The sequence below is a fragment of the Seonamhaeicola aphaedonensis genome (assembly GCF_003386195.1).
In the GTDB taxonomy this organism is placed as follows: Bacteria; Bacteroidota; Bacteroidia; order Flavobacteriales; family Flavobacteriaceae; genus Seonamhaeicola; species Seonamhaeicola aphaedonensis.
Genome location: NZ_QRDX01000004.1, coordinates 173,015 through 230,685, shown reverse-complemented (window position 1 = coordinate 230,685; position 57,671 = coordinate 173,015). Strand labels below are relative to the sequence as shown.

General features: G+C 32.9%; 56 protein-coding genes (2 of these 56 running past the window's edge). 46 read left to right on the top strand and 10 right to left on the bottom strand.

What is annotated here, in order from left to right; genetic code table 11:
- From DFQ02_RS08670 to DFQ02_RS08565, 22 genes are all read left to right on the top strand, one after another.
- On the top strand, positions 1-1,242 hold the 3' portion of the coding sequence (locus DFQ02_RS08670; RefSeq protein WP_116524029.1) for an ABC transporter ATP-binding protein. The gene continues 24 nt to the left of window position 1, outside the view; 1,242 of the gene's 1,266 nt are visible here — the last part of the coding sequence; its start codon lies beyond the left edge, outside the window; its stop codon occupies positions 1,240-1,242.
- A complete protein-coding gene (locus DFQ02_RS08665; RefSeq protein WP_116524028.1) occupies positions 1,235-2,308 on the top strand; it encodes a DegT/DnrJ/EryC1/StrS family aminotransferase in 1,074 nt (357 codons plus the stop codon). Before DFQ02_RS08670 ends, DFQ02_RS08665 begins: the two co-directional genes overlap by 8 nt.
- Positions 2,305-3,006, top strand: coding sequence for a WbqC family protein (locus DFQ02_RS08660; RefSeq protein ID WP_116524027.1), 702 nt, complete (start codon positions 2,305-2,307; stop codon positions 3,004-3,006). Before DFQ02_RS08665 ends, DFQ02_RS08660 begins: the two co-directional genes overlap by 4 nt.
- Positions 3,003-3,668: an acetyltransferase gene (locus DFQ02_RS08655; protein WP_116524026.1), complete on the top strand. Its 666-nt coding sequence runs from the start codon at positions 3,003-3,005 to the stop codon at positions 3,666-3,668. Before DFQ02_RS08660 ends, DFQ02_RS08655 begins: the two co-directional genes overlap by 4 nt.
- Entirely contained in the window at positions 3,655-4,605 is a 951-nt protein-coding gene (locus DFQ02_RS08650; protein ID WP_116524025.1) for a hypothetical protein, read from the top strand. The genes DFQ02_RS08655 and DFQ02_RS08650 overlap by 14 nt, the downstream gene beginning before the upstream one ends.
- A gap of 2 nt (positions 4,606-4,607) precedes the next feature.
- On the top strand, positions 4,608-5,552 hold the full coding sequence (locus DFQ02_RS08645; protein WP_116524024.1) for a glycosyltransferase family 2 protein: 945 nt from the start codon (positions 4,608-4,610) through the stop codon (positions 5,550-5,552).
- On the top strand, positions 5,549-6,772 hold the full coding sequence (locus DFQ02_RS08640) for a glycosyltransferase (protein WP_116524023.1): 1,224 nt from the start codon (positions 5,549-5,551) through the stop codon (positions 6,770-6,772). The genes DFQ02_RS08645 and DFQ02_RS08640 overlap by 4 nt, the downstream gene beginning before the upstream one ends.
- Before the next feature lie 22 nt (positions 6,773-6,794).
- The gene (locus DFQ02_RS08635) at positions 6,795-7,769 is read left to right on the top strand and encodes a hypothetical protein (RefSeq protein WP_116524022.1); all 975 of its coding nucleotides are present in this window, start codon (positions 6,795-6,797) and stop codon (positions 7,767-7,769) included.
- A 2-nt stretch (positions 7,770-7,771) separates the two neighbouring features.
- Positions 7,772-9,217, top strand: a complete 1,446-nt coding sequence (locus DFQ02_RS08630) for an MBOAT family O-acyltransferase (protein ID WP_116524021.1) — start codon at positions 7,772-7,774, stop codon at positions 9,215-9,217.
- Between the two features lie 84 nt (positions 9,218-9,301).
- Positions 9,302-10,252 (top strand): glycosyltransferase family 2 protein, encoded by a 951-nt coding sequence (locus tag DFQ02_RS08625; RefSeq protein ID WP_116524020.1) that lies wholly within the window; start codon positions 9,302-9,304, stop codon positions 10,250-10,252.
- A gap of 11 nt (positions 10,253-10,263) precedes the next feature.
- Positions 10,264-11,100 carry a glycosyltransferase family A protein gene (locus tag DFQ02_RS08620; protein WP_116524019.1) on the top strand — a complete coding sequence of 279 codons (837 nt, stop codon included), beginning with the start codon at positions 10,264-10,266 and terminating at the stop codon, positions 11,098-11,100.
- On the top strand, positions 11,093-11,977 hold the full coding sequence (locus DFQ02_RS08615; protein ID WP_116524018.1) for a glycosyltransferase family 2 protein: 885 nt from the start codon (positions 11,093-11,095) through the stop codon (positions 11,975-11,977). The genes DFQ02_RS08620 and DFQ02_RS08615 overlap by 8 nt, the downstream gene beginning before the upstream one ends.
- Positions 11,964-12,884 carry a glycosyltransferase family 2 protein gene (locus DFQ02_RS08610; RefSeq protein WP_116524017.1) on the top strand — a complete coding sequence of 307 codons (921 nt, stop codon included), beginning with the start codon at positions 11,964-11,966 and terminating at the stop codon, positions 12,882-12,884. The genes DFQ02_RS08615 and DFQ02_RS08610 overlap by 14 nt, the downstream gene beginning before the upstream one ends.
- Complete coding sequence (locus tag DFQ02_RS08605) at positions 12,869-13,573, top strand: acylneuraminate cytidylyltransferase family protein (protein WP_116524016.1); 705 nt, start codon at positions 12,869-12,871, stop codon at positions 13,571-13,573. Before DFQ02_RS08610 ends, DFQ02_RS08605 begins: the two co-directional genes overlap by 16 nt.
- A gap of 9 nt (positions 13,574-13,582) precedes the next feature.
- The gene (locus DFQ02_RS08600; RefSeq protein ID WP_116524015.1) at positions 13,583-14,962 is read left to right on the top strand and encodes a hypothetical protein; all 1,380 of its coding nucleotides are present in this window, start codon (positions 13,583-13,585) and stop codon (positions 14,960-14,962) included.
- 14 nt (positions 14,963-14,976) lie between these two features.
- Positions 14,977-15,768, top strand: coding sequence for a class I SAM-dependent methyltransferase (locus DFQ02_RS08595; RefSeq protein WP_220340250.1), 792 nt, complete (start codon positions 14,977-14,979; stop codon positions 15,766-15,768).
- A 51-nt stretch (positions 15,769-15,819) separates the two neighbouring features.
- Positions 15,820-16,914 carry a glycosyltransferase WbsX family protein gene (locus tag DFQ02_RS08590; protein WP_116524014.1) on the top strand — a complete coding sequence of 365 codons (1,095 nt, stop codon included), beginning with the start codon at positions 15,820-15,822 and terminating at the stop codon, positions 16,912-16,914.
- Between the two features lie 5 nt (positions 16,915-16,919).
- Complete coding sequence (locus DFQ02_RS08585) at positions 16,920-17,852, top strand: glycosyltransferase family 2 protein (protein WP_181896377.1); 933 nt, start codon at positions 16,920-16,922, stop codon at positions 17,850-17,852.
- The gene (locus DFQ02_RS08580; protein WP_116524012.1) at positions 17,815-18,849 is read left to right on the top strand and encodes a glycosyltransferase family protein; all 1,035 of its coding nucleotides are present in this window, start codon (positions 17,815-17,817) and stop codon (positions 18,847-18,849) included. The genes DFQ02_RS08585 and DFQ02_RS08580 overlap by 38 nt, the downstream gene beginning before the upstream one ends.
- Positions 18,836-19,792: a glycosyltransferase family 2 protein gene (locus DFQ02_RS08575; RefSeq protein WP_116524011.1), complete on the top strand. Its 957-nt coding sequence runs from the start codon at positions 18,836-18,838 to the stop codon at positions 19,790-19,792. The genes DFQ02_RS08580 and DFQ02_RS08575 overlap by 14 nt, the downstream gene beginning before the upstream one ends.
- Before the next feature lies 1 nt (position 19,793).
- On the top strand, positions 19,794-21,632 hold the full coding sequence (gene asnB / locus DFQ02_RS08570; RefSeq protein ID WP_116524010.1) for an asparagine synthase (glutamine-hydrolyzing): 1,839 nt from the start codon (positions 19,794-19,796) through the stop codon (positions 21,630-21,632).
- A gap of 547 nt (positions 21,633-22,179) precedes the next feature.
- Positions 22,180-23,358 carry a glycosyltransferase family 4 protein gene (locus DFQ02_RS08565; protein ID WP_116524009.1) on the top strand — a complete coding sequence of 393 codons (1,179 nt, stop codon included), beginning with the start codon at positions 22,180-22,182 and terminating at the stop codon, positions 23,356-23,358.
- A 256-nt stretch (positions 23,359-23,614) separates the two neighbouring features.
- Here DFQ02_RS08565 and DFQ02_RS08560 read toward each other — a convergent pair whose 3' ends face one another.
- Positions 23,615-23,992: an endonuclease domain-containing protein gene (locus DFQ02_RS08560; RefSeq protein ID WP_116524008.1), complete on the bottom strand. Its 378-nt coding sequence runs from the start codon at positions 23,990-23,992 to the stop codon at positions 23,615-23,617.
- Between the two features lie 164 nt (positions 23,993-24,156).
- On the opposite strand from DFQ02_RS08560, the gene DFQ02_RS08555 reads away from it, so the two are divergent.
- The 6 genes from DFQ02_RS08555 to DFQ02_RS08530 all read left to right on the top strand — a co-directional run bounded on the left by DFQ02_RS08555 (position 24,157) and on the right by DFQ02_RS08530 (position 31,503).
- On the top strand, positions 24,157-25,554 hold the full coding sequence (locus tag DFQ02_RS08555) for an asparagine synthase-related protein (RefSeq protein ID WP_245940236.1): 1,398 nt from the start codon (positions 24,157-24,159) through the stop codon (positions 25,552-25,554).
- Complete coding sequence (locus DFQ02_RS08550) at positions 25,547-26,653, top strand: glycosyltransferase family 4 protein (RefSeq protein WP_116524006.1); 1,107 nt, start codon at positions 25,547-25,549, stop codon at positions 26,651-26,653. Before DFQ02_RS08555 ends, DFQ02_RS08550 begins: the two co-directional genes overlap by 8 nt.
- Complete coding sequence (locus DFQ02_RS08545) at positions 26,644-27,822, top strand: glycosyltransferase family 4 protein (RefSeq protein ID WP_116524005.1); 1,179 nt, start codon at positions 26,644-26,646, stop codon at positions 27,820-27,822. The genes DFQ02_RS08550 and DFQ02_RS08545 overlap by 10 nt, the downstream gene beginning before the upstream one ends.
- Positions 27,806-28,621 carry an FkbM family methyltransferase gene (locus DFQ02_RS08540; RefSeq protein WP_116524004.1) on the top strand — a complete coding sequence of 272 codons (816 nt, stop codon included), beginning with the start codon at positions 27,806-27,808 and terminating at the stop codon, positions 28,619-28,621. The genes DFQ02_RS08545 and DFQ02_RS08540 overlap by 17 nt, the downstream gene beginning before the upstream one ends.
- A gap of 436 nt (positions 28,622-29,057) precedes the next feature.
- Positions 29,058-30,395, top strand: a complete 1,338-nt coding sequence (locus DFQ02_RS08535; protein WP_116524003.1) for a glycosyltransferase family 2 protein — start codon at positions 29,058-29,060, stop codon at positions 30,393-30,395.
- Positions 30,385-31,503, top strand: a complete 1,119-nt coding sequence (locus DFQ02_RS08530) for a glycosyltransferase family 4 protein (protein WP_116524002.1) — start codon at positions 30,385-30,387, stop codon at positions 31,501-31,503. Before DFQ02_RS08535 ends, DFQ02_RS08530 begins: the two co-directional genes overlap by 11 nt.
- 103 nt (positions 31,504-31,606) lie before the next feature.
- On the opposite strand, the gene DFQ02_RS08525 is transcribed toward DFQ02_RS08530, so the two are convergent.
- Complete coding sequence (locus DFQ02_RS08525; protein WP_317124694.1) at positions 31,607-31,822, bottom strand: GIY-YIG nuclease family protein; 216 nt, start codon at positions 31,820-31,822, stop codon at positions 31,607-31,609.
- Between the two features lie 696 nt (positions 31,823-32,518).
- On the opposite strand from DFQ02_RS08525, the gene DFQ02_RS15430 reads away from it, so the two are divergent.
- The 7 genes from DFQ02_RS15430 to DFQ02_RS08495 all read left to right on the top strand — a co-directional run bounded on the left by DFQ02_RS15430 (position 32,519) and on the right by DFQ02_RS08495 (position 39,681).
- Entirely contained in the window at positions 32,519-32,662 is a 144-nt protein-coding gene (locus DFQ02_RS15430) for a GIY-YIG nuclease family protein (RefSeq protein ID WP_317124693.1), read from the top strand.
- 13 nt (positions 32,663-32,675) lie between these two features.
- The gene (locus DFQ02_RS15425) at positions 32,676-32,840 is read left to right on the top strand and encodes a GIY-YIG nuclease family protein (protein WP_317124692.1); all 165 of its coding nucleotides are present in this window, start codon (positions 32,676-32,678) and stop codon (positions 32,838-32,840) included.
- Between the two features lie 166 nt (positions 32,841-33,006).
- A complete protein-coding gene (locus tag DFQ02_RS08515; RefSeq protein ID WP_116524001.1) occupies positions 33,007-34,137 on the top strand; it encodes a glycosyltransferase in 1,131 nt (376 codons plus the stop codon).
- Between the two features lie 4 nt (positions 34,138-34,141).
- Positions 34,142-35,554, top strand: a complete 1,413-nt coding sequence (locus tag DFQ02_RS08510) for an O-antigen ligase family protein (protein ID WP_245940235.1) — start codon at positions 34,142-34,144, stop codon at positions 35,552-35,554.
- Between the two features lie 375 nt (positions 35,555-35,929).
- Positions 35,930-36,754, top strand: a complete 825-nt coding sequence (locus DFQ02_RS08505) for a transglutaminase-like domain-containing protein (RefSeq protein ID WP_116523999.1) — start codon at positions 35,930-35,932, stop codon at positions 36,752-36,754.
- Between the two features lie 37 nt (positions 36,755-36,791).
- Positions 36,792-37,802 carry a glycosyltransferase family 4 protein gene (locus DFQ02_RS08500; protein WP_116523998.1) on the top strand — a complete coding sequence of 337 codons (1,011 nt, stop codon included), beginning with the start codon at positions 36,792-36,794 and terminating at the stop codon, positions 37,800-37,802.
- 487 nt (positions 37,803-38,289) lie between these two features.
- Positions 38,290-39,681 carry an exopolysaccharide biosynthesis polyprenyl glycosylphosphotransferase gene (locus DFQ02_RS08495; protein WP_116523997.1) on the top strand — a complete coding sequence of 464 codons (1,392 nt, stop codon included), beginning with the start codon at positions 38,290-38,292 and terminating at the stop codon, positions 39,679-39,681.
- 30 nt (positions 39,682-39,711) lie between these two features.
- Here the strand turns inward: DFQ02_RS08495 and DFQ02_RS08490 are convergent, their stop codons facing one another.
- Positions 39,712-40,881, bottom strand: coding sequence for a lipoprotein N-acyltransferase Lnb domain-containing protein (locus tag DFQ02_RS08490; RefSeq protein WP_116523996.1), 1,170 nt, complete (start codon positions 40,879-40,881; stop codon positions 39,712-39,714).
- On the bottom strand, positions 40,881-41,951 hold the full coding sequence (locus tag DFQ02_RS08485; protein ID WP_116524142.1) for a putative type IX sorting system protein PorV2: 1,071 nt from the start codon (positions 41,949-41,951) through the stop codon (positions 40,881-40,883). Before DFQ02_RS08485 ends, DFQ02_RS08490 begins: the two co-directional genes overlap by 1 nt.
- Positions 41,952-42,123: 172 nt before the next feature.
- On the opposite strand from DFQ02_RS08485, the gene DFQ02_RS08480 reads away from it, so the two are divergent.
- The 3 genes from DFQ02_RS08480 to DFQ02_RS08470 all read left to right on the top strand — a co-directional run bounded on the left by DFQ02_RS08480 (position 42,124) and on the right by DFQ02_RS08470 (position 44,139).
- Positions 42,124-42,852, top strand: a complete 729-nt coding sequence (locus tag DFQ02_RS08480; RefSeq protein ID WP_116523995.1) for a CDP-alcohol phosphatidyltransferase family protein — start codon at positions 42,124-42,126, stop codon at positions 42,850-42,852.
- Positions 42,853-42,856: 4 nt separating this feature from the next.
- On the top strand, positions 42,857-43,753 hold the full coding sequence (locus DFQ02_RS08475; protein WP_116523994.1) for a DUF808 domain-containing protein: 897 nt from the start codon (positions 42,857-42,859) through the stop codon (positions 43,751-43,753).
- 89 nt (positions 43,754-43,842) lie between these two features.
- Positions 43,843-44,139: a GIY-YIG nuclease family protein gene (locus DFQ02_RS08470; protein ID WP_220340248.1), complete on the top strand. Its 297-nt coding sequence runs from the start codon at positions 43,843-43,845 to the stop codon at positions 44,137-44,139.
- Between the two features lie 374 nt (positions 44,140-44,513).
- Here DFQ02_RS08470 and lptB read toward each other — a convergent pair whose 3' ends face one another.
- Genes lptB through DFQ02_RS08455 form a run of 3 tightly spaced genes read right to left on the bottom strand, consistent with a single transcriptional unit; the run spans position 44,514 to position 47,088 of the window.
- Positions 44,514-45,254, bottom strand: a complete 741-nt coding sequence (gene lptB, locus DFQ02_RS08465; protein WP_116523993.1) for an LPS export ABC transporter ATP-binding protein — start codon at positions 45,252-45,254, stop codon at positions 44,514-44,516.
- Between the two features lie 23 nt (positions 45,255-45,277).
- Entirely contained in the window at positions 45,278-46,123 is an 846-nt protein-coding gene (tatC, locus tag DFQ02_RS08460) for a twin-arginine translocase subunit TatC (protein WP_116523992.1), read from the bottom strand.
- A complete protein-coding gene (locus tag DFQ02_RS08455; RefSeq protein WP_116523991.1) occupies positions 46,123-47,088 on the bottom strand; it encodes a KpsF/GutQ family sugar-phosphate isomerase in 966 nt (321 codons plus the stop codon). The genes tatC and DFQ02_RS08455 overlap by 1 nt, the downstream gene beginning before the upstream one ends.
- A gap of 339 nt (positions 47,089-47,427) precedes the next feature.
- Between DFQ02_RS08455 and DFQ02_RS08450 the strand changes: the two genes are divergently transcribed.
- The 4 genes from DFQ02_RS08450 to DFQ02_RS08435 all read left to right on the top strand — a co-directional run bounded on the left by DFQ02_RS08450 (position 47,428) and on the right by DFQ02_RS08435 (position 51,831).
- Positions 47,428-49,632, top strand: a complete 2,205-nt coding sequence (locus DFQ02_RS08450; protein WP_116523990.1) for an ATP-dependent DNA helicase RecQ — start codon at positions 47,428-47,430, stop codon at positions 49,630-49,632.
- A gap of 172 nt (positions 49,633-49,804) precedes the next feature.
- Positions 49,805-50,737, top strand: a complete 933-nt coding sequence (locus tag DFQ02_RS08445) for a peptidylprolyl isomerase (protein WP_116523989.1) — start codon at positions 49,805-49,807, stop codon at positions 50,735-50,737.
- A gap of 62 nt (positions 50,738-50,799) precedes the next feature.
- Positions 50,800-51,345 (top strand): YfiT family bacillithiol transferase, encoded by a 546-nt coding sequence (locus DFQ02_RS08440; RefSeq protein WP_116523988.1) that lies wholly within the window; start codon positions 50,800-50,802, stop codon positions 51,343-51,345.
- Positions 51,346-51,831, top strand: coding sequence for a GNAT family N-acetyltransferase (locus DFQ02_RS08435; RefSeq protein ID WP_116523987.1), 486 nt, complete (start codon positions 51,346-51,348; stop codon positions 51,829-51,831).
- On the opposite strand, the gene DFQ02_RS08430 is transcribed toward DFQ02_RS08435, so the two are convergent.
- The gene (locus DFQ02_RS08430; RefSeq protein ID WP_116523986.1) at positions 51,828-52,385 is read right to left on the bottom strand and encodes a thioredoxin family protein; all 558 of its coding nucleotides are present in this window, start codon (positions 52,383-52,385) and stop codon (positions 51,828-51,830) included. The two genes, DFQ02_RS08435 and DFQ02_RS08430, sit on opposite strands and share 4 nt — an antisense overlap.
- A gap of 179 nt (positions 52,386-52,564) precedes the next feature.
- Here DFQ02_RS08430 and DFQ02_RS08425 point away from each other — a divergent pair, with 179 nt between their 5' ends.
- Genes DFQ02_RS08425 through DFQ02_RS08415 form a run of 3 tightly spaced genes read left to right on the top strand, consistent with a single transcriptional unit; the run spans position 52,565 to position 54,843 of the window.
- A complete protein-coding gene (locus tag DFQ02_RS08425; RefSeq protein ID WP_116523985.1) occupies positions 52,565-52,900 on the top strand; it encodes a tRNA-binding protein in 336 nt (111 codons plus the stop codon).
- A 3-nt stretch (positions 52,901-52,903) separates the two neighbouring features.
- Entirely contained in the window at positions 52,904-53,800 is an 897-nt protein-coding gene (locus DFQ02_RS08420; RefSeq protein ID WP_116523984.1) for a bile acid:sodium symporter family protein, read from the top strand.
- Between the two features lie 11 nt (positions 53,801-53,811).
- Positions 53,812-54,843, top strand: a complete 1,032-nt coding sequence (locus tag DFQ02_RS08415; protein ID WP_245940233.1) for a lysophospholipid acyltransferase family protein — start codon at positions 53,812-53,814, stop codon at positions 54,841-54,843.
- A gap of 56 nt (positions 54,844-54,899) precedes the next feature.
- Here DFQ02_RS08415 and DFQ02_RS08410 read toward each other — a convergent pair whose 3' ends face one another.
- Both DFQ02_RS08410 and DFQ02_RS08405 read right to left on the bottom strand, forming a co-directional pair.
- Positions 54,900-55,295, bottom strand: coding sequence for a PUR family DNA/RNA-binding protein (locus DFQ02_RS08410; protein ID WP_181896376.1), 396 nt, complete (start codon positions 55,293-55,295; stop codon positions 54,900-54,902).
- 127 nt (positions 55,296-55,422) lie between these two features.
- Positions 55,423-57,180 (bottom strand): ABC transporter ATP-binding protein, encoded by a 1,758-nt coding sequence (locus tag DFQ02_RS08405; RefSeq protein WP_116523982.1) that lies wholly within the window; start codon positions 57,178-57,180, stop codon positions 55,423-55,425.
- Between the two features lie 193 nt (positions 57,181-57,373).
- Between DFQ02_RS08405 and nusB the strand changes: the two genes are divergently transcribed.
- Positions 57,374-57,671: the 5' portion of a transcription antitermination factor NusB gene (nusB, locus tag DFQ02_RS08400; RefSeq protein ID WP_245940232.1), read on the top strand. 647 nt of this gene lie beyond the right edge of the window; the window shows 298 of its 945 coding nt (coding positions 1-298); it begins with the start codon at positions 57,374-57,376; its stop codon lies off the right edge, out of view.

Genomic DNA, 57,671 nt, shown 5'->3' with positions numbered 1-57,671 from the left:
GATAATATATCTAAGCAATACCGTTTGGGGCTTGTAGGAACGGGGACTCTCAGCGATGATTTAAAACGCTGGTGGTTCAGGATTTTAAAAAAACCAGATCCTTTTCTTAAAGTAGGTACCATTAATGATAGAAGTAAAAAAAGTGATTCTAACTATATATGGGCTCTTAAAAATATTAATATAGAGGTAGAAGAAGGTGAGGTGCTAGGAATCATCGGCAAAAATGGCGCTGGGAAATCTACACTACTTAAGATTTTATCCAGAATCACCATGCCCACTACAGGCGTGGTCAAAAGCAAAGGCAGAATAGCATCCCTGTTAGAAGTGGGAACTGGGTTTCATCCTGAGCTCACAGGAAAAGAAAATATTTATTTAAATGGTGCTATTTTAGGCATGACCAAGGCTGAAATCAAAGAAAAAGAAACCGCCATTATTGAATTTTCTGGTTGTCAAAATTATATTGATACCCCCGTTAAGCGCTATTCATCGGGGATGCGGGTACGTTTAGCGTTTGCAGTAGCCGCTTTTTTAGAGCCTGATATTTTGGTAATTGATGAGGTATTGGCAGTGGGTGATGCCGAGTTTCAAAAAAAAGCCATAGGAAAGATGCAGGATATTAGTAGAGGTGAAGGGCGCACGGTCTTGTTTGTAAGCCATAATATGGCATCGGTAAAGGCATTATGCACTCGGGCCATTGTTTTAGAACATGGTGAGATGGTTTTCGAGGGAGGTACCGATGAAGCCGTGAGTTTTTATTTAAAAGGAGGCGCCGATTTAATAAATCATAGACAATTTGGAAACACTATTAATAAAGAGGTGTTTCAATTACACCACATAAGTATAAAAAATACCACGAGAGCCATAGAGGACGCTATAGTAGAGGATGAAGCTATTGAGTTAAAAACAGCTTTAAGTTTTAAAGCCTCAAATCCAGAAGATTATCATATTACCTACCATTTATTTAATGAAATGGGAGAAGCCATGTTTTCTTTTTCTAATACGTCAGAACCTTTACAAAAAGGCAATAATGTGTTGTGTTGTTATTTACCAAAAGGGTTTTTACAGTCCGGACAATATTTTCTGTCTTTTTTCTTCGTTAAAGACAGAAGGAAAGCTATTTTTATTGAAAAGGATATTATGAGTTTTGTAGTAGCAGATGGCAAACGCGATATAGGCGTTTATATGGGTAAAGAGCCCGGGTATATCCGGCCACAATTTAAATGGGAGCGATTGGATGATTAATGTAACCAAAACATTTTTACCACCTCAGGAGGAGTACCAGTTGATATTAAAAAAAGTCTGGGAGGATGGCTGGATAACCAACCGAGGCGCGTTGGTGAAGGCGCTTGAAGAGCAACTTAAAGCATATCTTAGCATTCCTAATATCATTTGTATGACTAATGGTACGCTACCATTACAAATAGCTATAAAAGCTTTGGGCTTACAAGGTGAGATTATAACCACTCCCTTTAGTTATGTGGCCACCACCTCAAGTATTGTATGGGAAGGCTGTAAACCTGTTTTTGTAGATATTCACCCAGACTATTTAACGATTGATGAAACTAAAATAGAAGCAGCTATTACCCCTAAAACTTCGGCCATATTAGCCACCCATGTGTTTGGGAATCCTTGTGATGTAGAGACCATAGACGCTATAGCCAAAAAGCACCATTTAAAAGTAATTTATGATGCTGCCCATTGTTTTGGAGTACAATACAAAGATCAATCCATATTCAATTATGGCGATATCAGCACCTGTAGTTTTCATGCCACCAAATTATTTCATACGGGTGAAGGCGGCGCTATTGTTTTTAAGGATGATGGTTTATACAATGACTTTTACTACCATCACAATTTTGGGCATAAGGGAAACGAAGATTTTTTTGGTTTAGGTATTAATGCAAAAATGAGTGAGTTACAGGCTGCTATGGGGTTGGCTTTATTTCCTTACCTCAATATAATTTTAGAGAGTAGAAGGAGTATTGTTGATTTTTATAACAGGCAACTTCAAGATACTAAACTAAAGTTTTTAAAATTTAGAGATCATACCAATTGGAACTACAGTTATTATCCAATTATTTTTAAAAATGAAACGCAACTCCTCAATGTTGTTCATGCTTTAAATGCTGCAGATATATTCCCAAGACGCTATTTTTATCCAAGCTTAGATAATTTACCATATCTAAAAAATCAACATTGTCAGATTTCAAATCAGATAGCAGCTTCTATTTTGTGTTTACCATTATATCATGATTTAACTGAAAAGCAACAAACTAGAATTGTTGAATTGATTAAAGCACATTTATGAAAATAGCCATAATGCAGCCTTATTTTTTTCCTTACATCGGTTATTTTCAATTGATAAATGCTGTGGATGAGTTTGTGTTTTATGACGATGTTAATTTTATAAAAAAAGGATATATCAACAGAAATATGATATTAGTTAATGGAGATAGCTATCAATTTACTCTACCAATAAAAAAAGCATCCCAAAATAAGTTGATAAATCAGACTGAAGTAGCTCTGTCAAAAAAATGGATTGAAAGTTTTCTAAAGACCTTAGAATTTGCCTATAAAAATGCACCGTACTTTAAAAGTGTTTATAATTTGGTGCAAAATGTTTTAGAAGAAGATTATAAAAACGTATCTCAAATTGCCATCAATAGCGTAAGTAAGGTGTGTGCTTATCTAGGATTAACACCATATTTTAGTTTAAGTTCTCGCGATTATTCAAATAGCAAAACACTAAAAAAAGCAGATAGATTAATAGCAATAGCAAGAGAGGCAGGTAAATGTAATTATATTAATCCTATTGGGGGGCAAAAATTATATACTAAGACTTATTTTAAAGATAGAGGTGTTAATCTCAGTTTTTTACAACCCGAAACCATTTGCTATAGTCAAATGCAACATCAATTTGTAGACTCTTTATCAATTATAGATGTATTGATGTTTAATTCTAAGGATTCTATTTTAACTCTTTTAAATCAAAGAAAAATAATATGAAAAGTAATAAGGTAATAATATTTGGAGTGTTAGATACTGCAGAACTTGCTTATTATTATTTAACAAATGATTCAGACTATGAGGTTATAGCTTTTACATTAACTAAAGACTACATAGATAAAGTAGAATTTTGTGGACTTCCAGTGGTTGCTTTTGAAGATTTAGAAAGTTTATTTCCTCCAGAAAATTATTTACTTTTTTGTCCAATGACAGCTAAGAAAATGAACACTTTAAGAGAGAAAATTTATTTAGAAGGTAAGAAAAAAGGTTACAAATTTGCCACATATATAAGTAGTAAAGCAACAATTTTTAATAATGAAATAGGGGAAAATTGTTTTATTTTGGAAGATAATACCATACAACCTTTTACTAAAATAGGAAATAATGTGGTCTTATGGAGTGGGAATCATATTGGTCATCACGGAGAAATTAAAGACCATGTTTTTTTTACATCGCATGTAGTAATGTCTGGTCATTGTATTATTGAATCTCATTGTTTTTTTGGAGTAAATGCTACAATTAGAGATTATTCAACTATTGGCAAAGGTACTTTGATTGCTATGGGAGCTTGTTTAACAAAACAAAGTACAGAAGAATGGAGTGTTTATGCAGGTAATCCAGCAAAACGTTTAGGAGAGAAAAAGAGTTATGACTTATATTAAATCAAAATGGGAAAAGAAAGGTTTGATATTTAAACCTAAGGGTAATTTAGACTGGAGCTTAACACATGCTCAAGTACCCTTCGCACATCTTATTAATGATGATATTCTAAGAATCTTTTATTCAACTAGAGATAAACATAGTTGCTCTTCAGTTTCATTTATAGATGTAGATCCTGGCGACCCTTCAAATATAAAATATGTTCATAAATTACCTGTGCTGCAAAAAGGTAAAAGAGGGTCATTTGATGACTCAGGAACAATGCCATCTTGGTTTTTAAATCATGAAAATAAGCTTTACATGTATTATACTGCTTGGAATAAGAGTATCGATGCATCGTATAGACTATCTATTGGTTTAGCAGTAAGCGAGGATAATGGGTTTTCATTTGAGAAACTATTTAGAGGGCCAATTCTAGACAGAAATATGTATGACCCTATTTGGGTAGGGCAACCATGTGTGCTTAAAGAGGAAGGCGTTTGGAAAATGTGGTATTTATGTTGTGAAAAAATTGAAGTTATTAATAACATTCCAGAACCATTTTATAATGTCAAATATGCTGAGTCTAATGACGGTGTTAATTGGTTAAGAGAAAACCGTGTTTGTATTGATTTTGATTTTGGAAACATTGATGCTATAGGTAGACCTTGCGTTTTTAAAGATGAAGGAATTTATAAAATGTATCACTCAAATAGAAAGGCTTTAGGTTATAGAGAAAATAAAGAGGCAGCATACTCAATTGGGTATTCAGAGTCTGAGGATGGAATGTATTGGAAAAGATTAGATGATTTGGCAGGGATTGAAAAGAGTGACGTTGGATGGGATAGTCTTATGAACGAATATTGTACAACTTATTTGTTTAATGGCGTTAGGTATTTGATATATAATGGGAATGGGTTTGGAGAAAGTGGTTTTGGATATGCAGTTTTAAGAAAATAGACATGGAAGATGTATTAGTAAGTATTATAGTTCCAACCTATAATCATGAAAAGTATATATCAAGTTGTTTAGATAGCATATTAAAACAAAAGACAAATTTTAATTATGAGGTTATTGTTGGAGAGGACCAAAGTAGAGACAATACTAGAGAAATTTGTGAAATTTATGCGCAAAAGCATTCAAATATAATACGCTTATTTTTATGGAATAGGGAAGGTGAAGCATATAAAGAGGATCAGTCAACTGGAAGAAATAATTTTACTCAATGTTATAAAAAAGCTAGAGGAAAGTATATTGCAATTTGTGAAGGAGATGATTACTGGATAGATGAACATAAATTACAGAGGCAGGTAGACTTTCTTCAAGCCAATGAAGACTATAGTTTTTGTTATACTAGATTCAACACATTTAATCAAGAAAACAATAGCTTTAAAATTGATTTTAACGGAAAGTATTTTAAATCTAATCAAGTTTTCATAGATTTTACTCTTGAAACATTTCAAAAAGGGTGGCATATCGGTACTCAAACTTTGGTTTTAAGAAAGCAAAGTTTCAATATTGAAAATTCTAAAAAATTTAAATATTTTAGGGATATATACATAATAGTTGAGCTGTTAAAGAAAGGTAAAGGGGCCTGTTTAAATTTTGTTGGGGCTGTTTATCGCATTCATGGAGGAGGTGTACATTCTTCGGTCTCTGTATTCAATGGGTTTAAAAAAGGTTATCAATGTCATAAAGAGTTGTATTTAAATAATAAAAAAAATGTTTTTTTAAAGAAAAAAATTATGCATTCAGCTCAAAACTTTATTGAAGCTAATATTCAAAATAAAAATATTTTCAAAGCTCTCATATTAAGTATAGAACTGTTTTTTTTAAACTGGTCCCTCGTAGGGTTAATTAAAAACTTTAAAAGAATTGGTTTCACGTTTTTTAATTTTAGGAAATGAAATCTCTAAAAATTGCTTTTGTTGTTGGAGTATTTCCAGCAATTTCAGAAACTTTTATAGTAAATCAAATAGGCGCTCTTAAAGAACAAGGTCATCAAGTAAAGATTTTTTGTACAAGGGAGGTTAACAAACCCCCAGTGATTAATCCACTGGTTACCAAATATAAACTTTTAAAATTATCAACAGAATTTACACCAAATGGTTTCTTAAAAAAGGGCAAAGGTTTTTTAGGTAAATTTAAAATACTTTTAAAAAGCTCAGGCACCAAAGCATTTTTTCCACTACTTAAAACATTTAAGTATCTAACATCGGGTAATATAGATAGAACTAATCAACAATTTTTTAAAGTTTATTTTAAATATTACTTGGTTGTTCATCGTTTTGATGTGGTGCATGTGCATTTTGCTGATAATGCAGTACACCTTCTAGAACAATTGAAAAGATTTAATGGTAAATTGGTCGTAACCTTTCATGGTTATGATGCCCATAACTATCCAATGGATTTTTTTAAAGAATTACATGGCCTAAATCACATAAATTATACAGTTAATACAAATTATATTAAGCAAAAGGTAATACAATTGGGGTTTCCTGAAAATAAGATACAAGTTTTACCTGTCGGACTGGATACATCGTTATTTAAGCCAGAATGTAAGAGTAAAAAAGATTCTTTTATTATTTTATTTGTAGGTAGGTTAATACCTTTAAAAGCACCTCTTTTAGCCATTAAAATTGTTGAGCAGTTAATTGAAATAACGGACAAAAAAATTACTTTCTATATAGTTGGTGAGGGTGATAGTTTTTTTGAGTGTAAAACATACATTGAACAAAATAGCCTTACTGAGTATATTCATTTATTAGGGAGTAAGTCACAAGTTGAAGTTAAGAAGCTAATGGATAGTTCAGATGTGTTTTTGTTTCCAGGTATTGTTGATGATAGGGGGCATTGCGAAGGTCAGGGGTTAGTAATCCAAGAAGCACAGGCTATGCAAGTTCCCGTGATTGTTTCTGATGTAGGCGGCATGAAAGAAGGGGTGCTAGATGGAATTACAGGATATGTTTTACCTACAAAAGATATTAAAGCTTTTGTGGATAAATTATTGTTTTTGAAAAATAATTCTGAAAGAAGAAAAGAAATGGGGGAAAATGGAAGAGCTTTCGTTGTAAAGAATTATGATTCAAGATTTTTAAGTGAAAAATTAGTACATATTTATCAATAACATTTAAAATTCTTATCGCAATTTGAAAATTGATTATAATTTTAGTACTCTTTTTTTTGTTAAAAAACTAATACAGTTTTTACTGGTTTTATTGGTTTTAAGTATTGCAGCAGATTTCATTGTTTCAAATAGAATCAAAAAATCGAATAGTTATGCTAATGGGGAAATACAGATATGGAAAGATATATTAAGTGGAAATGTTAATGATAATCTTCTAATTTATGGCTCATCGAGAGCCATGGTGCATTTTAATTCTAAATTAATTCAAGAACATTTAAAAACTAGTACTTATAATATGGGTATTGATGGCCATAATTTTTGGCTACAATACTTAAGACATAAAAAGATACTGAAGCATAACAAAATACCAAAATATATTATTCTCTCAGTAGGAGATTTTACTTTAGCAAAACGTGAAGATTTATATAATTCGGAACAGTTTTTACCTTTTTTATGCGATTTCGACATCTACAAATATACAAGTGATTATAAAGGGTATTCAAAATTAGATTATGTCATTCCAATGTTAAGATATCGAGGTAAGTTAGAGGTAATTTATGATTTTATTATTAAGGAAAAAAAAGATGTTCCGTACAGGATAAAAGGGTTTAGAGGGATGAAAAGGAGTTGGAACAATGATTTGGAGAATGCCAGAAAAGATATGGAATCGATTCATATTCAGTTGCATCCTGAATCAATAGCATTAATGAAGCAGTTTTTAAGAGAGTGCCAAGATTTGGGAATTAAAACCATTATGGTATACCCGCCTGAATTTATAAAGGGACAGCAGTTTGTTTCTAATAGAGAGGAAATAATTAATATTTATAATGACATAGCAAAATCATTTGAAATTCAATTTATCGATTATTCAAATGATACTATGAGTTATAATAAAGATCTCTTTTATAACAGTATGCATTTAAATGAAAAAGGAGCAAATGCATTTACGCTAAATTTAATTGAAAAAATAAAAGAGATAGAGTTTTTTAACCAATAAGAATGCTATTTAATTCATTAGATTTTGCCATTTATCTTCCAATTGTTTATGCAATATATTGGGGCTTAAATAAAAAATTAAAAGTTCAAAATTTATTCATTGTACTAGCCAGTTATGTGTTTTATGGTTGGTGGGACTGGAGATTTTTAGCGCTTATTACTTTCAGTACATTTATAGATTTCTTTGTTGGTTTACTATTAGTAAAAACAGCACTCACACAAAAGAAAAAACTGTTATTAATTGTGAGCATTGTAACTAACCTAGGGTTATTAGGTTTCTTTAAATATTATAACTTCTTTGTTCTGAATTTTTCACAGGCATTTTTGTTCTTTGGTAGAAATATAGAGGTAGATACTTTAAAAATTATATTACCTGTTGGGATAAGCTTTTATACGTTCCAAACGTTAAGTTATACCATTGATGTATATCGAGGTAAGGTAAATCCAACAAAGGATTTTTTTGCTTTTTCTGCCTTTGTATGCTTTTTTCCTCAACTAGTAGCAGGACCCATAGAGCGTGCTACTAATTTTTTGCCTCAGTTTTTAAAAAAAAGACAATTTGATTATGATTTAGGAATTGATGGTTTAAGACAAATACTATGGGGATTGTTTAAAAAAGTTGTGATAGCAGACAATTGTGCTGTTTTCGTGAATTTAATTTTCAATCAATCTATTGAATATTCTGGAAGTACCTATTTTCTTGGAGCTGTTTTTTTTGCCTTTCAAATTTATGGCGACTTTTCTGGTTATACAGATATAGCTATTGGTACAGCAAAGCTTTTTGGATTTAGGCTAAAACAGAATTTTGCATACCCTTACTTTTCAAGGGACATTGCCGAGTTTTGGAGACGTTGGCATATATCACTTACAACATGGTTTAGAGATTACTTGTATATACCCTTAGGAGGATCAAGAGGTGGGAAATCACAAACTGTACGTAATGTGTTAATTATTTTTTTGGTAAGCGGGTTTTGGCATGGAGCCAATTGGACGTTCATTTTTTGGGGAGCGGCTAACGCTCTTTGTTTTTTGCCTATTATATTACGTAATAAGCATAGAAAATATTTTAAGATTGTTGCAGATTCATCAGTATTACCATCATTAAATGAGGTAGTTAGAATGTCAACTACATTTTTGCTCACTACGTTATTATGGGTGTTTTTTAGAGCAGATTCAATAAATCATGCGTTTACAATATATTCTGAAATATTTTCATTTTCCATGTTTAAAGTCCCTCTATTTCAAGGAATAAAAAAAGCCCTGTTTGTAATTGTCTTGATTTTTGCTTTTTTACTCGTAGAATGGCATGGTAGAAAACAACAATTTGCTCTGGCTAAAATAGGTTTTACATGGTACAGACCGTTTCGTTTAGCGTTATACTATGTGCTGATAATTATGATTTTTTGGTATAGTGGAAATCAACAAGAGTTTATTTATTTTCAATTTTAGTAACCAATTCAATATAAAATTTAAGGCTTTCTAAATACTTGCAGAATCTCATTTTGTATATTAGCAAAATTAGATTTTAAACTCATGCAGCCTCTAATTTCTATTATTATACCTAACTACAACAGAGCTTCTTTAATTACAGAGTCTTTAGATTCTGTTCTATCCCAAACATATAAACATTGGGAATGTTTGGTTGTTGATGATGGTAGCACAGATAACAGTGAGGCTGTTGTAAAAAAATATACTGAAACAGATAAACGTATAAGGTTTTATAAACGTCCTGAATTTAGAACAAAAGGTGCTAATACCTGTAGAAATTACGGTTTAGAATTAAGTCAAGGAGATTACGTTAATTGGTTGGACAGTGATGATATTATGCATCCTGACAAATTACTTAAACAGTTGGAAGCATTGGAACTATCAAGTTTAAATTATTCCATATGTAAATCTTATGTTTTTGAAAATACAATTGAAAACCTTAATGGGTTAAAGTCTAAGAATATTGCTGCTAAAAATCCATTTCAAGCATTCATATCTAAATTCATAGTAATTCCGGTTCAAGCCTCATTGTTTAGAAAATCATTCTTGTTAGAAAATAATTATAGATACGATGAAGATTTACAAGCGGGTCAAGAATGGTTTTTTTTAGCTAAGATTTTTTTTAACTATCCAGAATATGCAGTTGTAGATGAGCCTTTAGACTATATTAGGAGTCATCCTAATAATATTTCAAATCATACCTCTAATAAAAAATATTGGCATTATTTTTTAGCTAGATTTAAACTCTATAATGAGCTTAAAGATCAGTTAACAATTGAGAATACACACACCTTGCATATTTTCTTTCTGTTTGTTTTTAAGTTATTTGTAAGGTTTAAAGATTTTAAAGAGGCATGGTATGTTTGGTGTAAATGTTTAGTGCCATATCATAAGTTAAGTTTAAGAGACCATATAAATTTGGTCTTTGGTAGTTTATTAAAATACTTTTTTAATAAAGGAGATGGGTATTTGGGTAAGGTCTCTTTATATGAATAGTAATAAAGGTTATGGGTTTTAGAAGTAAGATATCAATAACTAATGTCAAAAAATTCACTGCGCTTTTAAAGTATGCCTTTAACCTTAAAAAAAATCATGCATTAAATAAAACAGTAAGGCATCAAATTAAAAATTACAAAGCGATTCCCATAATAATCATAAGTTTTAATCAATTATATTATTTGGAGAAACTCATTACTTTTTTATTAAATAATGGGTATGCTAATATTGTCATTATAGACAATAATTCTACTTATAAACCACTTTTACAATATTTCAAAACTATTAAAGATAAGGTTACAATATATCGTTTAAAAACCAATCATGGTCATCTGGCACTATGGAAAAACCAAACTATTTTTAAGGCGCATTGTAAGGGATATTATGTAGTAACTGATGCCGATGTGGTTCCTGTAACAGAGTGTCCTGAAGATTTTATGTTACATTTTCGTAAGTTGTTGAACAAAGCTTGGGACAGAACCAAAGTTGGCTTTTCCTTAAAGTTGGATGATATTCCAGAAACTAACCCCAGCAGATCTAAAATCATGAACTGGGAGTCTAAATATTGGACCACTAAAATTCACGATGTAGCTTTTAAAGCAGAGATTGATACCACTTTTGCTTTATATAGGCCGGGGTATAAATATAAACTTAAAGATTTTACAAAGGCATGGCGAACCGATTATCCTTTACAGGCCATTCATGGGGGGTGGTATATCGATATTGATAATTTAACCGAAGAACAGGAATACTATATAAAGACAGCCAATCAATCGGCTTCGTGGAACATCAATACAAAAGGTGAGTTGGTTAATAACATTCATAAACCACTTTATAAGGATGAATGATAAGTCAACCCCCTTAGTCTCCATATGCATACCCACCTATAACGGGGAAACCTATATAGCCAAAGCTCTCGAGTCAGCTATTGCTCAAACCTATACCAATTTAGAGATTGTCGTGTCTGATGATGCATCTACAGATAACACGTTACAAATAGTAGCGACCTTTAAAGAGAAAACCGCCATTCCCATTAAAGTCTACCAGCATACACCAGCAGGTATTGGTGCCAATTGGAACCATTGTGTAAAACAGGCTCAAGGGAATTATATCAAATTTTTATTTCAGGATGATGTATTAGAACCCCATTGTATCGAAATCATGATGGACTTAGCACTAAAAAACCCTAAAGTGGGATTGGTATATTGTAAGCGTTCGTTTCTATACAATCATTTAACCTCAAAAATTCAGGAGTTTGTGGCTTATTACGGTAATTTACACACCTATTGGCAGGATATTAAAGTAGAACAAGGGGTGCTACATGGGAAGTCCTATTTAAAAGACCGCCAGTTTTTAAATAGCCCCAAGAATAAAATAGGCGAACCCACAGCCGTGTTATTAAAAAGGGCATGTTTTGATAAAGTAGGCTATTTTAATAAAGCTTTAAAACAAACGCTAGATTGTGAGTTTTGGTATCGGGTCATGAAGTACTATGATATGGGGTTTGTCAATGAAGCTTTAGTTAAGTTCCGTTTACATGATGCGCAAGCCAGTGCCATAAATAAACAACGCCCTATTCCAGATAAAGCCTTACTGTATAAGCAATATTACAAGCATTTGTTTTGGTATTTACACCCCAAAAACCAATTAAAACTATTAAAATTATACCACCCGGTGTTTAAAGGATTGGTATCTTTAAAACAAAAATGGCATGCTCAAAAGTAACCCCTTAGTGACCATTTTATTACCGGTATATAACGGCGAAAACACCATAAAGGCTACTTTAGAGAGTTTATTGGCGCAAACCTACCCACATTTTGAAATCTTGGTAGGCATTGATGGAACCTATGATGGCTCTCAAGCCATTGCAGAAAGCTTTAAAGATGCCAGAATTAAAATCATACAACACCCCCAAAATTTAGGACTAGCCAATAACCTAAATGCATTAATACAAGCCAGTGCACCACAGTCTGAGTTTTTAGCCATGGCAGAACAAGATGATGTCTATGTGCCCGAGCGACTACAGTGGCAAGTAACCGTCATGCAACAACACCCAGAGGTGGGTTTGGTATCTGGCATAGCGGTCTTTAAAGGAGATAGCAAGGATGTTCGCTTTCCTGGTATTTTATGTAATGGCAATCCATTTCCACAGGGAGAGGTGCTGTTTAAGTATTTATATGAAAACCAACTAAAGGTGGTCAATACCTGTATGATGATACGTAAAACGGTACATAAAGAAAACCAACTGCAGTTTAATAACACCTATGGTAATTTTAATGTAGACTGGGATTATGTATTGCGTTTTGCTTTGGTATCTCAGGTATATGGTATCCCTAAAGTGTTGGTACACATGAACCGGTCTACAAAAAGGCAATCGGTTACTACCAATAAATGGGGGCAGTTTAAAGCCTCTAGACAATTACTCAAAGATTTTAAAAAGGAGTTTCCTGAAATGGTTAGCAGGAAATTGTATTCTAAAGCACTTAAAGTACACCGAAAAATTGAGTTGGGAAACCGCAATAAATTTAGTATGGTATGTTATGGTCTATGCTATTTTTTGTTGTATTTTGATTTCTATTATGTTAGGTATGTAATGAATAGATTTAAAAAAATTAAATGGGAAAGGAATTAAAATTAAATGACATAGGGGTGGTGATACCTGTAAGAGAAGGTAGTTCTAGAATTAAGAATAAAGTATTATTACCTTTTGGTACGGATGAAACATTATTAGAATGGAAAATAAATCAATTAAAGCAGGTGATTTCAAGCCATCAAATTATTGTTAGTACCGATTCACAAAAGTTAATTGATATAGCAAAAAACAACAATGTTAAATATAGTGTTAGGGAGAAATATTTATGTGAAGATCATAAAGCTAGTTTTAATGAAGTCATTTGTGGAGTTGTTAAATCTGTTGAATATCCAATTATTGCTTGGGTAACTGTAGTTGTACCTTTAATGAGACCAAAGGAATATTTAAATGCTTTTAAAAAATATCTTGAGATAGTTAATGATAAAAATTCTACCTATGATTCCTTAGCTTCATTTAATTTACTAAAGGAATATTTATGGGGAGAAAACCAACCAATAAATTACAGAGCAGACAAACACCATACAGTAAGTCAAGATTTACCTAATATATACAGAATAACTAATGGATTGTACATGTATGATAAAAAGAGTATTTTAAAAAAAGAGTATTTTTTAGGTCATAATCCTTATAAATTTTTAGTTGATAAAGTTTCTGGAGTAGACATCGATGAAATCGAAGATTATAATATGGCTTTGAGTTTGTATTCCTATTATCTAGAAAATATCTAATTATAATTTATGACAGTTGGTTTGGCTTACAAAAAAAAGGTCAATTCTATTTGGAGAAAATGGCTTAAAGTAGAGCACTCAGGATTAAATATTGGAAGATTAATGGCTAATGAGATTTTCTACGTTTGCCATTATGATAGTAAGTTGAGAAAACGTTCTAAAGATAAAACTTACACTCTTATTTTAAGACTCCTAAAAGCAGTTATTTTTACTAAAATAGAGACCCCATTTGATTTTAATTCAACTTTCAAGGATATTTTTTTTCTTCATCAAGAAGATAACAGAAAAGACTATCAAGAACAATGTAATTACGTTTTAAAGCAATTAAAAAATTATCCTTTTACCGAAATTTTTGTAAATAAAGACAAAGTTTTGAAAGAAAAGATTAAGCCTGTACAGTCTTTTAAAAAAGTGGGGCTTCTAACTAAACTAATGTTTTATACTTTTAGTAGTAGCAGTAATTATGATTCTCATGGTGCATATCATAATTTGAAGTTTTATAGAAACTCTCTTTTGTACTACGATTACTATTTGTACTTGTTTAAGGTGCTTAAAGAAGCTAAAATAAAAATACTAATAACTTTTTGTGATGCCAAAGAGTATGCGAACTTATTTACTCAAGCTGCAATAAACCTAAAAGCAGTGACTGTTACTCAACAACATGCTTTATACATAGGAATGAACGATAGCAGCTATTCACAACCTGTCTTAAATTATAGAAATTTAATATCTGATTATTTTATGGCATGGGGTAAGTCAATTAATGAGCAATGGAATGGAGTGGGGTTTGATTTTACAAAGATTGTATACTCAGGAACGAATTTACCCAAGGGTATTGACATACAAGAAAAAAAGGGTTTTTATATGCCAAAGAAAAACGTTTTTGGGGTTATTCTAAGTGCAGAGTATTGGAGAAAATCTAATATTGAAATGTTAGAAATTGCCCATAAATTTTCACAAGAAAACAGTTATGAATTTCAAGTTTTATTTCATCCATCTAATAAGATTTTTGAATATATAGATATAATCAATTATATAAATGAAAATCAGTGCTTTCAAAATCTTAAAAATCTTGATGATTTTATTATGGAAAAGCGATTTATACTCTGTCATACAACAAGTCTATATTTACGTTCATTAATTAATAAGAGAAAGTGCTTTAGATTTAAAGATGATAATTTTATTGATGTTGGAGGGATGCCTGACGATATTTTTGAAAGCAAAGCAGATTTCGAAATGAAGTTTAAAAATGGATTGGAATATTCAAACATTGAATTGAATGAAATTAGCTCTATAATAGCATCGCATTATGGAGAAGAAAACATGAATTATATTAATGCTTTGGAGACTATATTAAAAAAAGAAAGAATTAGTATTAATAGGAGTTAACAAAATTATTGAAAATGAAATTAATTGGTAAATCCAAATACTACTTGAAAAAGTTAATCTTTCCTATGCTAGAAGCCATTATAGGAGATTTTTATTTTAAATGTAAGGGGTTTTGTCCTTGTTGTGATAAACAAGTTGAATTTGTTTCTCATAATAGTTGGCTTAGAGATTTCTTTAAGTGTAACAATTGTGGTTCTATTCCAAGAGAGAGAGCTTTAATGTTAACAATAGAAAAGTATTACCCAAATTGGAAGCAGTTAAAAATTCATGAATCATCACCAAACAATAGAGGCCATAGTCAAAAACTTAGGAGGTTGGCAAAATATTATAAAGAGACACAATTTTATCCAAATGAACAGTTAGGGGCATTAGTCAAAAATGTTCAAAATGAAAATTTAGAATGTCAAACTTTTGATGATTCTAGCTTTGATTTAGTTATAACTTCTGATGTCATGGAGCATATTTATAATCCAGAAATGGCATTTAGAGAAATACACAGAACTTTAAAATCAGGAGGCGCTCATATCTTTAGTGTTCCTTTAGTTAACAAGTTCAATCCAACCCAGCGATGGGCTAAAAAAGGCGAAGATGATAGTCCTGTTTTTTTGTATGAACCTGAATGGCACGGAAATCCCATAAATAAAAAAGGCTCTCCAGTAACTATGCATTGGGGATATGACATAGTTGAGTTTATTAAAGAATATGTTGATGCTGATACTAAAATAGAGTATATCAATAATTTAGATTTTGGAGTAAGGGCTGAGTATATAGAGATTGTAGTTGCCAAAAAGAAGAATAATGAGTGATTATAATATCGATTTGACTAAAAAATGTAATTAAAAAATAGTTTGTTGAAAATGAAGGTTAGATTAATTGCTTTTGTATTACCTCAGTTCCATCCTATACCTGAAAACGATAAATGGTGGGGTTTAGGGTTTACAGATTGGACCAATGTAAAAAAGGCTAAACCCCTATTTAAAGGGCATTACCAGCCCCATGTACCAACAGAATTAGGATATTATGATTTAAGAGACTCTCAGGCCAGAGAAGCACAGGCAAATTTGGCAAAAGAATATGGTATATATGGATTTTGTTATTACCACTATTGGTTTAATGGTAAACGCCTACTTAATTATCCTTTAGATGAAATGATTAAATTAGGTAAACCTAACATGCCTTTTATGTATTGTTGGGCTAACGAAAATTGGACCAGACGTTGGGATGGTAAGGATGATGAAATTCTTATCAAGCAAGAATATTCTAAAGAGGATGATAAAGCGCATATGAGATGGCTATGCGAATTTGTTTTTTCTGATGAAAGGTACATTAGAATAAATGATTGTCCTGTTTTTATGGTTTACAGAGATGAGTTACTGCCTAATATAAAAGAGACGGCAAGTACTTGGCGTCATATAGCAATGAAAGAGTTTGGTTATAAAGGGTTATATTTATGTGCTACAGAAAGTTTTAGAAATGTTAAAGACCCAGCCAGTATAAATTTTGATGCAAGTGTGGAATTTGCTCCACATGAGTTAATAAAACATAAACTAAAGAATACATTCATAGACAAGATTTTATTTAGACTTAAGATAAAAAAAAGAGATGGTTTGCATAAACGAAATTATAAATTGGCTGTAGAGTTTAGTACGCAAAGAAAAATGCCAGACTATAAACTTTACAGGTGTGTAGCACCATCATTTGATAATGTTGCAAGAAAACAAGAAAGTGGAGTTGTGGTATTAAATAGTTCTCCTAAAAGATATTATAATTGGCTTAAAACATTAATTGAAAATTTTCATCCATTTTCTAAAGAAGAAGATTTTCTTTTTATTAATGCCATGAATGAGTGGGGGGAGGGTAATCATTTAGAACCTTGTAAAAAATTTGGAAAAGCCTACCTTAAAGCCACAAAAAAAGCTTTGACTAAAGCTAAAGTAAAATTAAAAACTTAGATAGATTGGCAGAAGGTGGAGATAAATTAAAATTATTAGTAATAATTCTGAACTTTAATAGTTATAGGGACACTATTAATTTATACAGGTTAATTAATGATTTTCTAGCATTCAGAAAGTCGATATTAATAGTTGATAATAACTCAAATAAGATAGATCAGGAGTTGTTAAAGAAAGAAATCCCCTCAAAAAATTTAATAATAAATAAAAAGAACAAGGGCTATGGTTCAGGAAATAATATTGGGTTAAAAAAAGCAGTTAATGAGTCATATGATTACGCACTTATTTTAAATCCAGATATTAGATTAGAGGAGAAAACAATTTTAGAACTATTAAAGGAACTGGAAAAGGATTCTGAACTTGTGGCTGTAGGGCCTAGAATTTGTTTTAGGAATCAACCTGAGTTGATTTACTCAGATGGAGGACTTGTTAATGCCTCTCTGGGGTTTAGGTCATCACACTTAAATTACAAAAAGAATGTTAAAGATAAAAGCCTGTTAAAAAAAACTATAGATTATATAAATGGGAGTTGTTTGATGGTACGTATTTCTTCTTTGAAAAATATAGGAATGTTTTTGGATACTTTTTTTCTATATTATGAAGAAACTGAATGGTGTTTAAGAGCCAAACAGCTAGGTTATAAAATAAAGGTTAATACAAATGTAATAGCTTACCATTCTACAAGTAATAAAAATGGATTATACCACTTTTACATGACAAGAAACAGGCTCTTAATAGCAAAGCGGTTTAATAAATATTTTTGGAGAACTACTAAAATAGTGTTAATGGGTTTAATTAAGGAATCTAAGAACGTAATTTTAAGTAAAAAGCAAAGGTCTCCTTTTTTGATTAAAAAGTTTAAAGGTTTTATTAGCGGAATATTTTCCAAAATTGAAAGATATGAAGGTGTTTTTACCCTTTCAAAGGAACAACAATAGTTTTATTGATGAAATTGAATATTATTTTGAAGGAAGCTTTATTTATGGAGATTTGTATGATTACAAAGCTGACTATCAAATAGTAAATATTCATTGGCCAGAAGCCATATTTAGGTGGCAAAACCCAACAGATGCAGATTTAGAAGAGCTTGAAAGGTGTTTGAAACTATGGAAAGCTAAATCTAAGATTGTATATACTTGTCATAATACTTTACCACATAATACCCAATTGACTAATGCAGAAAAGCTTTATTATTTAGTATTAAAATATGCTGATGGATTTATACATTTGGGAACTTATGGAAAAAATCAATTAATTAATACTTTTGATTTTATCAAAAATAAAAGTCATACAATAATACCACATCCACTATATTTAAAATATAAAAAGGAAGTAAAGATTAATAAGGCTAAAAATTATTTAGGGGTAAATGAAAATGCTAAAGTTGTTTTAGTTTTTGGTAAAATAAGAACGAAGCAAGAACGAAAGCTTATCTTGGGAGCTTTTGGTAAATTAAACGTTAAAAATAAACTACTTTTAGTTTCAAGAATGCCTTATTTTTTAGATTGGGTGCCCTCATGGCGACTTAAAGTTTTATTAAAAAAAATAGTTAGATTCTATTACAGTTTGTTTTCTAAGTATAAATTCTTTTATGATTTTGTTAAGAAAGAAGATGTAGCTTTGTTTTTTACTGCTGCTGATGTAGTGTTTATTCCAAGGTTTAATCATTTAAATTCGGGTAATGTGTTCTTGGCTTTTTCATATAATAAAACCGTAGTAGGTCCAAAAACAGGAAATATTACAGAGAATTTAAACAATGAATGTCATTATTTATATGATCCTTCTAGTATAACATCTGCAAGTAAAGCTTTAAAAAAAGCATTGTGTCATAGAAAAACGTATAATTATTTAGAAGTATATACACCTAATCTGCCGTTTAATGTTTCTAAAAGTTATAGTAATTTTTTGTTATCCCAGTTAAATGATTCAAAATAACCTGATATCCATTATTATACCTACTTACAATAGAGCAAAATTATTAGGAGCCACTATAGAATCTGTTATAAACCAAACCTATACTAATTGGGAGTGTATTGTTGTAGATGACGGCAGTACAGATGATACAGAAAAGCTTGTTAAGTCTTATTCGTTAAATGACTCAAGAATAAAATATTTTTTACGTCCAAAATCGTACCCTAAAGGGGCTAGTTCATGTAGAAATTATGGTTATAAAATGTCTAAGGGGCAATATATTAATTGGTTAGATAGTGACGATTTAATTCATGAAGATAAGCTAAAGTATCAGGTAAAATGTTTAAATGATAATGAGAAACTGGATTTTGTGGTGTCACAAACGTACTTTTTTAAAGACGAAATAAAAAAAAATGATACAGTTTGGAATCAAAAATTAATAAGTAAACTACCATATAAAGATTTTATAATGAATAAAATAGGGTGGTCAACTAATGCTCCATTATGGAGAGAATCGTTTTTGAAGGGAAAAGAACTTTTTAATATAAACTTGAAGTCTTCGCAAGACTGGGAGTTTCATGCTAAAATGTTACTTTTTAAGCCGATTTATGAAATAGTGAAAGGGAAAATGGTTTTTGTTAGACTAGAAAATAAAGATAGAATAGGTAATTCAATAAATATTAATAGACGCTATAACAGGTATCAATCATCTAAGCTTGTTTATAAAAAGCTTGAAGAAAAAGGATTTTTAGATGAAGAATTAAAAGAATATTTTTTTAATTACCAGTTTGAGAATTATACAAAATTCTTAAGAAACTACGAACCTATTTGTAAAGAAATAAAAACCGAACTTCATAAAATAGATTCTAGAATATTGAATTATACCAAAGTTGAATTAACTAGGGTGATATATTATTTCCTATTTCAGTTACGTTTGATAAAGCGGTTTTTTAAAATAAAATTTTAATATGTGCGGCTTTTTAACGGAGTTTTCTTTTAATAATCATGCTGTTACAGATAGTACAGTATTTGAGCAGTTATTGCAACTATCGCAACACCGTGGACCAGATAACACCACCATAAATACCCAACAAAACTACCGCTTAGGGTTTAACCGTTTGGCTATACTGGATTTAAGTGCCCAAGGGAATCAACCTAAGTTTAGTCCCTCACAACGCTACCATGTGGTGTTTAATGGGGAGATCTATAATTACAAAGCCTTAAAAGACCAGTACCAACTTACCAACTTAAACTCAAGTTCTGATACCGAAGTGTTAATACACCTATTGGATATTTTAGGGGTTGAAGATACCCTAAAAGCCCTTAATGGGATGTTTGCTATGGTCATTATGGATACGGTCTCACAAACGCTATATTTAGCTCGGGATTTTGCGGGGATAAAGCCGTTGTTCTATGGGGTTTCTAAAAATGGCGTGGTAGCGGCTTCGCAGTTTAATCAAATATTTAAGCATCCTTGGTTTCAAAACAGTTTAGCCTTAAAACCTGAGGTAGTGAAAGCCTATTTTGGGTTTGGGTATATGCAGTCGCCTCATACCATTTTTAAGCAAATATTTCAGGTAAACCCAGGGGAGTATATTAAAATTGATAACAAACAACAGATAACAACCGTTAAATTTCAGGAGTTTTTTCAGGGCATAAAACCAAATATATCATTCGATATTGCTAATACAGAAACAGTTCTAAAAGAAGCGGTTTCCAGACAATTGGTGAGCGATGTACCCTTGGCCTCTTTTTTAAGTGGCGGTATTGATAGTCCGTTAATAACGGCGATGGCTAAAACACAAAAGGCAGATTTGGAAGCCTTTACCTTATCGGTTAATGATGACCAACTTGATGAGGGGAAACAGGCCGAAATATATGCCAAAGCATTGGGGATTAAACAGGAAATTCATAAGGTGAATGAAGGTGATTTACTAGAGGAAGTAAATAATCATTTTAAATATTTGGGAGAACCTTTTGGTGATTATTCCAGCATTCCTACCTATGTAATTACTAAAAAAGCAAAGCAAAGGCATACCGTGATGCTTTCGGGTGATGGGGGCGATGAACTCTTTTTTGGCTACCCCCGAATGTTGGATGTGGTTAAAAACAGACGTTGGTTTAACATACCGTTTTATATTAGAAAACCACTGATTCGTGTGGCCAATAAATTAAAGTTAAATAACACCTGGGGGCCCTTTCATTACAAAACCATAGGTGAGTGGGTGATGGGTAAGCATCGCTATATATTTAAGGAAGACCTGAATACTTTTTTTAAGGACGTTACCTTTTCAAAAGATATGGAAGCTTTGTATGGTTTTGAATGGGTTCGCTCTAAAAAAGGATTACTTGGTAGGCTTAGGTACAATGAGTTTTACGGACATTTACAAAGGGTGCTAATTAAAGTAGATAGGATGAGTATGGCGAACAGCTTAGAGGTGCGGGTACCGTTTTTGGATAAAGCTGTATTGGCAGAGGTTCATGATAAGTTACCCGTTACTTATAACAGTAAAGCCGACCTTAAAAAGCTCTTAAAGGATTTAATGCTAAATTATTATACTATAGATAGTATCAATCACCATAAAAAAGGCTTTGCCGTTCCTATGTATGACTGGTTGCATAATCAATTAAAGTCTGATGTAGAAACCATGGTGTTTAAAAAAACTTTTTATGGCAGTGATGTTATTAATGTAGAAGCGGTAAAAGCTTACGTGAAAAAGTTCTATAACAAAGAGCATGATGCCGCTTGGGGTATTTGGCATATTTATGCATGGCAGAAGTGGGCACAAGCAGAAGACTTAATTTAATATTTTTATTAAGCTCCTCCCTTTTGTTAAAGGGAGGTGGCTAAATGCAGTGAAGCATTTAGACGGAGGGTTAGATATTCAAATTCCTAAACGCTCTTGAGGTTACAATCAAACGCCCCTTTTTTATTTTTCACATGGCGCTCCTCCCTTAAACTTAAGGGAGGTGTCTGAATACTAAAAGTATTCAGACGGAGGGTTTGCAAATAAGAACAAAAATGATACCTGTCATTCAGACCCCGATGTATCGAGGGAAGAATCTCAAGAATATATTCAGAAAGTTTAGTTTTTTGATGTTTAATATCAAACTCCCCTTTCTTTCACTGCGTGAAATTCATTCCCCTCTTTATCTCAAGAGGGGAGCTTTTTGTTTTTACATGGCGCTCCTCCCTTAAGTTTAAGGGAGGTGGCTGAATACTAAAAGTATTCAGACGGAGGGTTTGCAAATGCTATATATAAATTTGATTATCAACTTAACCACAAACACCATGAAAAACTAGATTAATTTGATAATTGATTTATCTTTAACCTGATAAATAAATTGTAATCTTTGAAAATAGCCATCTACTCCGGATCCATACCAAGTACTACCTTTATAGAAAATTTAATCAAAGGTGTAGCTTCAGAGCATGAAGTGTTATTATTTGGTAAACAAACGGCTCACGTAAAGTATGACTCCCCCAACATAAAAATTTATGGCACCCCTAAAAATAAGTTCGCTAATGTAATAATGACCTTGTTTAGGGTTTTAAAGTTGATGGTATTATACCCTAAGCGGTTTGTACTACTTTGGAAAGAATTGAAGATATATGAAGGGGAGTATAAAAGGTGGAACATATTATCTCGATTGGTTCCGGTAATTTTAAATAAACCCGATGTGTTTCATATTCAGTGGGCCAAGGATATCAAACAATGGGTGTTTTTAAAAGATAAATTTGGTGTTAAACTTGTATTAAGTTTAAGAGGAGCCCATATAAACTATTCGCCTATAGCCGATGAGGAACTGGCAAATACGTATAAACAGTTATTTCCTAAAGTAGATAGGTTCCATGCCGTTTCACAAGCCATTGCTTTAGAAGCACAAAAATATCATGCTGATAAAGATAAAATAGAGCTCATTCATTCGCCAATAGCGAAACCAACTTTTGATGCGTTTAGAGTTTTTGAAAAAAATAACAGTGATGGTTTTCATATAGTATCAGTAGGGCGTTTTCATTGGAAAAAAGGTTATAAATATGCTATAGATGCGGTAAAACTTTTAAAGGAACAAGGTGTTCAAATACATTACACTATTATAGCTTCAAATGTGGTGTCGGAAGCCGTTTTATTTCAAATCCATCAACTTGGGCTTGAAAATGAGATTACTATTATGAAAGGGTTGCCTCAAGAAATATTATTTAAAAAAATGCAGAGTTTTGATGCGGTAATTTTACCAAGTTTGGAAGAAGGCATTGCCAATGTAGTATTAGAAGCTATGGCATTGGGAGTTCCGGTTATTTCAACAGATTGCGGGGGTATGGCAGAGGTGGTTATTCCCAATAAAACGGGTTGGTTGGTGCCAGTTAGAAACCCGGAAGCTTTGGTTCAGGCTGTTATTGAGCTAAGTCAAACATCAGAGTCAGAGTTACAGAATATTACAAAACAGGCGCATGAGTTTGTGAAGTTGCATTTTAATGCAGAAGATTCTATTAAACAGTTTTTGGAGTTGTATAGAGAAATTGTTAATTAGACTAATTTCGATTTTTTTTGTAGACAGATAAAATAAATAAGCTTCTCCCTTTTGTTAAAGGGAGGTGGCTAAATGCAGTAAAGCATTTAGACAGAGGGTTAGATATTCAAATTCCTAAACGCTCTTGAGGTTACAATCAAACGCCCCGTCCACACCTAGAGTGTGGCCACCCCGCTTTGCTCAAGAGGGGAGCTTTTTGTTTTTACATGGTGCTCCTCCCTTAAGTTTAAGGGAGGTGGCTGAATACTAAAAGTATTCAGACGGAGGGTTCTGATTTAAAATGTAAAACGATTTCCTGTAGCACAGAAGCTAAATTCTCAAAAACCATTTTGTTTTCAAACCGTATTACTTTATAGTTTAATGATTCTAAAAACGTCGTACGTTTTAAATCATATTCTTGCGCTATTGGGTTATTATGGACTTCACCATCCAATTCAATAATCAATCGTTCTGAAGCACAATAAAAATCTACAATATAATTATCAATACTATGCTGTTTTGTGAAACGTTTGCCATTTAGTTGTCGGGCTTTTAAATGTTTCCATAAAAAGGCTTCAGCAGGTGTTAGGTTTTTTCTAAGTTCTTTTCTTTTTTCTTGAAGTTCCTTTTTTGTATGGAGTTTTTGTTTTGGCATGTTATAAATTTAGAAAATATTTTCAAACACTCCGTCCACACCTAGAGTGTGGACGCCCCGCTTTGCTCAAGAGGGGAGCCAATAAATAAAAATATAGTATTAGGAACCTGAACTTAACACTGAAAATGTTGCTTTTTGTAACCATGTAAAATTGTATATTGCGTATGTATTACATGAAGACCATTACCACCCCGATAATTCCTGAAAAACAGACCTTTTTTAAGGTAAATGCACCTCACGAACTGGATTTAAAAGCCATTTGCGTTTTTGCGGCCATTGGTTTTTTTTTAGATGAAGACACCTATTACCATGATACCAAAGTATTACGCCCTGGAACCAAATACACCTTAGATGAAAATGATAAGGTGGTAAATTCTAACACATATTTTAATTGGTATTATGAGCCTAGAAATATTAGTTTTGAACAGGCACTAGACGAATTCTCTACACTTTTTGAAGCTATAATTCAAGAACAAACAGCAGGTAAAAAAGTTATTTTACCATTATCAGGAGGTTTAGATAGCAGAACCCAAGCTGTAGCTCTAAAGAAAATGGGAGCCCAAGTGTTTTCATATAGTTATGAATTTGAAAATGGTTATCCCGAGACCAAAATAGCCGAAAAAATAGCAAAAAGCTGTGGATTTGAATTTCAGAAGTACAAGATAAAAAAAGGCTATTTATGGGAGGTGATTGATGATTTGGTAGAAATAAATGGCTGTTATTCAGACTTTACAAGTCCGAGACAAATGGCTATCCGGAATGAATTTGCAAAAATGGGAGCTGTTTTTTCATTAGGCCATTGGGGGGATGTCTTATTTGATGCCATGAACCTACCGGAATTATCACATGAACACCAGGTAGATGTTCTAATGTCTAAATTATTAAAACGAGGTGGTTTGGAATTTGCAGAATCTTTATGGCAAGTTTGGGAACTGGAGGGGCACTTTAAAGATTACTTAAGGAATAGGGTAACTGATTTATTGAATACCATAGATATTGACGATACGAATGCCCGATTAAGAGCTTTTAAATCAAAATACTGGGCACCACGATGGACCTCAGTTAATCTAGCGGTGTTTAATAATCAAAAACCCATGAGCTTACCGTATTATGATAATAGGATATGTGAATTTATTTGTACAGTTCCTGAGTCTTATTTAAAGGACAGGCAATTACAGATTGAGTATATGAAGAGAAGCGCACCTGAATTGGCGAAAATTGAATGGCAGGTTCACAGACCATTTAATTTATATAATTATCATTTGAATAAGCCACCTTACAATTTACCCTATCGCATGGTTAATAAATTAAAGCGTGAGATAAAGGCTTTATTAGGAAATCCTTATGTGCAGCGTAACTGGGAATTACAGTTTTTAGGAAAAGACAACGCGTTCTTTTTAAAACAATATATTTTGGAATCGGGTCTTGATACATGGATATCTAAGACCTTTTTAAATGCTCAATTAAGTGCTTTTCTAAAAGGTGATGCTTTAAAATATGCTCACACTATTAATATGTTATTAACGTTGTCTTTGTTTAATAAAAAACAGCGGCATGCCTAAACGTATTAAAATATTATTTACCATTCCTAATTTTGATACAGCTGGTAGCGGTAAGGTGGTTTATGATTTGGTAAAGGGCCTTAATAAAGATTTGTTCGATCCCGAGATATGCTGTTTTCACAATCGGGGCGGTTTTTACAAACACATTGAAGCTTTGGGGGTTAAAATACATGTGTTTCCTTTTGCAGTTCCATACAAGCCCTATTGGTCCTTACCCTTCAGGATCTTGAAAATAGCTCGATTTTTTAAACGGCACCAATTTGACCTTATACACTCTTGGCATTGGAGCTCTGATGTTACAGAACCCTTAGCAGCCAAAATAGCCGGCATTCCTTTTGTTTATTCAAAAAAGGCCATGGGATGGGGTAACAAAGCATGGCTATGGCGTTCTAAATTGAGTAATAGAATTATAGCCATTAATAAGGATATGATATCTCAGTTTTTTAATAGACTAGAACCTAAGGTAGCTTATATACCACTTGGTATAGATACGAACCATTTTAAACCTCAGAAACCAGATAAGTCTTTGGCAAATACTTTAGGAATTAGGGATTCTAATTTTGTAGTTGTTACAGTCGCTAATTTGGTACCTGTAAAAGGGATTGAGGTTTTAATTGAAAGCATTACACAAATAAATGACTTCTCTGTTAAGCTATTAATTGTTGGGGATTATGGAAATGATTATGGGTTAAGACTTAAAAGCAAATATGAAAGTGAGGCTATCAGGTTTATTGGCAAACAAAATGATGTGCGTCCTTATTTGGCTTTGGCGGATGTTTTTGTTATTCCAACAAAAGATGAGGGGCGTAAAGAAGGTTTGCCTATTGCCCCCATTGAGGCAATGGCTAGTGGTAAAATTGTTGTTGGTTCAAGAGTTTCTGGTGTTAAAGATGTTTTGAGCGTGTTTGAGAATCATTTAGTGACGCCATCTAATGTAGCAGCACTATCTTTAAAATTAAAAGAACTGAAAGCTTTGACAGAAAAGGAGCGAGAGACCCTAGGTTTACAAATGCGAAGCCTTGTATTAGATAAATACAATCTAAATGAATGCATTAATAAGCATGAGGTTTTATATAAATTGATATTAGGATGCGAATAGGCATAGTGCTTTCTGAAACCCCCAGTTATTCTGAAACCTTTTTTACATCTAAAATAAAGGGGCTACAGAAGCATGGTTTTAAAGTAACGCTATTTGTGCAGCATAAAAAAGATGACTTCAATTTGTGTGAGGTAAGAGTGGCTCCAAAAGTGTATAAACGTAACTTAATATTGCTATTAGGAAGTGGTTTAATAGTATTTTTTAGGGGTTTCCTAAAATATAATCGATTTTTAAAGTTTATTGAGTTGGAAAGGGAATATGGTCGCTCTAAAAAACAAATGTTAAAAAACCTTTATAATAATAGTCATTTACTAACAGCCGATTTAGATTGGATACATTTTGGTTTTGCTACCATAGCCATACAAAGTGAGCATGTAGCTAAGGTCATTGGTGCTAAAATGGCAGTTAGTTTTAGGGGATTTGATTTGGATGTTTACCCTCTAAAGTATACAGGGTGTTATGAATTACTATGGAATCAAGTGGATAAGGTGCATAGTATCTCTAATTATCTACTCAATACAGCTTATAATATTGGGCTTCCAAAATCGGTTTCGTACCAGATTATTACACCAGCTATTTGTGTTCCAGAGCATTTTAAAAAGCAAGATTCCGAAAAAACTTCTGCTTTCAAAATAGTTACAGTAGCTAGATTGCATTGGATGAAAGGGCTGCAGGACACGCTAGAGGCTTTGGCTATGCTTAAATCTAAACAAATAGCCTTTAAGTATATTATTATTGGTTCTGGTATACAATATGAAAACTTAAAGTATGCTATTTTTCAATTAGGTATAGAAGATTATGTAATATTGGAAGGCCAAAAGACACACGAAGAAACTATGGCAGTACTTGAAGATTCAGACATGTATATTCAATACAGTCATTCCGAAGGATTTTGTAATGCAGTATTGGAAGCTCAAGGCAGAGGTCTGTTATGTATAACTTCAGATGGAGGCGGATTACAGGAGAATATTATTCATGGTAAAACAGGATGGATGGTGCCTAAACGACAACCAAAATTATTAGCAGAAACGATAATAAATGTCATGAACTTACCTGTTGAAGAAAAACGTAGGATGAGGGCTAACGCCATAAATCATGTAAATAGTAATTTTGATGTAAAAAATCAAGCTGAACAATTTGTAACGTTTTATAGTGAACACACTGATTAAAATATACAATGCTGTTCCCTTTTCTGTGAAGCAGTTTATGCGTAAATCAATGCTATTAAAGCGCTTGTTTGAAAGTGTAAATTTTAAGTTGTTAAGAGCAGAAATTAATCGTAATTATCAGCAATATGTTGTTAAGTTCAGCTTTATTGCACCAATAAAAGAGGCTTCAAAAGCTCAAAAACAAGGCGTAGAAACTACCTTGTTAAATAATTCTATCAAGCTTTGTAATTTGCATAAAACAGACAGACAAGACTTGACGGTACTTGATATTGGAGCTAACTTTGGATTTTTAAGTTTGGTTTGGGCTCAAACTATTTGTAAGGAAAACGGAAGGGTTGTTGCCTTTGAACCCAATCGTTATGTGTTTGAGTCGTTTGCAAAGTCCATAGTTAAGAATAATTTGGGAACTACTATCATGTTGGAACATTCAGCGGTAGGATTTGAGAACAAAATGGTTAAACTTTTTTTAAATAATACCACTTCCAATGTTTTAATGTCTGAAGTCGCAATAGATTCAGTGAGTAGCCCAATGGTTACTATTGATACCTATATGGACACGAATAACATGAATAGATGTGATCTTATTAAAATTGACGTAGATGGTATTGAACTGGATATTTTAAAAGGGAGCATTAAAACCATAGAAGCTTTCAAACCTATATTTATCGTGGAAACCAATAATAACTTAGAAATAATTAATTTCTTTAAAGAGAAGAACTATAAGGTGTTGGATATGGCTTTAAAGGTATATGTTAGTGGATCTGTGTTACCCCCAAACATTTTTTGTGTTCCAAATTAGAATAATTTGATAAAAATTGTAACCTGTTGAGCATTTTGAAACAAACAAAATTAATGTCAGTTCGAGTGATTTTCTGTCAGACTAAGCATTACCAAGAACAAATTATATTTTATGCGGAGGTAGCAAATAAAGTTTGTCGAAGTGTAACCTAATATGATAAAAACCCAAAATAGATGAATTATGTTTGCTGTTCGGTTATTTTAAATGACAACATTTTTTTTGAATGTCAATAATTAGTCATAAAAGTTCATTGTCAACCTGAACTGTCACACTGAGCGCAGTCGAAGTGTTGTTTCAGGTTCTCAATATAAAACATCAATATTTACAGTCGTTTTAAGATGCTGAAACGAGTTCAGTATGACATCTCAACATTATGATACAAACGGACAATCAGACTTTTTTAAGTAATATAACAAACAAGAGTTAATAATTATTTATGTTATTTCAGTTTTTAAAATATTTGCAGCCCACTCATTATTTTACGGTTTTAAAAAATAATGGAACCTCTATATTTCCTGATGTCAATAGTCTATCGGAGGATGTTTTAAAAGCGGTTACGTTTGACAATAGGTATACCAATGACCTAGCAAAACAATATGATGCGTCGTGGCAACTCATTCATAAAGGCTATATAGGACATGCTAAAACTATAGAAACCATTGAAACTTTGCCTCTAATGGATGAGTACCGATTTATTAGAAAATATTTTAATCCAACATGGGTGTTTTATGTTTTGGTGATTCGGGTGCTTAGTTTTTATAACCCTTTTAAAGAGTTTAAGTCTTGGTACAGCACCAAACATATCAAACGTGTGCCAATTTTAAAAACTCCCATGAAATACAAAGATTGGGAGTATAACAAGGCGCCACTTATTGAAGAAAAACCCATGGTTAGTGTCATTATTCCAACCCTTAACAGGTATGCGTATTTAAAGGATGTGCTTAAGGATCTGGAGGTGCAAGATTATAATAATTTTGAAGTACTTGTGGTAGATCAGTCCCAACCGTTTCAAGAAAGGTTTTATAAAGACTTTCATCTTAACTTAAAAGTACAGCAACAACGGGAAACTGCCTTATGGCAAGCCCGTAATTGGGCCATAAAACATAGCAAGGGAGACTATTTACTTTTTTTTGATGATGATAGTCGGGTAGCACCGGATTGGATACAAAAGCATTTAAAGTGCTTGGATTTTTTTAATGCGGATGTATCTTCGGGTGTTTCCATTTCCAAAGTAGGGGATAAGGTACCGGAACATTATTCGTTTTTTAGGCTTAGTGATCAGTTGGATACCGGTAATGTGATGATCAAGAAGGCGGTTTTTAAGGAAACAGGGTTGTTCGACCGGCAGTTTGAAAAACAACGCATGGGCGATGGCGAGTTTGGGATGCGGGCTTATCTTAATGGTTTTAAAAATATCTCCAATCCCCAAGCCAAACGCTTACATTTAAAGGTGGGTACAGGAGGCCTAAGAACTATGGGGAGTTGGGATGCTTTTAGAACAAATCATGTATTTCAACCAAAACCCATACCCAGTGTACTCTATTTTTTTAGAAGCTATTTTGGAAATACCAGAGCCCGATTAGCGTTGTTACGATTGGTGCCTATTTCTATAATGCCCTACCGATTTAAGAAAAATAAAGGGATGTTGATACTGGGGGTGTTTGTTTGTATATTGATACTACCATTGGTTGTATTTCAGGTGTGTAAATCCTGGAGATTATCGAGTATTAAAATAAAACAAGGCCCTTTAATAGATACGTTGGATGCACTCTAACAAAGAACAGATCCTTATAGTTACGTCTGAATTTCCACCTCAACCCGGTGGTATAGGGAATCATGCCCATCATTTGGCGTTGCACTTGCACTTGAATGGTTATAAAGTCACTGTTATAAGCGATTGTAGGTCGAAAACAGGATTGGAAGAGGCAGCTTTTGATGACAATCTTGCTTTTCAGGTGGTTCGTATTCCTGTTACGAATCCGCGTTTATTTATGTATGTAAAGCGTTTGTGGTTTTTATGGCAGCAAGCCAAACAACATGAGGTTATCATTGCTTCAGGGAAGTTTTCCCTGTGGAGCGTTGGACTGTTGTGGTTGTTTGAAAGTAAGAAGTGTTTGGCGGTTATACATGGCACGGAGGTTAATTTAAAAAATGCTTTTTTTAATTGGGTTACCTCTGAATCGCTAAAGCGGTTTGACAGGGTTATTGCTGTTTCGAACTTTACAAAACAATTAGTGTCAAATCTTCTTTTAAAGCATATGACGGTTATTCCGAATGGAATTGATACAGCAAAATGGCTTGATTTGTCGGCCATAGAAAGTATGCCTTTAAAAGGCGCTCCCAAACTTATTACGGTGGGGCGTGTTTCAGAACGAAAGGGTCAGTGGCAAGTAATCCGCCATTTGCCCAGATTATTGACGCAGTATCCAGAATTACATTATCATTGTTTGGGCTTGGCTAACGATTTGGATGCTTGTTTACAAGACGTTCAAAAACTGGGTGTTGAAGACCATGTGACTTTTCATGGTGCCGTGTCCCATGATCGATTAAAAGCTCTGCTTAAGGCCTCAGATATTTTTGTGATGCTCAGTTCTGAATCTAAAACAGGGGATGTGGAAGGGTTTGGTATTGCCATCTTGGAAGCTAATACTTTAGGTATTCCCGCCATAGGTGCTACAGGTAGTGGTATTGAAGATGCGATACTTGATGGAAAGTCGGGTATACTTATTAGAGGGAATGATACCAGTACTTTTTTGAGTGCTATAGAAACCATTTTGAATCATAAAGCTGAGTTTTCAAAACAAGCATCTATTTGGGCAGATAAACATCGATGGGAGGAGATTATAAAGCGATACGTGGACGTTATTGAGGAGGATTATTAGGGAAAAGATTCTTATGCTTGTACCTCGTTCAGAATAACAGCGCAGGGTAAACAAACCGTCATTGTGAGGAACGCAGTGACGTAGCAATCTTTTCTTTTAAAAACTAATCAAAATAAAATAGCCATCCATCAGACATGTCTATCCAGTTTGGATTTTCTTTCTCAATCAAGTAAATCTTTTTATAACGTTTATAGTTTTTAATCTGTTTTTCTCTTTCAATAGCACTATTAATGGAGTCAAAAGCTTCAAAATAGACTAATTTTTCGCAGTTGTATTTGGCCGCAAAACCTTTAAAAGTTTTGGACTTATGTTGATACATACGTTTTGTCAAATTACTTGTAACTCCAGTATACAAAACAGTATTGTTTTATTCGTGATAATGTAAACGTATGATTGTTCCATAAATAAAATTTAGACGAGTTTTTAAAAAGATTCTTACGCTCGTGCCTCACTCAGAATGACGGCGCAGGGTAAACATACCGTCATTGTGAGAAACGAAGTGAATTAACAATCTTTTGTTTAATGGCACAAGTTAAATAAGATTGGTCAATTCATTCAACAGATTCTTACGTTCGTACCTCACTCAGAATGATGGCTCAAAGCAAATATACGTCATTGTGAAGAGTCCCGATAGATATCGGGATGACGTAACAATTTCTTTACTTTAAAAGCAAACTATTTAATAGCTCCTCCCTATCTAAGCCCTATCTAAGCCCAGTCTAGTTGCTGTTAAAGGCATGTCAAAATATTAATGCTAATGTTGGAGAATTGTTATATAATGATAGCCTGTCCTTAACAGAATAGAAAGGTTTTGAATGAACATGGTTTTTGTCATGCCGAACTTGTTTCAGTATCTTCTTAATTTCCAATACTTTTATTAAGAGGCTTTTTTAAGGTTTTAAAAGAGATTCTTCACTTTGCTGTGCTCGTTCTGAATGAACATGGTTTTTGTCATGCTGAACTTGTTTCAGCATCTTCTTAATTTCAGTATATTTATTTAAGCAAATTTACTTACATGCCAAAACGAGCTTATCACAACTATTGGGTCTATATAATTACCAATAAACCAAAAGGTGTTTTGTACATTGGTGTAACAGGAGGGATTGATGATAGAATGGAAAGGCATGTTGAGGCTAAAGGAAGTTCTTTTTTCAAGTAAATATAAATTAAAAATGCTTGTGTATTATGAAGAGTTTCAATTTATTGATGATGCCATAAAACGGGAAAAGCAATTGAAGAATTGGCATAGACAATGGAAAATCAACTTAATTGAAAGTATAAACCCTAATTGGGATAATCTATGGATACCATTAGACCCTGAAACGAGTTCAGGGTGACAATCAATATAAGTATCGATATTTTCACCTCACTCACATGTCGTGCTCAACATGTTTCAGCATCTTCTTAATTTCCTATTCACTATACTCTGAATGACATGCAACTGAATGATAAATACTAAAAACACTTTTTAAGTTAAAATAAAAATAGCACCTTTGTTTAGCAATGAAACTGGCCATAATATCTCATACCGAGCATTATATTTCTAAGGATAACCAACTTGTGGGATGGGGTGCTACGGTAAGTGAAATAAACCATTTGTTGGACATTTTTGACGAAGTATATCATATAGCTATGTTATATGATACGGATGCGCCTGCTAGTGCCTTGCCTTATGTGTCTGAAAAGATTCATTTTATTCCCATACCATCGGTGGGTGGTAAAGGTGTTTATAATAAATTGAAAATCATTTGGCAATCTCCTAAAACTATAAGGGTAGTTTCTAAAACCTTAGAAGAGGTAGATTGTTTTCAACTAAGAACGCCAACAGGGATCGGTGTGTTTTTGATTCCTTATTTGAGTTTATTTGTAAAAAAAACAGGTTGGTTTAAATATGCCGGTAATTGGAATCAAAAACAACCACCATTAGGTTATAGATTACAACGTTGGATGCTTAAATGTCAAAAAAGAACCGTGACCATGAATGGGTATTGGGAGCATCAACCTAAACAGCATTTGAGTTTTGAAAACCCTTGTTTAACCGAGGTTGATATTGCTTTAGGAAGACAAATTAGACAAAAGAAGTTTTTGGGAGATAAAATTTCCTTCTGTTTTGTGGGGCGCTTAGAGCGGGAGAAAGGGGTGGAAACCATTTTAAAAACCTTTGATGGCATGAATGCCAATTTGGTGTCACGTATTGGGACCATTCATTTTGTGGGCACAGGGGAAGAATTAGCATATTTTAAAGCTTTGGCTAACAAAAGTGAATGTGATATTGTTTTTCATGGAGCCTTACCTCGAGCAAAAGTGTATGATATTTATAAACAATCGGATGTGTTTTTATTGCCAACAAAGGCTTCGGAGGGGTTTCCCAAAGTGATAGCCGAAGCCATGAATTTTGGCTGTATTCCTATTGTGTCGAATATTTCGGCTATTGGACATTATATTAAACAGGATGACCATGGGTTTTTGCTTCATGAGGTAAGCCAAGACGCACTAATGGCAATGATTGATAAGATGTTTAACCTTTCTGAAGAAAATTACAGGAAGATGCTAGAAAGCTTTGATGCTGTGGTTGAAAAATTCACCTTTTCTCATTATAATAGCAGAATAAATCTGGATATTTTAAAATTGTAATAGATTGAGTCCTAGAGTTAGAAAACCATCTACTGATTATTATATACCTCAAGTAATATTTCATATACTATTAGGAGGAGTTTTGTATTTCCTAGAGCCATTTTCTAAGCTGTATTTTTTACTAGTGATGGGCTATTTTATTATTCGAATTGTTTTAGAACCATCACACAAAAAAACACAAGCCGTGTTTTTGGGTTGCGCTTATTTTACTGGAGCAGAGGTGCTTTTTAGAATGACCGATGGAGGGATTGCTTATGAAGCCTCCAAATATCTAGTAATCTTATTCATGGTATTGGGGATGTTTTTTAAAGGCTTAAGCGGAAAAGGATACCCATATTTTATATACTTGATTTTATTAATACCTTCTATTTTAGTAGCTTCTGGAACCTTAAGCTATTTTGTAAACTTTAGAACCAATATAGCATTTGTATTGAGTGGACCTGTATGTTTGGGAATAGCCGCTTTGTTTTGTTATGATAGGAAAGTGACTAATAAACAATTATTGGACATTATCATGTATTTGTCGCTTCCAGCTATTTCAATGACCACCTACTTGTTTTTATACAACCCCAGTGTTAAAGATAAATTATCTGGTGCTGTTTCTAACGCGGCATTATCAGGGGGATTTGGACCCAATCAGGTGTCAACTGCCTTAGGATTAGGGATGTTCGCCATTGTGGTGCGTTTGTTTATGAAATCGCCTACCTTATTTTTAAAAGTCCTGAACGTTGCTATTTTAGGAGCTATGACCTTTAGAGCTATTGTAACTTTTAGTAGGGGTGGGGTTTTTGCTGCCATTATTGTGATAGGCGCTTTTTTATATACACTTTTTTATCATGCGTCAAACCGAATGAAAAATCAAATTATTGTTTCTTTTGTTTTGTTAGTACTAACCAGTGGCATATCATGGGTGGTGAGTTCCAACCAAACGAGAGGACTTATAGATAGGCGATATGCCAATGAAACTTCAGCAGGTATAAAAAAGAAAGATATCACTACCGGACGATTAGACTTGTTTATTGAAGAAATTGATGGGTTTTTGAGTAGTCCTTTTTTAGGCATAGGAGCAAGCCGCGTTAAGGATAAGCGCGTAGAAGCTTATGGAACAGAGTTGCCGTCTCATAATGAGATAGGACGCTTATTATCAGAACATGGGGTTTTAGGCATTGTTATTATTTTAATACTTATTTTTAAACCTATTGGATTTAGAACCGGCAATAAACGAAATTATTACTTTTATGCCTTTTTAGCCTTTTGGTTTGCTACCATTAATCATTCGGGTATGCGGATTGCTGCGCCATCATTATTGTATGCTTTTGCCTTGTTAAATGTAGTGCCAGAACGAGTCTATTTAAAATCCCTTACTAAGAAAAAGAAGGCAGTGAAAGCTTTAGAAGACCCTGTAATTGCTACCTGATCTAACCTCTATTGTATTTTAAAACAAACAAACGAGATTAATGTCAGTTCGAGTGATTTTCTGTAAGACTGAGCATTACCAAGGACAAAATATATTTTGTACGAAGGTAGCAAACTAAGTTTGTCGAAGTCAAGAAAATCGTATCGAGAACTTTTTTTCTTACAAAATTTTAATTCTCGATACCTGCCAGCAGGCAAATTTCACTCATTTCAATCGTTAAATTTACTCTAATAGACAGAATTTGATCAAAATTAGCAAGGAGTTAATTTATTAGTTTGTAACGCGTTATTAGATTATGATTTAATTAAGAAGCCTACAGAATGGCTAACGTTTAAAAATATTTTCCTACATTTATAACATATCCCGTTGTTCCAAATGCTTAAAATAGGAAAGAAAATAACTTGGTTAATCAAAAGGCATCCCTATTTATATTACACCAGGTTCAAGTTATTATCTAAAGATGCTTCTCAGGAAGACATCAAGGCACAGACCTACAACCTTATTAATAAAAAGCAGTTTATTCCTAAGAGTTTTCATATTGTTAATTCTATTATCTTGAAAGAGAAGTCGCATTTAAATACCTTTGAGAAAGTTTTGGAAATAGCTGAATGGTTACGTCTTAACATTAAAGGAGGATCTGGACTGAGTCTGTCTTCAGAAAAAGCTTTGCAAAAAATGTTAGCGGGCGAAGGTGGTGTTTGTAGTGACATTTCCCAAGTATTTAATAATTTTTGTGTAGTTAATGATATTGAAGTACGAGAATGGGGAATTACCTCATTACCATTTAGTGCGGATTTTGGTGGACATGCTTTTAACGAATTTTATTCTAAAGAGTTTGATAAATGGATATTGATAGATGTGTCTAAAACCATTCTATTCTATGCCAAAGGATCTAATATTCCGTTGTCTGTTATGGAATTGTTTGAGTATAACAAGTCGGGACGGGATGTAATCTACACATCTTTTTTAGCATCTAATGCTGTGGATGATTCTCTTATATCTCATTACTTTTTGAATGATGCACGGGCACCCTTTTTAATATGTAATTACCATAATAAGACTTATGATGCTTATTTGGATAGGTATCAGACGTTTTTACCCATTTTTGTCATTCACTTTTGGTTGTTCCTCATCAAGAAAAGCTACTTCTATATTTTTCCAGTAAATAATATTCGGAAGGAATTAGTATATCAAACGTAACATCATTTTTGAATATTAATTCTTGTATTTTTACCAAGTGAAATCCATACTATACATTGGAAACAAGTTAAAAAAGCATAATAAAAATGCTTCTGGTATTGAGGTCTTAGGGGCTTTGCTTGAAAAAGCATCTTATACAGTGTATTATGCCTCTTCAAAAAAAAACAAGTTACTTCGTGTTTTGGATATGCTATGGGCATGTTTTGCTTACAGACATATAGCAAACTATGTCATTATTGATACCTATAGTACTCAAAACTTTTATTTTGCCTATGCCGTATCACAGTGCTGCAGGCTATTACAATTAAAGTACATCCCAATTTTACATGGTGGTAATTTAGCTAAACGTTTAAAGCGCAATCCTAAACTAAGTCAATCAATATTTTTAAAGGCCTACATAAGTATAGCACCATCTGAATATATGATGGAACAATTTAAAAGTTATGGCTATCATAATATTGTTAGTATTCCTAATACCATAGAAATAAAACATTATAAGTTTGAAGCAAGACCCTTTAAATCTATTAATTTACTTTGGGTACGATCCTTTTCTAAAATATATAACCCACAATTGGCGGTTGAGGTATTAAAAGCTTTAACAGATGAAGGTATAAAGGCCTCGCTTTGTATGGTGGGTCCCGATAATGATGGTTCTTTGAAAACTCTCAAGAATTTAGCAGATAAATATAACTTAGATGTCAGGTTTACAGGTAAATTATCAAAGGAAGCATGGATTACTCTATCAAAAGAATATAATGTATTCATAAATACTACTAATTTTGACAATATGCCAGTAAGTGTTATTGAAGCCATGGCTTTGGGGTTACCTGTTGTTTCAACCAATGTTGGCGGGATACCTTATTTGATAGAACATAATAAAGAGGGTATTTTAGTGCCTCCTCATAATCCTCAAGCCTTTGTAAGTGCCATTAAAACTATAATAGATGATGATATGCTTAGAAATAATATTATTAACAATGCCCGCAAAAAAGTAGAACAATTCGATTGGGATCATGTTAAAACGCTTTGGCATAATGTTTTAAATTAAAGGGAGTTCGATATCATCTTAATTTATTATCTAATTAAAGGTTGCAGTTACTTTAGTTTCTATAAACTTTTTTCAATCGATTTGTCATTCCTGCAAAGGCAGGAATCCATGGATAAAACTGGATTCCGCATCAAGTGCGGAATGACAATTGAGCGTTGAAAAAGAATTTTATTCTTTTGTTTAAAACTATGGATTTCAAATCCATAGTGGTTTATTTAATTAAATATAAACAAATTAACATCTGTTGTCAGGTTGAGCGCCGTCGAAACCTGATTGAAATAGTGTTATTTAGACACCTTCCGACGTGTTTCACAAAGTGCTTTCGTTGAAAATATATTTTCACTTAGCAATGCTCAAGGTAACAAAGTGCCTGTTTTATTTCACTTTTGGCTATTTTTTATGAATTTTATGTTGAACTCACGTTAAATTAAGTAAGGGATTATAAAATTATACTTTATATTAGTGGTTGCTATTAATCGTTGTCCTCATGCCTCGTCTAAATATTCATTTTAATATTTCAGAACGGAAACTTCTACTTAGAATTTTTGACCTTCTACTTGTGTTGCTGTTGCTTCACTTAGTAGGTACCGGGTTTCATTTTGACTATTTTACTGTAAGTAAAGAAAATTGGTCTTGGGTTTTTGTGTTGGTGTTATATATCTCGGTGTTTGGAACCATATTTGAAATGTATGATTTGCAAAAATCCAGTAAGTTAGAAAGTGTTTGGACTACCATTGTTCTTACTACATCAACTACAGTACTTTTTTATTTACTAACACCTTTTTTTACACCGTTTTTACCAGAAAATCGATTACAGATTTTTTTCTTTTTTGCCTCTATATTAGTGGCTTTATTGGTTTGGCGTTTTGCTTATATAAAGCTTATAGTTTCGCCGCGTTTTAATAGAAAGGTTTTATTGGTAGGTGAAACTTCAAACATTAAAGCCATCTTAGATACTTTTAAAACGGCTGATCCTAATTATCAAATTATTGGTTTTATAAACTGTGAGAAAAGTAGAGGAGATAAAGTTAAGTTTTTGGGGTTAACCGAATACTCCCCAAAAGAAATTTATCAAGTTATCAAAGATGAAAATATCTTTGAAATTGTGGTAGCGAGTTACAACTCTGAAAATATTACTCCCGAAATTTATACAGATTTGATTACCCTTTTAGAGGGAGGCTTTCCTATAAAGGAATATACACAGGTTTATGAAGATTTAACCAAAAGAGTTCCTGTTCAGTTTGTTGGTAAAGATTTCTATAAATACTTCCCTTTTAGTAGAAGCAATCAAAATAAAATGTACTTGTTCTTCCATCGTTTTTTTGATGTAATTATTGCTGTTTTGGGACTTATAATAGGTGTTTTACTTTTACCATTAATCGTTATAGGTAATATTATAGCTAACAGAGGGGTGTTATTTTACACGCAAGAACGTATTGGTAAAAATGGTCGTCTTTTTAGGATCATTAAGTTTAGGACCATGATAAAACATGCAGAGCCCAATGGAGCGACTTGGTCAAAAAAGGGGGATTCTAGGATTACTTTTTTTGGAAAGTTTTTAAGAAATACAAGATTGGATGAGATACCTCAATTTTTAAACATACTTAAAGGGGATATGAGCTTAATTGGTCCCAGACCAGAGCGTCCGTATTTTGTTAGAGAGCTCTCACAAGTATTACCTTTTTATGAAACACGTCACATTGTAAAACCGGGTTTGACCGGATGGGCGCAGGTGAATACAAGATATGGTTCCTCGGTAGATGATAGCTTACTTAAACTTCAGTATGATTTGTACTATATTAAACATAGAAGTTTTTTCTTAGATATCAATATTCTTATAAAAACGTTTAGTACGGTAATTTTCTTCAGAGGACAGTAACTAAATTGGCTATTGGCTATTGGCTATTGGCTATTGGCTATCGGAATAATGTTTTAACAAAAATAAATATCGAATTCCCAAAGCAATTAACAAAGGAATTAAAGCAATAGCAAACACCTGAACCCCGATAATCCAATGTAATGTCATGAGACAAAGCATAATGATTAAAAACTTCACGTATTTAGTAAACCACTTTTGGGGAGTCTTTTTTGAAAGTTGTCCAATCATTAAAATATTTAAAGCAAAAGCCCATAGTAGATTGTAATTATGATGGGTGCCTGTGTGGTCGGTTGCAAACCAAAGGAATAAAATAAGTATTCCAATGATTCCGGTAAAACTAAATAAGAACACGTCTAACCAAATGGTTCTCTTATTTTTTTTGAAGTCTTTATAGGTAAGGAATAATATGAAAAAAGAGATGATTCCTAAAATACACAACGGACTTTTGAAAAAGGAGTTTGAGGTTTTAATAGGTCTTTTAGTAAAAATGACGTTGTTTTTCTTTACCAATCTAGAACGATCGTTTTTTGTGGCAACTTCAAAGAATTTGTAAATGTTTTCAGGTAAAAACATGTGTTCTTCAGGGGTTGCTTCTCTGTCAATAACCGAACCTAAAGCCACATCAATACCAAGGCTTCCCCAGGTATTTTTGTCAACATTATCATAAATTAGGTTTCTAAACGTTTTGGTTTCAAAACCCTCAGGACTGTTAAATGCAATAGGGGTGTCTGTGGCTATTTTAACGACGTCTTTAATTTTGGTAGCGCAATTGTCAAAAAAGAATTCGTATAAATAGGCTCTATTTTCAGGTTTATAATTGGTTATTAGATAATCATAAAGTTTTTGTTTTTCGCTTTGCGATAGATTTAAAACCTGCTCTTTTATTGTTCTATTAAAATATATATATATCTGATAAAACCTACTAAAACTATCTTTACCCATAAGATAGTTTAGTTTTCCTTGGGCGAATTTTAAATAGAAATTAGGCGCATCAAAATCGTACTCGCCATAGCCATAAACTACATCCAATCCATAATTTGGATCTTTTATTCTGAAGGCACTATGACCAAAAGCATCATTAAGAGATGTGCCAGGTCCAACGGTTAATACACTAATCTCTGAGGTGTTTGACAATGTTAATTGTTGTCCGTATACGAATGATGACAGCGTTAATAAAAAGAGTAGTAATTTTTTTGTCATTACCTAAAAATACTAAAATCTAGTTTTAATGAAAATACGTTGGAATAGAGTGCCACACTTTGGTCGCCAATGTCTGTAAAGGCGTAATCTATTTGAATACCATTGTATTTAAAACCAACCCCAAAACTTGGTTGAAAGGTTAATTGCTCTGTGTTGTCTATTTGTAGTTCATTTTGAAAATTACCCATACCAGCGCGTAAATAAACCATGTCTACATATCCAAACTCAAAACCTAAGGCCGGATTTATACTGGCAAAAGATGTTGAAATAATATCGTTATTTTCTTCAAAACGCACATTTAAATTGGCTGCGGCTAGAAGTGTGTAATCATAATTAAAGTTTAATAATTTTGAAACACCTATTTGTAATTTAGGGATGGTAATTTCGGTGCTTTCGGGGAGTTCCTGGTTTTGACCTTCAACGGCATCCCTGATTTTTTCAAATTCACCTTCATCAATGGCCCAAGCATTAAAGGTTGTGGTAATGTCGCGCGCCATGATACCAAACTTCCAACTGTTGTTAGTCTCAAATTGAATGCCGGCATCTAAACCAAACCCCCAAGCCGATGCAAAATCTCCAATAATTCTGCGGATTACTTTAGCGTTAACCCCATAATTTAAGCCTTGAACAGGTAATTTTCGGGCATAAGAAAAGGTGAGCCCGTAATCAGCAGTAGAGAAGAGGCTAATTCTATCGTAATTGATATTGCCTTGTTCATCAATGAGTTGAGTAGTATTTAAAATATCATCAACCGCAAATCTAATTAATGAAATGCCAATAGCACTTTGGTTATCTAAAGGCATGGCGTAAGCCGCATAATCGTAATTGGCAATGTTGGCAAAATAACTGGAGTGCATAAGCGCTAACTGGTTGTCTTTTAAAGCCAAAAGTCCGGCGGGATTCCAGTACCCAGAATTTACATCAGCAGTATGTGATGTTACGGCACTACTCATACCTAAAGCAGCTGCATCAACACCTATATTCATGAACTCATTAGAATATTTTCTAGTGGTTTGACTGAATAACGAAACCGATAGTAAACAAAGTAAAATGCTTATGTAAACTCGCAAATGCAATTTTTTTACAAATATAAATCTATAAACTGTAAAATATAACAGATATTGTTTAATAGTTGTATATGATTAGAATTGTTTGTTATTTTGGATTCCCGCCTATGCGGCAATGACAGTTGTAATGGAATCCCGGTATGGACGCCGGGGTGTTCTTTTTAATTAATTCTATATGAAGCGATATATTCCTAATGCTCTAACATTATTAAACTTGTTGTGTGGAAGTATTGCGGTTATTTTTGCTGTAAACGATAACTTTGTTTCGGCGGCTTTTTTTGTATTTCTAGGCATCTTTTTCGATTTTTTTGATGGTTTTGCTGCTAGAAAACTAAATATTCAAAGTGAGATAGGACTGCAATTAGATTCATTAGCCGATGTTGTGACCAGTGGGTTAGTACCAGGGATTATCATGTATAAATTGTTTCAATTAGTTGAAATAGAATTGGGAAGCTGGGATAATTCACAGATATTATTTGGCGTAACCCCTTTAGCTTGTATAGGGTTGTCAATCACTTTAGCCTCAGCCTACCGTTTGGCAAAATTTAATGTAGATACCGAACAGCAAAACTTTTTTAAAGGCTTGCCTACGCCTGCCAATACCTTATTGATTGTATCGTTACCGTTAATACTGGAATTTCAAAATAATGATACCATCAATGCAATGATTTTAAACAAATGGTTTTTAATTGGGGTAACCATCTTAAGTTGTTGGTTACTAAATTCTGGTATCAAGCTGTTCGCTTTAAAGTTTAAAACTTGGGGTTTTAAACCCAATGCTACTAGGTATATTTTTATTATCCTTTGTGTGGTGTTATTAATTGTGCTTCAGTTTGCAGCTATTCCCTTAATCATTTTACTTTATATAATCATGTCGGTTCTTGACAATATGACTTCAAAATAAAAATATGGCTTCTGGTTTTTTTGCATTATTAGATGATGTTGCAGCACTCATGGATGATGTTGTTGTAATGAGTAAAATTTCAACAAAAAAAACGGCTGGTATTTTAGGTGATGATTTGGCGGTAAATGCAGAAAAAGCAACAGGTTTTGTGGCTTCTAGAGAGTTGCCTGTACTTTGGGCTATAACAAAGGGATCTGCTCTTAATAAAATCATCATATTGCCTGTTGCCTTTTTATTAAGTGCCTTTTTACCCATTGCAATCACTATTGCCCTAGTGCTAGGTGGTATCTATTTAGCTTATGAAGGCGCTGAGAAAATATATGAGTATTTTTTTCATAAAAAACAGAAAGTTGAACCCAAAGAGGATATTATTAATGAATACAATTTAACTAAAGAGGAACTACTTCTTTCAGAAAAAAAGAAAATTAAGTCGGCTATTTTTACTGATTTCATTTTATCTGTTGAAATAGTAATAATAGCGTTAGGTACTGTTTTACAAGAACCTCTTTTAAATCAAATATTAGTAGTAACCATCGTATGTATTATAGCTACGGTAGGGGTTTATGGTATTGTAGCCTTATTGGTAAGAATGGATGATTTTGGATACAAGCTGGTTAAAATAGGAAATGGCAAAGGCTTTTTGCATTCTGTTGGAAATTTTTTAATTAGAGCCTTACCTTTAATTATTAAAAGTTTGGCAGTTATAGGTACTATTGCATTGCTATTGGTTGCTGGTGGTGTTTTTGTGCATCATATTGAATTTGTACACCATTTAGTTGAAAATATAAATTTACCTTCCTTCTTAATTGAATTTAGTGTAGGACTGGTGGTGGGTATTATGGCTGTAATTTTAATGCAAATAATTAAGCCAATTTTTAAAAGAGGTAAAACTAAAAAATAGAAAATTCTATTCTCTAATCTTCTTTTTATATAGCTCAAAATTTAGCTGTCATTCCTGCGAAGGCAGGAATCCACATTTTACTCAATGAAATGTATAAAACAATCCATCAATATTATCTCTATATTCTAACAAATAAAAAGAATGGAACATTATACATTGGTGTAACAAATGATTTAGAAAGAAGAATGTTTGAACATAAAAACAAGCTATTTGAAGGTTTCTCTAAAAAATATAGTTTAAATAAATTGGTGTATTTTGAAACGTATCAATATGTGAATGATGCTATTAAGCGTGAAAAAAATATGAAAAAGTGGAAACGACAATGGAAAATAACCCTAAATGGGATGATTTATCAAAAGATTGGAGTTTTTTGTCAGAATGATTAATGGATTCCTGCCTTCGCAGGAATGACAAGATGATGCCCATTATAAGCATGTACTTGGTATGCTGAATTTATTTAAGTATCTGTTACTAGGTAGTTAGTTTTGATTTTGTGGATTTGAGATTCATAGCAAAGTTTATCTTGAACGTAAGTCGACAGGTAGGAATAACAAAATGAATTTATACTTGAAACAAAAAAAGTAAGGTGTTTAATTCAAATTATCATTTTAATTACTCTAAAATTAATATCTTAATAGTATTATGGTTTCACTGTCATTCCTGCGAAGGCAGGAATCAAGATTTTACTTAATGAAGTGTATAAAACAATCCATCAATATTATCTCTATATTCTAACAAATAAAAAAATGATATATAGTGTCTAATCCCTAATTTTCTTTTTACGTAGCTCAAAGTTTTGGCCTAAATATACTTTACGAACCATTTCATCATTAGCAAGATCCTCAGGCTCTCCGGCTTTTAGGATGCTTCCCTCAAACATTAAGTAGGTTCTGTCTGTAATGGCAAGAGTTTCCTGAACGTTGTGATCTGTAATAAGAATACCTATGTTCTTTTTGGTAAGTTGTGCTACAATACGTTGAATATCTTCAACTGCTACAGGGTCAACACCTGCAAAGGGTTCATCTAATAAAATAAAATTGGGGTCGGTTGCTAGGGCGCGGGCAATTTCCGTTCTTCGGCGCTCACCACCAGAAAGTAAATCGCCTCTGTTTTTTCTGATATGACCTAAACCAAATTCCTCAATTAAAGATTCCATTTTATAGCGCTGTTCTTTCTTACTTAGTTTTGTAAGTTGTAATACACTCAAAATATTATCTTCAATACTTAATTTTCTGAAAACCGAAGCTTCTTGAGCCAAGTAGCCAATACCGTTTTGGGCACGTTTGTACATGGGGTATTTGGTAATTTCTGTATTATCTAAGAAAATTTGACCACCATTAGGTTTTATAAGACCCACAATCATGTAGAATGAAGTAGTCTTACCAGCACCATTGGGGCCTAACAACCCTACAATTTCGCCTTGATTTACCTCAAGAGAAACATCTTTTACAACTTTACGTCCGCTATAGGACTTCATTAAATTTTCAGCTCTTAAAATCATACTTGCAATAACGTAAAAATTGGTTAAATATTGGCTCTTGAGTTTTGAGTGTTTTTTGCTTCTTTTCGTTTTTGTTTTCTAACAACAAGTTTTGAAATATAAATACTTACTTGGTACAGAATTATGATAGGAATAGCAACAATAACCTGACTTGCTATATCTGGAGGCGTAATAATAGCAGAGAGTATTAAAACCACAACCAACGCATACTTTCTATATTTCTTCAAAATTTCTGGGGTTACCAATCCTATTCTAGTAAAGAAATAGATGATAATTGGTAGTTCGAAAATAAGCCCAGAGGCTAGAGCAGACGATCGTACTAAGGCGATATAAGAACTAATATCAATTTGATTATCAACCGTTTCAGAAACGCTATAATTAGCTAGGAAGTTGATGGATAAGGGGGTTACAATATAATAACCAAATAACACACCAATAAAGAACAAGATAGATGAAATGATAATGAACCCTCTGGAGTGTTTTCTTTCGTTTTCATGCAAACCAGGACTAACAAATTTCCAAAGTTGATAAATAACGTATGGAAAAGAAATAACAAAGCCTCCTAAAATAGCCGTCCATATATCTGCTGAAAACTGGCCAGCCATGGTACGGTTTTGTATTATCATAGGTACTTCTTCGTTACAAAAAGTGGTGTCAACCCCAATAAAAGTAGCCGCTCTACATAAAAAATCATAAGTTGGAAAACTCATGTTTAACGGTGCAAAAATAATCTCGTCAAAAATAAAACGACTAAAAATAAAAGCTAAGGTGGCTACTATAATAACTGCTAAACAAATTCTAATTAAGTGCCATCTTAAATCTTCAAGATGGTCTAAAAACGACATCTCGTTTATGTTCTTTTTCGTCATTATATAATGCCTTCTTTTATTAAATCATGTAAATGAACCACACCTACATATTTTCCGTTGTCTTCAACCAAAACTTGAGTAATTTCATTGACCTCCATAAGTTCTAGTGCGTCAACAGCCATAGTTTCGGCATTTACCCGCTTGGGGTTAGCACTCATAATATCTTTTGCTGATAATGAGGTAAAATTATCAGAATTACTCAACATACGTCTAATATCACCATCGGTTACAATACCAACAATTTTCTCGTTTTCAACCACCGCCGTAACCCCTAATCGTTTTTCAGTAATTTCAATAATAACATCTTTAATATTGGCTGAGGGGTGTACTTGAGGTTTTTCGTTAACCGATGAGATGTCTTGAACCCGTAAATACAGTTTTTTTCCTAAAGCACCGCCTGGGTGATATTTAGCAAAGTCTTTACTTGAAAAGCCTCGCATTTCTAATAAACATACAGCTAACGCATCGCCCATCACTAATTGTGCCGTAGTACTTGTGGTTGGCGCCAGGTTATTTGGGCAAGCTTCCTTTTCAACATAGGTATTTAAAACGTAATCTACTTGTTGCCCTAAAAAAGAATCTTTATTTCCCGTAATGGCAATCATCTTGTTTTTGGCATTTTTAATTAGTGGAATCAAAACTTTAATTTCGGGTGTATTACCACTTTTAGAAATACAAATAACTACGTCGTCTTCTAAAATAAGTCCTAAATCACCGTGAATAGCATCGGCAGCATGCATAAATATGGCAGGTGTACCTGTGGAGTTTAATGTAGCAACAATTTTGTTGGCAATTATGGCACTTTTACCAATTCCGGTAATAATAACGCGTCCTTTAGAATTGTAGATGAGTTTTACGGCTTCGGCAAAATCATCAGTTATTAAGTTTGAAAGATTAAAAATGGCTTTACTTTCAGCCTCTATAGTTTGTTTAGCAATTTGTAAAATAGATGTCTCGCTATTCAAAATTTATTTTTTTTTAGTTGATGCTTTTAAAGATTTTATTATCTTTAATGGTGTCCAAATTTTAAACTTTGTTGTTATTTGGATTCTCTGTACAAAAGTACATGAATTTTTTCATGTGTTTGTAAATATTGATTTTATAATAATAGTATCTAACCCTTGATGTTGATAATAATGGTTCCAGTATATGGAGGTTATTATTTTTTACGTTGGTTACAAAATCAAAAATTATAAATAGGTACTTAAAAATAAGAGGGAGTCTTTAAATTATGTTAGAAAATATTCTTTATAAATTGAATATTTAATGTAATTTCAATTAGATAATTAATAGTAATTTTATTCATGTTAGTAGCAAAAAGTGACTTGCACTCTGCACTAAAGAAGTATTTTGGATTTAACAAATTCAAAGGGTTGCAAGAAGATGTTGTTGAGAGTATTATTTCAGGAAACCATACGTTTGTAATTATGCCAACAGGCGGCGGCAAGTCGTTGTGTTATCAACTTCCTGCCTTAATGCAAGAGGGCACGGCTATTGTGGTGTCTCCCTTAATAGCTCTGATGAAAAACCAGGTAGATGCCATTAGAGGTGTTTCTAATGAAGAAGGTATTGCCCATGTTTTAAATTCATCATTAAACAAAACCGAGGTTAAACGTGTTAAAGAAGATATAACAAATGGTGTTACCAAACTTTTATATGTAGCTCCTGAGTCTTTAACCAAGGACGAAAATGTTGATTTTTTAAAGAGCGTAAAAGTGTCGTTTATGGCTATTGATGAGGCCCATTGTATAAGTGAGTGGGGGCACGATTTTAGACCAGAATACAGGAATTTACGTCATATAATTGGTAGAATAGGAGAGAATATACCTATAATTGGGTTGACTGCAACGGCTACACCAAAAGTACAAGAAGACATTATTAAAAATTTAGGTATTACCGGTGCTAAAACTTTTAAAGCATCTTTTAATAGGCCAAATTTATACTATGAAGTTAGACCTAAAACCAAGAATGTAGATGCTGATATTATTAGGTTTATAAAGCAAAATGAAGGTAAGTCCGGTATCGTGTATTGTTTAAGTAGAAAACGTGTTGAAGAACTTGCACAAGTATTACAAGTTAATGGTATTAAGGCAGTTCCTTACCATGCTGGTTTAGATGCCAAATCTAGAAGTAATCATCAAGATATGTTCTTAATGGAAGATATTGATGTAGTGGTAGCTACTATTGCCTTTGGGATGGGAATTGACAAACCAGATGTACGCTTTGTTATCCATCATGATATACCAAAGAGTATAGAAAGTTATTATCAAGAAACTGGGCGTGCAGGACGTGATGGTGGTGAAGGTCATTGTTTAGCATTTTATTCTTACAAAGACATTGAAAAACTAGAAAAGTTCATGTCTGGTAAACCCGTTGCTGAACAAGAAATTGGTCAGGCACTTTTGCAGGAGGTTGTTGCTTTTGCAGAAACTTCAATATCTAGAAGGAAGTTTATTTTGCATTATTTTGGTGAAGAATTTGACAATGAAACGGGTGAAGGAGGCGATATGGATGATAATGTTAGACATCCTAAAAAGAAGCACGAAGCCAAAGATGATGTGGTGGTACTTTTAAAGATTATAAAAGATACAAACGAAAAATATAAGTCTAAGGATTTAGTAAATGTTATTGTTGGTAAGGAAAATGCTCTAATCAATTCACATAAAACTAATGAGCAACCATTTTTTGGTATAGGAAAAGACAAAGATAAAAACTATTGGATGGCACTTTTAAGACAGGTGTTAGTTGCTGGTTATCTTAAAAAAGACATTGAAACTTATGGTGTTATAAAGCTGAATGATAGCGGACGCTCATTCATTGAGAAACCCACATCATTTATGATGACTGAGGATCACATTTTTGATAGTACTCAAGATGATTCTGGAATCGTTACTGCAGCAAAAGGAGGTGGTGCAGTGGCCGATGAAACACTTATGAATATGCTAAAAGATCTTCGAAAGAAAAATGCGAAAAAGTATGGAGTTCCACCTTTTGTGATTTTTCAAGACCCCTCGCTTGAAGATATGGCGCTTAAATACCCTATTTCTTTATCAGAACTTGGAAACGTTCATGGCGTTGGTGAAGGAAAAGCCAAGAAATACGGAAAGGATTTTGTTGACTTAATAGCAAAGTATGTAGACGAGAATGATATTATAAGACCAGATGACTTGGTGGTTAAATCTACAGGTAGCAATTCCGCAAACAAACTCTACATCATACAGAATATTGACAGAAAATTACCTTTAGATGACATTGCTTCTGCTAAGGGTTTAGAAATGAATGAGTTTATAAAACAAATGGAAGCCATAGTATATTCTGGCACAAAACTCAATATAGATTATTGGATAGATGAAATTTTAGATGAAGACCAACAAGAAGAAATTCATGAATATTTTATGGAGTCTGAAACCGACTCTATTGATGAGGCCATCGAAGAGTTTGATGGTGACTATGACGATGAAGAATTGCGTCTCTATCGAATTAAGTTTATAAGTGAAGTAGCTAATTAGCAAACATTAGACAGTCCACAGTAGGCAGTCTCCATATGTATTCATTTTTATGATCTCATTAAAGTTTTGAGTTTTCGGTCACCAGTTATTGGTCTTTTATAAAACTTCTAGTTTCAAACTTCTGTCTTAAAACTAAATAATATATCTTTGCCTTTTCTTAAAAAATAGAACAATGCAAGACGGACTATACGCAAAATTTAACACAACAAAAGGCGAAATTTTAGTTGCTTTAGAATACAAAAAAACACCAGGAACGGTTGGTAACTTTGTTGCTCTAGCAGAGGGGAATCTCGAAAATTCAGTAAAGCCGCAAGGAACGCCATATTATGACGGATTAAAATTTCATAGAGTAATACCAGATTTTATGATTCAAGGTGGTTGTCCACAAGGAACAGGTGCAGGTAACCCAGGGTATCAGTTTGATGATGAGTTTCATCCAGATTTAAAACATGATGGCCCAGGAGTCCTATCAATGGCTAATGCAGGTCCTGGAACTAACGGTAGCCAATTTTTTATAACACACGTAGAAACACCTTGGTTAGATAATAACCACACAGTTTTTGGTAAAGTAGAACAAGGTCAAGATATAGTAGATGCTATTGCTCAAGGTGATACCATTGAAACTTTGGAGATTGTTAGAGTAGGAGCTGAAGCTGAAGCATTTAATGCTGTTGAAGCTTTTAGAACTTTTGAAGGCGCCAGAGAAAAAAGAATCGCTGAAGAAAAAGCCAAAGCAGATGCAGAATTAGATAAGCTTGCTGCTGGTTTTGAAAAAACAGAAAGTGGGTTACGTTATCAAATTATTCAAAAAGGTGATGGTGTAAAAGCGGAAAAAGGAAAAACGGTTTCTGTACATTATAAAGGACAATTGGCAGATGGTACGGTTTTCGACTCTTCTTACAAAAGAAATCAGCCCATAGATTTTCCATTAGGAGTTGGGCAAGTCATTCCAGGTTGGGATGAAGGTATTCAATTGTTAAAGGTGGGAGACAAAGCACGCTTGGTGATTCCTAGTGATTTAGGTTATGGCAGTAGAGGAGCAGGTGGGGTTATTCCTCCAAACGCTACCTTAATTTTTGATGTAGAGCTCATGAATGTGAAATAACGTATTCATTTTTTTATAATATTCTAAGCACTTCATTTGAGGTGCTTTTTTTATATTTAAACATGACAAATCTAGATTTAGAGCAACTAAAATATCCTATTGGAAAATTTGAGTGTCCAGAGCGCATTACAGACCAACATATTAAAAATTGGATTTTAGTTTTAGAACAATTTCCTATTCGTTTGGAAGCTTTAGTTAAGCACTTAACAAAAGAACAGTTAGATACCGTTTACAGACCTGATGGTTGGACCATTAGACAAGTAGTGCACCATGTGGCAGATAGTCATCATCATTGTTACACACGCTTCAAATGGGCATTAACTGAAGATAAACCAACTATTAAAGCCTATAACGAAGCAGACTGGGCGGAATTGCATGACAGCAAACAAGCACCCATACAAATGTCTTTAGAGCATATTAAAGCTGTTCATTATAAGTTGGTGTATTTGCTAAAAAGGTTAAATAGTGAAGATTTAAAGAAAAGCTTTATTCACCCTGAAACTGAATCTGAGGTTTTGTTATCATATAATATTGGAAGCTATGCATGGCATAGTAATCATCATTATGCGCACATAGAAAATTTATTAAAACGTAAAGGTTGGATATAAATGATTAGAGATTTTCAAATAAGCGACACACAACAATTGTTGGATATTTATAATTATTATGTTTTAAATACCGTGATAACTTTTGATGATGTAGAACTGTCATTAGAAACATTCACTGAAAAAGTTAATGCTATAAATTCAGAATATCCATTTATAGTTTTTGAAGAGAATAATGAGCTTTTGGGCTATGCCTATGGAAGTCAATTTAGATCAAAACCAGCCTACAAGTATAGTGTTGAAGTTACTATTTATGTTAAAAATAAAGCCCAGGGTAAACAAATTGGTACTCGTTTGTATGTTAAATTGTTGACAGAATTAAAAAACCTGGGCTACCATGTTGCTTTAGGAGGAATTACATTACCTAACGAAGCCAGCGTCTCATTACATGAAAAATTTGGTTTTTCTAAGGTGGCACATTTTAAGCATGTAGGAAAGAAATTCGGTACTTGGTTAGATGTCGGATTTTGGCAGTTAATCTTAGACTAAACCTTCCACTTGATATTACAACCAATACTAGGTTTCTGAATTTCAGTGTTTTCTTTTCCTGTAATTAAACAGTCTAGGGCATTTCTTAAATCAGATCCATTTAAAGGTTTTCCGTTATCTGGTCTGGAATCATCCAATTGCCCTCTGTAAACTAATTTGTTATCAGCATCAAAAACATAAAAATCTGGTGTACAAGCAGCATCGTAAGCTTTGGCAACCTCTTGTGTTTCATCATATAAATATGGAAATGGATATCCTTCATTTTTGGCGTGAGCTTTCATTTTTTCAGGGCTATCTTGAGGGTAGTTAACTACATCATTGCTTGAAATTGCAGCAAAACCAATCCTTTTTTCCTTGTAAGTATTTGCAATGTCAATAATTTCAGAATTTACATGAATTACAAATGGGCAATGATTACAGATAAACATGATAACCGTTCCTTTTTCACCTTTTATATCATTAAAATTTATGGTTGAATTAGAAATAGTATCGAAAAGTGAAAACTCTGGTGCTTTTGTCCCTAAAGGAAGCATATTTGAAGGTGTTCTGGCCATAATTTTATATTTCTTCAAAGTTCGTGATAATTTGTATTTTTTCTCCTGTAAAAAGCTAAATTTTGTACAATACATCTACAAAACATAGTTTCACTTCAGTAAACACCTGGTTAGTACACTAATTTTTTTATTTAATTCTTGTGAAATTTTATATAAAAAAATTGGTGTACTTTTAAAAGATGAACACTGAAATAACTTTTGAAGATTTTACTAAAGTAGATTTAAGAGTGGGAACTATTATTGGAGTAAATGATTTTCCCGAAGCGAGAAATCCTGCCTACAAATTAACAATAGATTTTGGCGCATTGGGCATTAAACAATCTTCGGCGCAAATTACAACACGTTATAAAATGGAAGATTTGTTACAAAAGCAAATTGTAGCTGTTGTTAACTTTCCTTGCAAGCAAATTGCCAAATTTATAAGTGAATGTTTGATTTTGGGGGCAGTAAACGGTAAGGACGTTATTCTTTTAAAGCCTGAAAACAAAGTAAAAAATGGAAGTTTGGTATCTTGACACATGCAGGAGTTAGATTCAGTAAAAATAAACTTTGATAGTGGTGGTCTCTGGATACTTAATATTGCCTTGGCCGTAGTTATGTTTGGTGTGGCCTTGGGTATTACACTTAACGATTTTAAAAATTTAATAAAACAACCAAAGCTGGTTTTAGTAGGTGTGATGTCGCAATTTGTATTATTGCCATTAGTAACTTTTCTTGTCATTATGCTTATAAAACCACAACCCAGTATTGCTTTAGGGATGATGATGGTTGCGGCTTGTCCAGGGGGAAATATCTCAAATTTCATGACCTATTTAGCAAAAGGTAACACGGCACTTTCTATCAGCTTGACAGCCTTTGCTACGTTTTTTGCTATTTTCATGACACCTTTTAACTTCCAGTTTTATGGTAGTTTGTATCAGCCTACGTCACAAATCTTAAAAGACGTAGCATTAAATCCGTTAGAATTACTAAAGTTAGTAATACTTATTTTGGGTATACCTTTATTTTTTGGGATGTTGATTAGGTTTTATACTGAAGCGGTAGCCATAAAACTCTCTAAATTTTTAAAACCTTTTTCCATATTTATTTTTGGAGCTATTGTACTCATGGCATTTGCCAATAACCTAGATGTTTTTAGTGTTTACATTCATCATGTATTGCTTTTAGGTATTTCACACAACATCATTGCTATTTTATTAGGGTTTATGTTGGCAAGATTATTTAAATTATCATTTAAAAATCAAAAAACCATAGCTATAGAAACAGGCATTCAAAATTCTGGATTAGGTTTACTACTTATATTTACATTTTTTAATGGTCTTGGAGGTATGGCCATTTTAGTAGCTTTTTGGGGTATATGGCATATAATTTCAGGATTGTTGTTGGCATTTTATTGGTCAGGTAAAGAAAAATAAATCATTGGTACTTGAAAAAACTTTGGTTACATAGTGTATGCGCCTATTTAAAGTTGGGAATGTTTTTCTACTTTAAAAAAATAAGGATTCATAATATTGAAAATATTCCTACAGATAAGCCAGTACTGCTTTTAGGAAATCATCAAAATGCGCTTTTAGATGCGCTTTTAATTGCGGTTTATGGTAACCAGTTTTCATATTTTTTAACAAGAGCAGCTGTATTCAAAAAAACACTAGTAAGTAAGTTGTTAAAAAGTTTACAAATGCTTCCAGTTTATAGAATTAGGGATGGATGGAATAACCTAAATAATAACAATGCCATTTTTGCTACTTGTACTGAATTATTGAATCAAGGGGAGTCTATTGTGATATTTCCAGAAGGAAATCATAATTTGGAACGACGAATAAGACCATTAAGTAAGGGATTTACACGTATTGTTTTTGATACTTTACAAAAATATCCAAGCTTGGATTTGCAATTGGTTCCTGTTGGATTAAATTATAAAGATGCACTTAGTTTTCCTGATAGTGCTTCAATGTTTTTTGGTAAACCAATAGCGGCTAAGGCGTTTATCACTGAAAACAAAACTAAAGCCGTATCCAATTTAAAAAACAAAATTCAATGGGAATTGATGCAATTGACAACTCACATTCCTGAAGATGATTATAAAAGTAGTTTAAAGCGACTTCAAGAGTTACAAGTTGATTTTTTAAAACCTCAGGAAGTTAATGCTTGTCTTAAAAGTGGTTTTAAAAAAGTAAAAGCAGAGAGAAAATCAAATACAAGAATCATAAACAAGCTGTTTAAGTTGCTGCTTAAAATTAATTTGATATTGCCATTTGCTATATGGAAACTTGCCATTGAACCAATAATAGAGGAGTTAGAGTTTAAATCAACGTTTCGTTTTACAGTAGCTTTAACTTTGGTACCAGCTTGGATAATGTTTATTACCTTTATCTTATTAATATACTTTGGTTGGTTTATAGCTTTATCATATTTTGCTCTAAGTTTGTTAATCGGGCTTTTAGCAATAAAATTGTAAAAAAAAAAGCTGTTATACTTAGTATAACAGCTTCGAAAATTGATAATTAAAATCAATTATATATCATCAAAGTCAACATCAGTAAAACTTTCGGTTGTTTTTAAGGTATCTTCAGTTTCAGACTTAGAAGAATTATAATCGTTGTTCTCCTCTTTCTTAAAGTCTTTTTGGTGGCGTTCGCTTATAACTTCGTCTCCTTTTTCATCAATTATATAATCCGTCATTTCAGCTAAAATATCCTTAAACTCAATAAAGTCTTCTTTATAAAGATAAATTTTATGCTTTTTGTAATGGAACGACCCATCATCGTTTGTAAACTTTTTACTTTCAGTAATGGTTAAGTAATAATCATCTGCTTTTGTGGCTCTTACATCAAAAAAATAAGTACGTCTTCCAGCTCTTAAAACCTTAGAAAAAATCTCTTCTCTCTCCATCATATCATTATTATTCATAGTTATTAGAAATTTATTTGAATTATCATTTGCGTATCAAAAATCTAAAAAAAACCGATATTAACCAACAAATTATGAAGTTTCTTTTTTTTAACTTCCTTTTTTAACTGAGTAACTAATTTAAAGTTTATGTTGCTGAGGTTTCACTTATTTGTTTTAAATACAGATGCTTGTAGTAACCTTCTGAGTTAATTAGTGTTTCATGGGTGCCTTCTTGTACAATTTTTCCATCTTCAAGTACAATAATTTTATCTGCATTTTTAGCTGATGATACCCGATGACTCACAATAATGGAGGTTTTTCCTCGCGAAATTTTGTTAAGATTTTTAAGAATTTTTTCCTCAGTTTCCGTGTCAACCGCTGAAAGGCAATCATCAAATAATAAAATTTTTGGAGATTTTATGATAGCCCTAGCAATAGATACACGTTGTTTTTGTCCACCAGATAATGTAATACCACGTTCACCTAAAATGGTGTCATAACCTTTATTGAACTTTATAATGTTTTTATGAACTTGAGCATTTTTGGCGGCTTGAATAACATCATCATCAGTAGCCTCTTCTTTACCAAACTTAATGTTATTTTTTATAGTGTCTGAAAACAGAAAAGCATCTTGAGGTACATAGCCAATGCTATTTCTTAAATTGTAAAGATTATGTTTTTCAATAGCCAATCCATTAACAAGAATTTCGCCTTCAGAAATATCATAAAGCCTACCTATTAAATCTAAAATGGTAGATTTTCCAGATCCAGTTTTACCCAAAATAGCAAGTGTTTCTCCTTCTTTTATCTCAAAACTAATCCCCTTTAAAGCTTCAATATTGGTATCGTCATAGGTAAACGATACATTCTTAAAAGTAATAGCTCCTATAATATCTGTTGGTGTATTGACGGTGTTTTTAATTTCTGGCTCAATTTTTAAGAATTCATTGATTCGTTTTTGTGATGCTTCTGCTTGTTGCACAATTGAGGTCACCCAGCCTACAGTAGCAACTGGCCATGTGAGCATATTTACGTAAATAATAAACTCAGCAATAGTTCCTAAACTCTCAATGTCTCCATTAATATATTGCATACCACCTATATAAATAACTAGGAGGTTACTAGTACCAATAAGGAGTATCATCATGGGGAAAAACCAAGCCTGAACTTTAGCTAAATTCACTTGTTTTTCCTTACTTTCACTTGCGAGTGAATTAAAACTAGAGGCTGTTTGAGGTTCAATACCATAAGCTTTTATTACTGAAATACCACTGAAAGATTCTTGTGTGTAAGTAGACAACTTAGATAAGTACTCTTGAACAATAGTACTTCTTTTGTGAATTTCTCTACTCAGTTTATAGATAACTAATGAGAGAATGGGTAGTGGCAAAACGGTATAGAATGTTAATATAGGAGCTGCTTTAAACATGTAAATTAACGCCACAACAAATAAAGCAACCGTATTAATACTATACATAATAGCAGGACCTGCATACATACGCACTCTGGTTACATCTTCGGTAATGCGATTCATTAAATCTCCCGTTCTGTTTTTTTTGTAGAAATTTAAAGAGAGTCGCTGGTACTGTTCATAGATTTCATTTTTAAGGTCAAACTCAATGTAACGCGATACGTTAATAATAGTTTGTCTCATAAAAAACGTAAGAATTGCTGCAATTAAAGCGGCGCAAATTATCCAGATAATAGCCTCGGCTAGTTCAGATTTAAAAACACTTTCTGAAATTGTTTTATTATCAAAACGTTCTATAGCAATAAAAATCTTTTTGACGTATCTAGGGGTATAAAGCAAAAATATTCTAGCAGCAACAGTAATTATGCTTCCTAAGATAAGATGAGTTTTATACTTTAAAAAGTATTTGTTTAAATGTTGTAATTCTTTCATAGAAAGTAGCAAATATAGGGCATATAATGCTATATCTAGCCTTAAAAACAGTTTAGTAATTGTTAAAAATACCCTAAAGTTAAATTGACAATAATATAAGATTGAAAATAGAGCTACTATTTAAAATAATATTATTTTTGCAGCGTAAAACGGAAAATATTTTACATTATTCTAAATTAAGTTCTTTGTAATTATGCTAAACAGAAGACATATTCGCGTAAAAGTTATGCAAACGTTGTATGCTTTTAAAGGAAATGAAAGTGACGACTTTAGTAAAGATCAAAAATTTTTATTGTTTAGCATAGATAATATGTACAGCTTATATCTTTTACTTATTTCTTTACTATTACAGGTTAGGAAAAGAGCTGTAACAGATTTACAAAAGAAGCAACAAAAACTTCTTGCTACCAAAGAGGATAAAAATCCTAATAGAAAGTTTATAAACAATCAGTTACTCGAGTTATTAAGTAATGATTCAGAGCTTAAAAACC

Bases quoted from the DNA above. Each gene is read 5' to 3' on its own strand.
- DFQ02_RS08665 (WP_116524028.1), top strand. From the start codon at position 1,235: ATGATTAATGTAACCAAAACATTTTTACCACCTCAGGAGGAGTACCAG.
- DFQ02_RS08660 (WP_116524027.1), top strand. From the start codon at position 2,305: ATGAAAATAGCCATAATGCAGCCTTATTTTTTTCCTTACATCGGTTAT.
- DFQ02_RS08655 (WP_116524026.1), top strand. From the start codon at position 3,003: ATGAAAAGTAATAAGGTAATAATATTTGGAGTGTTAGATACTGCAGAA.
- DFQ02_RS08650 (WP_116524025.1), top strand. From the start codon at position 3,655: ATGACTTATATTAAATCAAAATGGGAAAAGAAAGGTTTGATATTTAAA.
- DFQ02_RS08645 (WP_116524024.1), top strand. From the start codon at position 4,608: ATGGAAGATGTATTAGTAAGTATTATAGTTCCAACCTATAATCATGAA.
- DFQ02_RS08640 (WP_116524023.1), top strand. From the start codon at position 5,549: ATGAAATCTCTAAAAATTGCTTTTGTTGTTGGAGTATTTCCAGCAATT.
- DFQ02_RS08630 (WP_116524021.1), top strand. From the start codon at position 7,772: ATGCTATTTAATTCATTAGATTTTGCCATTTATCTTCCAATTGTTTAT.
- DFQ02_RS08625 (WP_116524020.1), top strand. From the start codon at position 9,302: ATGCAGCCTCTAATTTCTATTATTATACCTAACTACAACAGAGCTTCT.
- DFQ02_RS08620 (WP_116524019.1), top strand. From the start codon at position 10,264: ATGGGTTTTAGAAGTAAGATATCAATAACTAATGTCAAAAAATTCACT.
- DFQ02_RS08615 (WP_116524018.1), top strand. From the start codon at position 11,093: ATGAATGATAAGTCAACCCCCTTAGTCTCCATATGCATACCCACCTAT.
- DFQ02_RS08610 (WP_116524017.1), top strand. From the start codon at position 11,964: ATGCTCAAAAGTAACCCCTTAGTGACCATTTTATTACCGGTATATAAC.
- DFQ02_RS08605 (WP_116524016.1), top strand. From the start codon at position 12,869: ATGGGAAAGGAATTAAAATTAAATGACATAGGGGTGGTGATACCTGTA.
- DFQ02_RS08600 (WP_116524015.1), top strand. From the start codon at position 13,583: ATGACAGTTGGTTTGGCTTACAAAAAAAAGGTCAATTCTATTTGGAGA.
- DFQ02_RS08595 (WP_220340250.1), top strand. From the start codon at position 14,977: ATGAAATTAATTGGTAAATCCAAATACTACTTGAAAAAGTTAATCTTT.
- DFQ02_RS08590 (WP_116524014.1), top strand. From the start codon at position 15,820: ATGAAGGTTAGATTAATTGCTTTTGTATTACCTCAGTTCCATCCTATA.
- DFQ02_RS08580 (WP_116524012.1), top strand. From the start codon at position 17,815: ATGAAGGTGTTTTTACCCTTTCAAAGGAACAACAATAGTTTTATTGAT.
- DFQ02_RS08575 (WP_116524011.1), top strand. From the start codon at position 18,836: ATGATTCAAAATAACCTGATATCCATTATTATACCTACTTACAATAGA.
- asnB (WP_116524010.1), top strand. From the start codon at position 19,794: ATGTGCGGCTTTTTAACGGAGTTTTCTTTTAATAATCATGCTGTTACA.
- DFQ02_RS08560 (WP_116524008.1), bottom strand. From the start codon at position 23,992: ATGCCAAAACAAAAACTCCATACAAAAAAGGAACTTCAAGAAAAAAGA.
- DFQ02_RS08555 (WP_245940236.1), top strand. From the start codon at position 24,157: ATGTATTACATGAAGACCATTACCACCCCGATAATTCCTGAAAAACAG.
- DFQ02_RS08550 (WP_116524006.1), top strand. From the start codon at position 25,547: ATGCCTAAACGTATTAAAATATTATTTACCATTCCTAATTTTGATACA.
- DFQ02_RS08545 (WP_116524005.1), top strand. From the start codon at position 26,644: ATGCGAATAGGCATAGTGCTTTCTGAAACCCCCAGTTATTCTGAAACC.
- DFQ02_RS08535 (WP_116524003.1), top strand. From the start codon at position 29,058: ATGTTATTTCAGTTTTTAAAATATTTGCAGCCCACTCATTATTTTACG.
- DFQ02_RS08530 (WP_116524002.1), top strand. From the start codon at position 30,385: ATGCACTCTAACAAAGAACAGATCCTTATAGTTACGTCTGAATTTCCA.
- DFQ02_RS08525 (WP_317124694.1), bottom strand. From the start codon at position 31,822: ATGTATCAACATAAGTCCAAAACTTTTAAAGGTTTTGCGGCCAAATAC.
- DFQ02_RS15430 (WP_317124693.1), top strand. From the start codon at position 32,519: ATGCCAAAACGAGCTTATCACAACTATTGGGTCTATATAATTACCAAT.
- DFQ02_RS15425 (WP_317124692.1), top strand. From the start codon at position 32,676: ATGCTTGTGTATTATGAAGAGTTTCAATTTATTGATGATGCCATAAAA.
- DFQ02_RS08515 (WP_116524001.1), top strand. From the start codon at position 33,007: ATGAAACTGGCCATAATATCTCATACCGAGCATTATATTTCTAAGGAT.
- DFQ02_RS08505 (WP_116523999.1), top strand. From the start codon at position 35,930: ATGCTTAAAATAGGAAAGAAAATAACTTGGTTAATCAAAAGGCATCCC.
- DFQ02_RS08495 (WP_116523997.1), top strand. From the start codon at position 38,290: ATGCCTCGTCTAAATATTCATTTTAATATTTCAGAACGGAAACTTCTA.
- DFQ02_RS08490 (WP_116523996.1), bottom strand. From the start codon at position 40,881: ATGACAAAAAAATTACTACTCTTTTTATTAACGCTGTCATCATTCGTA.
- DFQ02_RS08480 (WP_116523995.1), top strand. From the start codon at position 42,124: ATGAAGCGATATATTCCTAATGCTCTAACATTATTAAACTTGTTGTGT.
- DFQ02_RS08475 (WP_116523994.1), top strand. From the start codon at position 42,857: ATGGCTTCTGGTTTTTTTGCATTATTAGATGATGTTGCAGCACTCATG.
- DFQ02_RS08470 (WP_220340248.1), top strand. From the start codon at position 43,843: ATGTATAAAACAATCCATCAATATTATCTCTATATTCTAACAAATAAA.
- lptB (WP_116523993.1), bottom strand. From the start codon at position 45,254: ATGATTTTAAGAGCTGAAAATTTAATGAAGTCCTATAGCGGACGTAAA.
- tatC (WP_116523992.1), bottom strand. From the start codon at position 46,123: ATGACGAAAAAGAACATAAACGAGATGTCGTTTTTAGACCATCTTGAA.
- DFQ02_RS08450 (WP_116523990.1), top strand. From the start codon at position 47,428: ATGTTAGTAGCAAAAAGTGACTTGCACTCTGCACTAAAGAAGTATTTT.
- DFQ02_RS08445 (WP_116523989.1), top strand. From the start codon at position 49,805: ATGCAAGACGGACTATACGCAAAATTTAACACAACAAAAGGCGAAATT.
- DFQ02_RS08440 (WP_116523988.1), top strand. From the start codon at position 50,800: ATGACAAATCTAGATTTAGAGCAACTAAAATATCCTATTGGAAAATTT.
- DFQ02_RS08435 (WP_116523987.1), top strand. From the start codon at position 51,346: ATGATTAGAGATTTTCAAATAAGCGACACACAACAATTGTTGGATATT.
- DFQ02_RS08430 (WP_116523986.1), bottom strand. From the start codon at position 52,385: ATGGCCAGAACACCTTCAAATATGCTTCCTTTAGGGACAAAAGCACCA.
- DFQ02_RS08425 (WP_116523985.1), top strand. From the start codon at position 52,565: ATGAACACTGAAATAACTTTTGAAGATTTTACTAAAGTAGATTTAAGA.
- DFQ02_RS08420 (WP_116523984.1), top strand. From the start codon at position 52,904: ATGCAGGAGTTAGATTCAGTAAAAATAAACTTTGATAGTGGTGGTCTC.
- DFQ02_RS08410 (WP_181896376.1), bottom strand. From the start codon at position 55,295: ATGAATAATAATGATATGATGGAGAGAGAAGAGATTTTTTCTAAGGTT.
- DFQ02_RS08405 (WP_116523982.1), bottom strand. From the start codon at position 57,180: ATGAAAGAATTACAACATTTAAACAAATACTTTTTAAAGTATAAAACT.